The sequence below is a fragment of the Rhizobium sp. P1_B8 genome (genome assembly GCF_056406515.1).
In genome coordinates this window covers 1-57,671 of the sequence record NZ_JBFTZZ010000031.1, presented here as the reverse complement: position 1 = coordinate 57,671, position 57,671 = coordinate 1, and the positions used below count along the sequence as shown (strand labels likewise).

Sequence of the window (57,671 nt, the reverse complement as noted above, 5' to 3'; positions counted from 1 at the left end):
CCATACCCAAACATCCAACGGTGGGATATTTCGACATCAACCAGTTCCCACAGTGGCACCCGACCCGTCAAAGTCGCGTCCTTACCGAGCGCCTCAAGGGCCGGAACCAGGAATTCGTGAAGCGAAATCAGAATGCCAAGAGACAGTTGAACGAAAAACAGAACGATGACGACGCGGCCAATGCTACTGCTTCTTTGCAGGAGGGAATAAAAGCCGATCAGGCAATACGCCACCGACGTTGCAATGGTCGCAGTCATCGATCCGGAGCTTACAAGGCAGATCACACCCGCGGCCAACAAGATGAACGCGGTTCGCCGCAGGCCGAGCGTCCCGTCGATCAGCACGGCCGTTGCCACCAAGATCATCAGAGACGCGTACCAGCCCAGGACGTTCTTGTGGATGAAGATGCCCCGCATAGTACCATCCGGCATGGTGGCGAGACTTGGTGACACCACGGAGATAACCACACTGAGGACGATACAGGCTCCAAGGGTCACAAATATCAGGAACAGCAACTGCCTTGGTGTGAAACGTATCGCCAGGACATAGGAAAGAAGCAGGCAAAACAAAAGGCCGATTGCGCGCCTCAAGGTCGTTGGAGGATCTATTGACCATAGGGTGGATAAAAATGGCAGGACAAGGATCGCGGGAACAATGAGATTTCGCCTGAGCGCGGTTAGAAATTGCGGAAAATTGCGTAACAGGATCACGATTGTAAATACATACACAGGAAAGCAAGGAAGACGCAGTATAGATCTGGCAGAATCGCTGAGCGTTCCGTCCGCATCTGCCAGGATAAGCGGCAGCAACGCGCCCGCCTGAAAGAAAAGGGATATGCCGGCGCCCCAGCATTCTACGCTCCGCCAACTAATGGTTGGTCCGCTGGCAGTTCCGAGGCTATCTACTCTCATTATTCGTCCCGACTGACTTGAAAGACAAGCGACTGTTGATCGCGGCAGTCAAAAAACAGGTGTCGGCCTTCGTGCTGCACTGCTCCCAAGCAACCATTCAGCCACATCCGCAGTCAACCTGTCCTAGTGAAGGGCGGGCTACGCCTAATGCACCTTCGCTCCACCTAAAGACTATGGTGTGCGTAAGACTTCAGCCGGTGTTTAGCCAAAAGACGGGTCTTCATGTCACCGGATTGCCCTTAAGAGCAGATGTTGCGCATGTCGGTTCACCGGTACCGTGGCAGCGATCGTCTTGTGAAGCGTGGTGGGTAAGCCGCGTTTCCGCTGGCGTGAGGCAACAATTCTGACAGAGGCTCTCTCTGCAGTCGAAGCCTGGAAGGTTTAGGATTTCTATGTTTCTGCGTCATGATCCTAGTTCTCTATGCAACACGACGGGCGCCCTACTCGGCGTGGCAATCTCATCGGCTCTGCGCGAGATGCTGTCCGGCCGACAAGGGACTTTGGATATCACCATCCCTGAGGCTCCAAACCTCGATGGCCGCGCCAAGCACGACGTCTTAAGCAACTTTGCGCTGCTGTACAGCGGTGCAACGCCGCAATCCGCCTGAGAACGCGTCATGGAGCAGCCAGCCCTCAGTGTCCTCATCAATAATTACAACTACGCTCGCTTCGTCGGGCGGGCGATAGACAGCGTGTTGAACCAGGACGCGCACAACGTCGAGATAATCGTCGTCGATGACGGCTCTAGCGACCAGTCGCGGTCTGTTCTGGAAGCGTATGACAGCCAAGTGAAGGTGATCTTTCAAGAGAACGCAGGACAGGCCGCTGCGATCAATACCGCTGTGGGATCAAGCAGGGGCGAGATCCTCTGTTTTCTGGATGCCGACGACTGGTGGGCGCCGAGCAAGCTGTCGGCAACGGCTGCAGCGTTCCGCGCAAACCCTCAAGCATCGCTCGTCTATCACCGACTGCAGCCAACCCTTGTCGATGGCACGCCGACTTCCAAACCGATCCCTCGAAGCCTGTGTTCGGGCGCTTTGTCGCCGCTGCTCACGAGATCGGCTGGTTGGTGGCCTTTTCCGATGACGTCAGCCATCGCGGTACGACGTAGCGCATGGAATGCAGCAGGCAGCATTCCCGAACAATTCCGCATATCAGCCGATGCCTGGCTCGTGGGGATCTATCCGTTTCTGGGGGACGTCATTGCCATGTCGGATCCGCTTGGGTTCTACCGCATCCACAATAACAACTGGTATCGCTCGATCGAGGATGCGACCACACTAAGGAAGCGGATGACGCACTGGCAGCAAACCGTTGAAGCAACGAACCTGTTTCTCTCAGCCCATAAGCTGCCGGCAAGACTACAACTGACGGATCACTATCCCTATCGCGTCGCGTCGGCAAAGCTGCAGGGAGCCGATGCACGCACCCGGTTCAAGCTTGCGGTCGAAGGCCTCTTCTTTGCCGGCGAACCGAACCTGCTCAGGCGGACACGCGATAGTTTGCGCTCGGCACACGGCCTGTCACGGCTCGGTCTGGACGCCGGCTTGTCGGAGGCAGCGGAATGAAGGCGCTGCTATTGGTTTCCGAACTGGAAGATTATACCATCGCGTTTGCCAGCGGCGTTGCCCAACACCTAGACGTTGTGCTTGCCGTGCCGCGGCGGCGTTACGCACATCTCGCCTCTTCCATCGATCCAGCAGTCGATCTGCACCTTCTGGACTGGCCGAGACACCGTTCTGTCTCCAATCCCTGGTTTCTGTACCAGCTTACGCATCTGATCCGGCGGGAGCGGCCGAACCTCATCCATCTCCTGAGCAATTCGACACTTTGGCTGAACCTCGCCGCGCCGTTCTGGCGCCCAATCCCGCTGGTGACGACCGTTCATGACGTGGAAATCCATCCCGGCGACTCCGATACGCGTACGCTGCCCGGCTGGGCCCCCGAATTGATGGTGAAGCAATCCGGACATCTTGTTGTCCACGGTGAGGGACTGAAGCGGCTGGCCGTCGATCGATATTCAAAATCGCCGGACTGTGTCCATGTTCTGTCGCATCCCTCGATCCATCGCTATGCAGAGCTCGCCCGGCGACAGAAGATGGCGCCGCGCGAAGCGGATGGAACGATACGCGTCCTGCTCTTCGGACGGATTTTTGCCTACAAAGGCCTGGAACATCTGGTCCGGGCCGAGGCGATACTCAAGGACGTACTTCCCAACCTGCGCATCACGGTCGCAGGACGTGGCGACAATCCGCTTATCTTCCAGCCGCTCATGGGGGATGCCGGCCGCTACGACATTCGCAATCGTTTCATCGAGGATGCAGAGGTCGCCCAGCTTTTCCTGGACACCGACATCGTCGTGCTTCCCTATACGGAAGCATCCCAAAGCGGTGTGCTCAACCTTGCGGCCGCATTTGGCAAACCGGTCATCGTTACGGATGTCGGCGAGTTGCGAGGCACCGTTCAGCCCAACGGGCTGGGAATGGTGGTCTCTCCCGGAGATGCCAAAGAGCTCGCGGCAGCAATCAGGACATTGGCAGACAACGGCGAGCTTAGAAACAATTTCGGTGCCAATGCGCTCGAATGGGCACAAGGACCGAATTCGCCTGAACGGGTCGGCGCCCAAGCCGCGGCCGTTTATCGGGAGGTGGTCGGGTCATGCTGATGGAGGCCCTCACGGACAGAAGTCGAATGGCAGCACGGAACGCGGCTAGCGTCCGCCACTATGTTCCGGGCGGCTGCGAGAACGGCGGCGGAATTGGGAGGCTGATCGGCTATATAACAGAGACCGCGAAAGAGACCGGAACGCAACATTTAGTCACCGATACCAGAGGGGCTCGATGGTCCAAGGTGGCATCACCCGCACGCCTGCTCGCCGCCATCCTGACGATGGCAAAGGACCGGATTGTTGCTCCCGCTCGCATTCACCATATCCATATCGCCGGCCGCGGCAGTACCTCCCGAAAACTGATCCTGACCGAGGCTGCCCGTTTGTTCGGGTGTTGCCACATATTGCACCTGCACGATTACGACTATGCCGGCGACTTTGCGCAACGCTCGCCGCGCCAACAACGGCTCATACGTCGGATGTTTCAAAATGCCGATTGCGTTGTGGCGCTCGGCCAGCGCGATCGCATGACGCTGACGACACTGTTGGGCGTTGACGAGCGCCGCACGGTCGTTGCCCATAATTGCGTCCCCGACCCTGGGTCGCACGATATTCGCGTCGGTCAGATACCGTTGATCGTATTCCTTGGCCGGTTGAGTGAACGCAAGGGGGTCAGAGAGCTTCTGTTGGCGCTGAGCCACCCGGTCATGAAAGAACTCCAGTGGCGGGCTGTACTTGCAGGCGACGGACCTGTTGAGGATTATCGCCGTCAGGCTGACGCCATGGCGCTTGCAAATCTGGTAGAAATGCCCGGCTGGCTTGACGCCGGTGAGGCGCGAGCCCTGTGTGCGCGTGCAGATATACTGGTCCTGCCTTCGCACGCCGAAGGTCTGGCAATGGCCGTGCTCGAAGGGCTGTCCCACGGTCTCGCCGTCGTCACCACGCGTGTCGGGGCGCATGACGAAGTCATTACCGACGGCGAAACCGGCATCTTCGTCCCGGTCGGAGACCAGGATGCCCTGGCTGCGGCCCTGGCGAAGCTGGTGTCCGATCCAGAAATCTGCATCCGCCTCTCGGTCCAGGGGCGCACACATTATCTCAACCATTTCAGCATGAGGGCCTATATGCGGTCGCTCGAGAAACTTTACGAAACCGTTTCCGCGAAACCTCAAGCAATGGTTGGCGCAAGATGACGATTTCCACTGTTCCGCCGGACCGCAACCTTCCGATCTCGCCGATGCGTTACGATCCTCGCTTTCAGGTGGAGACCAAGGCGGACAACTTGGATCTGGGATCCGTCTTCCGTCTCGTACGGCGAAGAATGATCATGATCATCGCGATAACCGTTCTGTTCATGGCGCCCGCGGCGATTATGATCTTTGGGTTGGAGCCCACCTACCAGGGTTGGGCCCGGTTAATTGTCCACCAGCCCCTTGCAACATCACTTGATGCTGAAGATGCCAGCCACAGTGATCTGCTTGACGCGAAATCGGAGACTGAACGGCTTCTATCCAGAAGCATCGCAGAGCGAGTTGTCCGCGAACTGCATCTTGAAGTGCGGGAGGAATTCAATCCAGCGCTGCGGGAGATCTCGTTCATTGAAAGGGTCCGGGCCACGTTGCGCGGCCTGTTCGACACAAAAAAAACTACCCCGCCTGATCGGAACAACATCAACGCCATCATCCCGGAATATTTTAGGGCGCTCGGCGTGTGGCATGAAGATAAGAGTGACGTTGTCCAGATCAGCTTCAATTCGACTGATCCTCTACTGGCAGCCGCGGTTCCGAACCGGATCATCAGCATTTACCTCGATGAACGGAAGGGCAGTGTCGATGCCCGCCTGGAGGCAGCGGGAGAATGGATCCGACAGCGCATTACCGAACAGCAGGCTCGCGCGGACATTTCTCGCGACGCTGCCCGCAACTACCAAGAATCGATGGACGTCGTCTCGCAAGAGGACGCTCAGGAGGAACGGATCAAGTCATTTCTAGAGCTCACTGGCCGGGAAGGGAAAATCGAAGAAAGCCGCGTTGAGGTAGAGGGGGTGATATCGGCGCTGGAAGCAGCGGATAAAGCTTCGGTCGTCGCACAGAATATCGTCGTCCCCGATAGCATTGCCATAAAGCAACGCGATCTTCGCGGACAGGAGCAGGATCTCGCCCGTCTTCTTGAGACATATGACGGCAATGCCGAGGCCGTGGTGGATTTACGTGGCGAGATCGAAAAATCCCGTGCCGATCTCGACCTTGCGACCAAGCAATATCTCCAGACAATGCGCGCGAAGCTCACCGCACTTGATCATGAAGCTGAAGGAGTACAATCCCGGTTGGTTGTTGCTCAAGAAAAACGCATACGCGATGCGCTGGTGCAGACGGAGTTGTTGCGACTGCAGAAAATCGCCGAAAAGGAACAAACGGCACTCGACAAGCTTGAGAACCAGCGCCGTGACCTCGCCGCGAAGGCCATGCTGCCGGGGGCAGAATTGGAAGTTTTATCACCGGCTACAGTGCCGCTCGCACCACAGGGACGTGGACGGCTTTTCTATCTGGTAGGCGCCCTCCTGGCTGCAATCTCGGGTGCCGTAACGGCTGCTTTCGTGATCGAGATGTCGGACCGGACGGTCCGGAGTTTCGACCAAATAACTGCAATGGCGCGCACGATACCGGCTGGACTTATCCCGCGTCTGGCGCGGTGGGAAAATTCGAAAACGATGTTCGAACATATGCCGGTCCCGATGTTTGACGAAGCAATCCGTACCGTGGTGCTTTCACTCAAGCAGTCCAATGGCGGCAAGTCGCCGAGCAGTATCGTCGTTACCTCGGCCCACAGCGGGGAAGGCAAGTCGCTGGTCGCGAGATCGCTGGCTATCGAACTTGCTGCCGCCGCAATTCCGGTGCTGCTGGTCGATGGCGACCTTCGGCGGGGAAGACTCGATTCGTTTTTCAGGTCGGGATTAAAGTACGGACTGAACGAATTCCTGAATGGTCAGGCCGATCTCCGCGACATCATCTACCGCCATCCATGCGGTATCGACTTCATTCCATCTGGAAGATTTAGTCTCCAGCGGCGCATCCGTTCGAACGGCCTGGCGGAAATCATCGAGATGGCGGGCGCGGCTGGCCAGATTGTCATCTTCGACAGCGCGCCGGTGCTCGCCTCGGCAGATACCGTGCATTTGACTGCCCTGGCGGAAAGAACACTGGCGGTCGTTAGATGGGGAAAGACGAGCCGCCGCGCGGTCGAGTTCAGCCTGCAGCAAATGAAAATCTCGAGAAATTCTGAAATCGTTGTCGCGATCAACAATGTAAATCCCGCAAGGCACGCGCTGTATAATTTCAGTGATTCGGAACTGTTTTCGAAATCACTGATGAAATACTACAGCTTAAGGGGAGCGAATACTTAAAATATAAAGAGCTAAACTCTCATTGGTGTGATATTTTACGAAATATACAGCATCATCCGCTTCTGCATTGGTATTCGAGTTGGAGGGCAATCATGGATACGGGAATGACAAAGAACCGAAAAGTCGCGCTGATTACGGGTATAACAGGTCAGGACGGTGCGTATTTGGCCGAATTACTCCTGGAGAAGGGCTATATTGTTCACGGCCTCAAGCGACGCTCATCATCCTTCAACACCAGTCGCATCGAGCATCTATACGAGGATCCCCATGTCGAGAATCCTCGCTTTATTTTGCATTTCGGGGACATGACTGATTCGACGAATCTCATCCGTGTTGTTCAGGAAACGCAGCCGGACGAGGTCTATAATCTCGCCGCACAGAGCCACGTTCAAGTCTCTTTCGAGACGCCGGAATATACTGCCAACGCAGATGGAACCGGCACCCTTCGGCTACTTGAAGCAATTCGCCTCCTAGGGCTGACCAGGAAGACCCGCTTCTATCAAGCGTCCACCTCAGAGCTCTACGGCAAGGTCCAGGAAGTCCCGCAGAGCGAAACGACGCCGTTCTACCCTCGATCACCCTACGCAGTGGCCAAGCTCTATGCCTATTGGATAGTGGTCAATTATCGCGAGGCATATGGCATGCACGCCTCGAACGGCATTTTGTTCAATCATGAAAGCCCGATCCGCGGCGAAACCTTCGTGACGCGTAAAATCACCCGGGCGGCGGCTGCGATCCATCTTGGGCTGCAGGAAAGGCTCTATCTCGGCAATTTGGATGCCAAGCGCGACTGGGGACATGCACGAGAATATGTCCGTGGCATGTGGCTGATGCTGCAACAGGACGAACCGGAGGACTATGTCCTTGCGACCGGCGAAACACACTCGGTTCGTTCCTTTGTTGACAAGGCCTTTGCCAAGGTGGGCATGCCGATTGAGTGGCGTGGGAACGGTGTTGAGGAAAAGGGATACGATAAGACATCCGGTCAGTGTGTTGTGGAGATCGATCCAGCTTACTTCCGTCCGACCGAAGTTGATCTTCTGATTGGCGATCCGACGAAGGCGCACACGAAGCTTGGCTGGAAACATGAGACCAGTCTTGATCAGCTGGTTACGGAGATGGTTCGCGAGGATCTGAAGGTCATGGCACGAAACGTGCCGTCGGTAGGCGTAACCAAAGGTTTTGCCTATGCCTGAAGTGATCTATAGCCTTGCCGGAAAAAGGGTCTATGTCGCGGGCCACCGCGGCATGGTAGGCTCAGCGATCGTGCGGCGTCTCGCTTCCGAGGGCTGCGAGATTTTGACGGCCACCCGCGCCGAGGTCGATCTCAGACGGCAGGACCAGGTGGAGGCCTGGATGAACAAGAACCGTCCCGACGCTGTCTTCCTGGCTGCTGCGAGGGTCGGCGGTATTCTGGCGAACGCTACTTATCCGGCCGACTTCCTTTACGACAACTTGATTCTCCAAGCGAACGTCATCCACGCAGCCCATAGAGCTCACGTCGAAAAACTGATGTTTCTGGGCTCGTCCTGCATCTATCCGAAATTCGCCGATCAGCCGATCGTTGAGGACTCACTTCTGACTGGATCGCTTGAGCCCACGAATGAATGGTATGCGATCGCTAAAATTGCCGGATTGAAGCTCTGCGAAGCTTATCGCAAACAGCACGGTAGAGATTTCATCTCGGCCATGCCTACCAATCTTTATGGTCCAGGGGATAATTTTGACCTCGGGTCAAGCCATGTCATGCCGGCGCTCATACGCAAGGCGCATGAGGCCAAGATCAACCAGCAGCAAGAGATATGCATCTGGGGGACTGGCACGCCGCGGCGCGAATTCCTGCATGTTGACGATTGCGCCGACGCCTGCCTCCATCTCATGAAGACCTATTCCGCCGAAAGTCATGTGAACGTAGGTTCGGGCGAAGACATTACCATCCTGGATTTGGGATATCTCGTCTCCAAGGTCGTTGGTTTCGAAGGCAAGATCACACGCGACCTGACCAAGCCAGATGGCACGCCACGTAAACTCTTGAGCGTCGACAAGCTTCGCACGCTCGGCTGGTCTCCTAAGATCGGTCTGAAGGAGGGTATCGCGGACGCTTACCGCTCCTTCCTGGATGGGCATTATCTCGAACGCAGCAACAGGCTATGTCCGGCGACTTGATCGGTCAAAGCGGCATCAGGTTTGAGAGAGCCAAAAATTCGACGCTGCACGCGCCCACTCTCTCTACAGTCGCACATCATCCCTCGCGCACAGCGAATTTGCGCGAGGAATAATAAGGTATTGTCTCGGGGGGGACGCACATGCTGGGGGAAGCAAATAATGCAACCAGTAGAAATTAGGATTGCAGCGTTAATTTTCCTAATAACCGTGTGGGCGATGATTATCAGAGCGGCAATGGATTTTTTCGCGGTCGAGATGCCGATATCCCTTATCGCGCTTTTACACGGATAGTCCACGTCGGATGGGCTCCGCGAGATTACCTTCGGCTGGACTGTCGAACGACAATCGCTGCAGTAAAGTCGGCAGGCTTGGCCGCACCGCGTTCGAAACGCGTGGCCACTCTTTCCTGAAGCAGGGCGTTCAGTTCTTCCTCGCCGATCTTTGGCGCCGGTGGGTTTTCGACGAGGCGGTGAAACTCTCGATCGCTGAGCGATCTTGAAGGACAATATCGGAGGCTGAAAAAAGTATTACTTTTTGACCCCGTGACTTGGTTTTGCGGCGCTCTGAGACTATCTACATCCAGCCATCATCGTTGAAAGGTCCGCAAGCGATCTTTTAACGCGGACCTGAAGTGGTCCAGAATAGGTTTTCGAAAGGATGTATCATGAAAGTCTCCGGCGATCTTCTCATCGGCGGCGCGGTTCTGCGGGGCGGCGCAGCCAGCTTTTCCGCCACCAATCCCGCCAGCGGCTCGCCTCTGGAGCCGAGCTTTGCGGGAGCGACGAAAGATCAGGTGGAGCAAGCCACGGCTGTTGCCTGGGATGCTTTTCCCATTTATCGGGAGACACCGCTGGAGAAGCGCGCGCTTTTCCTGGAGGCGATTGCAGAGAACATTCTCGAACTCGGTGACGATCTGATCCTGAGGGCAATGGACGAAACCGGCCTGCCGCGCGGGCGTCTCGAAGGCGAACGAACGAGAACCGTCGGCCAGCTGCGCCTGTTTGCGAAAGAGGTACGCGAAGGTGCATTCCAAGAACTCCGGTTCGATCCGGCCGATCCCGACCGGAAGCCTGCACCCAAGCCTGATCTTCGTCTTCGCAACGTGGCTCTCGGTCCTGTGGCGGTGTTCGGCGCTTCGAATTTCCCTCTTGCTTTCTCAGTCGCAGGAGGCGATACGGCCTCCGCCCTTGCCGCCGGCTGTCCCGTTGTCGTGAAGGCTCATTCCGCTCATCCAGGAACGTCGGCGCTTGTCGGCAGCGCCGTCCAGCAGGCGGTCGCAGCAAGCGGCCTGCCGGCAGGAACTTTCGCCTTACTGTTCGACGCTGGTTTTGAGGTTGGACAGATGCTGGTCGCCGATCATCGGATACGTGCAGTGGGCTTTACGGGCTCCCGGCGCGGCGGAACCGCACTGATGAAGATTGCGTCGGAGCGGAAGCAGCCAATTCCGGTCTACGCCGAAATGAGCAGCATCAATCCCGTCATCCTTTTCCCGAACGCCCTGCAGAACAACGCGGAAGCGATCGGGAAATCGTTCGCGTCCTCCTTGACCTTGGGAGCCGGTCAGTTCTGCACCAATCCAGGCCTCATCATCGCAATCGATGGCCCCGGCCTCGACGCGTTCATAAACGCTGCCTCCGCAGCTCTTCAGGAATCGCCGGCTCAAACGATGCTGACCGGGGGGATATGCGAGGCCTATCGGAAGGGTGTCGCCAGACTGTCGGCGTCGTCTTCCGTATCGCAGTTGGCGACGGGAAAGCAGGGAACGCCGCAACAGGCAGTGGCAGCCCTCTTTGAAACGACCTCGGCCTCCTTCCTGTCAGAGCCCGAGCTTCAGGAGGAGATATTCGGCGCAGCAGGATTGATCGTGCGTTGCCGGGATGAAGCAGATCTGCGCCAGGTCGTGAACGCTTTGGAAGGTCAATTGACGATTGCCCTGCACGTCCACCAAGACGACCTGTCGAATGCTGCGGAAATGCTTCCCCAGTTGGAGCTCCTGGCCGGTCGTCTCCTCGTGAACGGGTTCGGCACCGGCGTCGAGGTTTCTCCGGCGATGGTGCACGGCGGGCCGTACCCGGCAACGTCCGACGGTCGGTCGACTTCAGTCGGCACGCTGGCAATCTATCGGTTTTTGCGACCGGTTTCCTACCAGGCCTTTCCACCTGAGTTGCTTCCGGCGCCACTTCAGAGCAGGTAGCTCCCAGCATCCGCGTTCTTACCAGCAACCTATCTCGTGAGGGAAACGAGGGGGCGACCTTTCGAGGAGCACCTCCCACCCCGCGCGCGACCAACGCTACGGACATGGGCGGTTGGCCGAAGATGCCCGTCCGGACCTCACCGCGAGTGGAACTGGTCGCCGGTTTGGACGGGGCCGACTTGCGCCAAAAGATCCTACTCCTCCGGCCGAGCCAGCACGAAATCGTGCTCTACCTGCCAGAACTCACCCAGGAAACCGAGCTCGTTGGCGCGTACCGGATCCTCAACCTGCTGGAACTTGGCAAGCAAGCTCTCCTTCACACCGAAGACGGCGTCAGAATGGATATACGGGTCGTCCGGATCAAAGATGTGTGTCGTGAGCGTCTCGAAGCCGTGGGCCTTGATGATGTAGTGCAGGTGAGCAGGCCTGTAGGGGTGGCGACCGAGCGCACCGAGCAGCTTGCCAACCGGTCCATCGTCCGGGATCGGGTAATACTTAGGCTTGACCGCGCGAAACCAGTAACGGCCGTCCGCGCCGGTGCGAAAGACGCCGCGGAGGTTGAAGTCTGGTTGGATCCCCTTCTGCTGCACGTCGTAGAAGCCTTCGTCGTTGGCCTGCCAGACGTCGATCACAGCGTTGGCAATCGGCCTGCCATCAGTGCCGAGGATGTGGCCGCCGATGACCATGTCCTCGCCCTTCTGATCGAGGCAGATGTTGGCGCCCATCGGCAGTTCCGGCGCGTCGGCAACGTGAAACGGGCCAAGAACAGTGCTTTCGGAAGCCCCTGAGGGCTTGCGGTTATTGATGGCGTCGACCAGCATCGACACGCCGAGCACGTCCGACAGCAGGATAAATTCCTGTCGCCATTCGTTGCATGTGTGCCCTGTGCGGGTGAGAAAAAGGATTGCCTCCATCCATTCCTCCTGCGTCGGCTCAAGCTCCTTTACCGCCTCGTGCAGCTTACGTGTTACGACATCCATCACACGCTTCAGGCGCTGGTCTGTGGCGGTGGCGTTCCGGCTCGTCACCACCTCAACTGAGTTCTCCTCTGTGAAGAAACCCTTTTCATGTGCGTCAATCATGGCCTCATTTCCCTAAAACGGTGGTCAGCACGCGCCGCAGTTCGGCTGACGGATCGTCGACGATCGCCTCGCTTCGCCAGGCGATATGATGGTCGGGACGCACGAGCAGGACGCCGCTGTCGCGGATTTCGCGCATATTCGCCCAGTCGCCGGTAAAGTCCTGCCAGGGCTGACGCGGACCGATCAGGTGTGCGGCTATATCGATGCCCCGTTCCTTCCCCAGGGTTCGGGCGGCCTCGATCCAGCCCTGCCCGCCGATGCCGGTGAGCACCGTGAACTTGCCGTGTCCGGCAAGGTCGAGCGTCGACAGCTTTTCACCTGTCGCGGAATAAACCCAGGCATGTGGAAGCCTTGCACCCGGCCAACTCGTCTGCTGGCAGTGCAGCTCCGGGTCTCTGGCGAACGCCGGCTCCGCCTGCCCATCCGTTACGATCGCCCGGGATCGATAGCGCTGGTTCATCTCGACGCCGTGGCAATCGAACTCATAGACTTTGTCGGCGATCGCCTTGCGGATGGCGGCGCGCTGTTCTTCAGCAGCAACCGTGTTGTTGCAGCGAGCATCCATGTTCTGCTGCATCTTAACCGGATCGATCGAATCAAGCAGGCCGAGCGCCTTGAAGATCGGCCCGAATTCTTCGATCGACTTGTTGGCGCGGGTGACGATCTGCTTGGCGACAGGCGCTCGCTCGTCCTGATAGCTATCGAGAAGTTTCTGGTCAGCGGCGCCCTTGAGGACGAAAGCCAGCTTCCATGCCAGGTTGAATGCATCCTGGATCGAGGTGTTCGAGCCGAGCCCGTTTGACGGCGGATGGCGATGGGTGGCGTCGCCCATGCAGAAGACGCGGCCGTTCGACATTGACGTCGCGTACATGTTGTTGACGGTCCAGGTCGAGACCGACTTGATCGTCATCTCGAGATCGGGATCGCCGACCAGGTCGCGCACGACCTTCTTCGCATGCGCTTCATCCACCGAAGGGGCCGGCTGATTGATGTCGTAACCCCAGACGATCAGCCACTCGTTCCACGGCCTGACCATGCGCACCAGACCCATGCCGATGCCGCCGACATCGGCGCCCGGCTGCAGCACCCAGTAAAGCACCGAGGGTCGATGGGCGACCAGTCGCGACAGATCGGCCTCAAACAGAATGTTCATCGAACCGGCAACGCCCATCTTGCCTTCGAATGTCAGGCCCGCATGTTCCGCAACCCTGGAATTGCCGCCATCGGCGCCAACCAGATATTTCGAGCGGACGGTGAACTCCTTGCCGGTCAGCCGGTCGAGACAGGTCGTCGTAACCCCGTCTTCATCCTGTACATGGCTTAGATATTCCGTCGACATGCGCGATTGGCTGCCGCGCGAACAGGCCGTCTTGTAGAGGAGCGGCTCCATGAAGGTCTGCGGCAGGTCATTCATAAGGGTCGGCGAGGACAGCTGGTGCTCGGCGCGCGACAGCGGATGTTTGCCCCAGCTTTTCATCCGGCCGATCTCCTCGCCGGTGAGCGAGGTGCAGAAGACGTTCTCACCCATCAGGTCCTGCTCGGCCGCGAACATATAGGCCTCATCCTCCACGTCGCGGCCGAGATCGCGCAGCACCTCCATGGTGCGCTGGTTGGTGATGTGGGCGCGCGGTGTGCTGGCGAGCCAGCGGTAGCGGTTGATCACCAGGTTCTCGACCCCGTAGGACGAGAGCAGGGCAGCGCTGGCGGAGCCTGCTGGGCCGGTGCCGATGATGAGTACGTCGGTGGTAATGTCAGCCATGAGGCCCTCCCCTATGCGTGAGATTGAGCGGCCCGCCCTTCAGGACGCGGCGAACCGGGAAAAGCTGGATGCCGGTGCGTTCTGAGAACAGTCCCCAAAGGCCGCGCGGCGCAAACAGCATGATGGCGATGCCGAGAAGACCCAGCATCAGCAGGTACCAGGAGCCGTAATCGGCCAGGAGGTTCTGCAGCAGAAAAAAGATCATGACGCCGAGGATCGGTCCCTCGATCGTGCCGATGCCGCCGATCACGACGATGAAGATGACATAGGCGGTCCAGTCGGTGACCGAGAAGGCCGCATCCGGCGAAATCCGCGCCTTCTGCACATAGATCAGCGCCCCGGCAATGCCTGTCATGAAGGCGGTGGCGAGATAGACCAGCGTCTTCATCCGCCGCGCATCGACGCCGACGGCGCGGGCCGCCTGCTCGTTGTCGCGCACGGCGGCGAGACCAAGGCCCTGCTTGCTGCGCAGCAGCCCATAGATGAAGCCGATGGTCGCGACGACGAGGATCAGCGCCAGCCAGTAGGTCAGTGCATCGCCTGCCTGCGAGGCCTTCATGCCGAAGACATCGCGCATTACGCCGACACCCATCATGTCGCGGGCCGCATCCCGCGGCAACGAGGTGCCCGTGCCGCCGCCGAGCGCTTTCCACTGGGCCAGCAGCAACCGCACGACCTCTGCCACCACCCAGGTGCCTATGGCGAAATAGGGGCCGTAAAGCCGAAAGGTGAAGAAGGCTGTGGGAATGGCAAGGGCGACCGAGAACAGCCCGGCAATCAGGATTGCAACGACCGGATCGATGCCGAACAGGATGACGCAGCCGAACATCGAATAGGCGCCGAAGCCGACGAAGACCTGCTGGCCGACCGAGATCAGCCCGGCATAACCGGCAAGCAGGTTCCAGTTCTGCGCCAAGACCAGCATGGTGAGGATGAAGAACAAGTCCTGGATGACGCCGCGCGAGACGATGAAGGGTGCGGCGAAGGCAAGCAGCAAAAGGGCAATGATCGCCGCGGCGGACAATGTCGATGCCCTGGTGCGCGTCTCGACGGTGAAGGAGGGAATGGCCATGGTCATCGATGCACCTCAATCCACCGCGCGCGGGAAAAGGCCGCGCGGCTTGAACAGGAGAACGGCGAGGAATGCCAGATGGCCGGCAAGGATCTGCCATTCCGGATTGATAGCAGCGCCCAGCGTCTGGGCAACGCCGAGAATGATGCCGCCGGCGAGCGTGCCCCAGAGCGAGCCAAGCCCACCGATGATCACCGCCTCGAAGGCATAGATCAGCCGCGCCGGTCCTGATGTCGGATCGAAATTTGCTCGCGTCCCGAGGTAGAGAGCCGCGATCGTCACCACGACCATGGCAAGTCCCGTCGCCATGGCGAAGATACGTTGCGGCCGGATGCCCATCAGCCCTGCTGTCACCGGATCGTCCGAGGTTGCCCGGAAGGCGCGGCCGACGGACGTGCGATAGATCAGCTGGTTGAGACAGACGATGACGGCGACCGCCGAAAAGAATGTCATCAGCGGCATGATGCCGGCGGTGACGGGCCCCAAATTCACGGAGGCGCTTTCGAGGCTGCCGGCAAAGACGCGGCGGCTATCGGCGGAAAAACCTTCGAGCAAGCCGTTCTGGATGACGATCGACAGGCCGAAGGTGACGAGCAGCGGCGGCAGGATATCCTTGCCGAGCGTGCGGTTGAGCAGGAAATATTGCAGGCCCCAACCGATGGCGAACATCAGCGGCATCGCTATCAGGGCGGCAACAAACGGGTCGAGCCCGAGTGTCGTCACCAGCACCAGGATCAGGAAGGCGGCAAGCACGATCAGGTCGCCATGGGCGAGGTTGACCAGCCGCATAATGCCGAAGACGAGACTGAGCCCTGCTGCAAACAGCGCATAGAGCCCGCCGAGCAGCACGCCCTGGAGAATGGTATCAAGCCAGTTCATGGTGATCCGTCCCGAAATAGGCCTTGTGGATGTCGTTGCGGCTAAGATCGGCGGCGCGGCCGAAGAGCGTCACCCGCCCTTCCATCATGCAGTAGACGCGGTCGGCCACCTTCAGCGCCTGGGCGATGTCCTGCTCGACGATGACGATCGAAGCGCCGGTCTCGCGGATTCGTGGAAAGGCGGCGTAGATATCGCGGACCACGACAGGCGCCAGACCGAGGCTGATCTCGTCGCAGAGCAGCACCGCCGGATTGGACATCAGCCCGCGGCCGATCGCCACCATCTGCTGCTGCCCGCCGGAAAGTGCTGTGGCCGGATTGCCGCGCCGCTCCTTGAGGACCGGGAACAGCGAAAAGACGCTTTCGAGCGTCCACGGCCCATCGACCTTGCGGCCATAATTGCCGATCAGCAGGTTCTCCTCGACACTCAGCGATGGAAAGAGCTTTCGCCCTTCCGGCACCATGGCAATGCCGCGCGCCAGAATGTCAGGCGCCGGCAGCGCGCCAATCGGCTCGTCGCGGTAAAGGATCGACGAAGCCGCATTGGCGAGCACGCCCGAGATCGAGCGCATCAGCGTCGTCTTGCCGGCGCCGTTGGCGCCGATGATGGCGATGGTTTCGCCGGCGCCGACCGTAATATCGACACCGAACAGCGCCTGGAAATCACCGTAGGAGGCAGTCAAGCCTCTGGTTTCGAGCAGCGCCATCAGATCTCGATCCCCAGATAGATTTCGCGCACATCGCGCGAGGCCATGATGTCCTGCGGCTTGCCGATGCCGATGACCCTGCCGAAGTGCAGCACCAGCAGCCGCTCGACGACGGAATTCAGCGCGTGCAGCACATGCTCGATCCAGATGACCGCAACGCCGCGCGCATGAATGGCGCGGATCGTGGCAACCAACGACCGGCATTCGCCCTCGGTCAGTCCGCCGGCGATCTCATCGAGCAGCAGCAGCTTCGGTTCCGTCGCCAGCGCGCGCGCCAGTTCCAGCCGCTTGCGCTGTAGCAGCGACAGGCCTCCGGCCAGCACATTCGCCTTGTCGATCAGCCCTGTATCCACCAGGATTTCGGCGCAGCGGTCCGACACCTCGGCCTCGCGCCGCCGCGAGCCGAAAGCGCCGGCGACCAGGAGGTTTTCAAAGACCGTCAGCTTCTCGAACGGCTGCGGGATCTGGAAGGTGCGGCCCATTCCCGACAGGCAGCGCGCCATCGGCGGCGTGCGCGTCACATCGCTGCCGAGAAAGCGGATGCTGCCGCTATCGGCGGCGATATTGCCGGTGATCAGATTGAAGAGCGTCGACTTGCCGGCGCCGTTCGGCCCGATAATCCCCAGCGCCTCGCCTTCGCCGACGGCAAAGGAAATCTGCTCGGCCACGGTCAACGCTCCGAATTTCTTTGAGACACCATCGAGTTCGAGAATTGCCAAACCCATTCCTCCCAGAACAGGCGGGGCCTCTAGCAGGCCCCGCGCCCAAAATCAGGCGATAGCTTCCATCTTTCCGTCGACCGGAATGTTCGGCGCCGTCTTATTGTCGGTGATGACGAGATCGTAGCCGCCGCCGTCTTTGAGCCGCCACTGGCCGCCGACGAGCGGCGTCTTGGCAATGTTCTTGGCGGCAAACGGCGGCAGGCCCTTGCCGTCCCAGGCGATCGGCCCGACCAGCGTATCGAGCTTGGTCGCCGCAATCGCCTGCGCGACGGCATCCCCATCCTTGGGGTCTCCGGCCCGCTTCATCGCATCCACCGCCAGCTCGAACAGCGCATGGGCAAAACCGATCGGCTGTGTCCAGGGCCTGTTAGTCGCCTTGGTGAAGGCGGCTGCCACCTGTGCCGCACTTTCCCCCGTCAAGGACGACTTGAACGGATGGCTCGGCGTCCACCAGACTTCCGACGAGAGATTATGCCCGGCATTGCCAAGCGCCTCCACGGTCTGCGGGAAGAGTAGCGCCTTGCCGATCGAGGCGATTTTCGGGGCGAAACCCTGCTGCTTGGCCTGGTTCCAGAAGGTGGTGAAGTCAGGCGGGATCACCACGCCGGTGATGATCTCGCACTTGCCCGATTTGAAGGCGTTGATCTGCGCCGAAAAATCGTCGGTCATATTCTGGTAGCGGCCGGGGTCGATCAGGCCATAGCCCATCTTCTCCAGCACCGGCGGGAAGCCGACGACCTTATCGCCCCAGGCATTGCCATCGCCATCATTGGGGAACAAGCCGCCGACCTTCTTATTGGTCTCGATCTGCGCCCACATATTGGTGAAGACGGAGATGACGTCCTCGAGACCCCAGAAGAAGTGATAGGCATAGTTGAATGGTTTCCACGAGGTGGGGTCGCCGGGATTGCCCTGCTGGCCGATGAACCAGGGTTGCCAGGGCGCCACCGTCGAAATACAGGGCATTTCCTCGGCCTCGCAGGTGGTCGCCACCGGATTGGTGGTCTCCGGCGTCGAGGCGACGAGGATCAGATTCACCTCATCGGTGACGATCAGTTCCTTGGCGACCTCCGCCGCCCGGTTCGGATTGGACTGGCTGTCCTTGACGACGACCTCATAGTTGAGACCCATCGACTTGGTGGTCGTCAGAAAGCTGTCGATGACGAATTTGTCGGCCTCGCCGAAGGCGGCAAGCGGCCCCGTCTGCGGGCTGACATAACCGAGCTTGATCGCAGCATCCTGTGCGATTGCGGGGGCGGCAAGCCCGGATGTCGCCACCAGTGCCCCGGTGGCGGCCGTCGTCTTCAGAAAATCGCGTCTCGTAAACATGTTTCCTCCTCCCATTTTTCTCTCCTCCCAGAGAGCGTGATGTCTGTCGTCAACTCATGCCGGTCGTTTGCCCTGCCAGGCATCCTGTAGCAGGGCACGAATGGATTGCCGGTCGATCGGCCTCGGATTCCAGTAGGGATTTTCGGTGGCGATCTCGGCTGCGCGATCGAGATCGGTTTCGCTGAGGCCAAGATCCTTCAGCGCCTGCGGTGAACCGATCTGACTGGCGAAATCCCAAAGCCCGCCGCCGACCGAACCGCCAAAGATATCGGCGACAGGCGCCAGAAGTTCCGGCACGGCAGCGGCATTGTAGGCGGCGGTGTGGGGCAGCATGATCGCATGCGTGTCGGCGTGCGGCGTATCGAAAGTGCCGCCCAGCGTGTGGCAGATCTTGTGGTGCAGGGCCATACCGACCGTACCGAGCACGGTGCCGCAGAGCCAGGCGCCGTAGAGCGCATCGGCGCGGACATCGGCATCCCGCGGCACAGCGACGATGTCGGGCAGACTGGTCTTGAAGGCCCGCAGCCCCTCCGCCGCCATCAGTGTCGATATCGGGTTGCGATCCTGCGCGTAGAGCGCCTCGACCGCATGGGCCATGGCATTCAGGCCCGAGGTGACGCTCATGCCAACCGGCAGGCCGAGCGTCAGGGTGGGGTCGTAGATCACCACCTCAGGCAGGATGCTCGCATGGCGCACGGTGGTCTTGCGCCCGCCCTCCGTCTGGCCGAGGATGGGCGTGACTTCCGATCCGGCATAGGTCGTCGGAATGACGATCTGATGCAGATCCGTGCGATAGGCGATTGCCTTGCCAAGCCCGGTGGTCGATCCGCCGCCGAGCGAAACGACGCAATCGGCCCGCGTTCGGAGAACCACCTCCATCGCCTCTTCGGTGACATCGACTGGCGTGTGCATGACGGCGCCGGCAAAGACGCCGACGGCGAGAGAGCCCAGCCGCGCGGCCAGCGCTTCGGCGTCGGCCTTCTGTTGCGGCGTCGAGAGGACGAACGCCTTGGCGCATCCGAGCTTTTCCACCCACTCGCCGGCGGCAGCGCTCTTGCCTTCGCCGAAGACGATATGGGCGGGGCTGCCACTATAGATGAAAGTGCGGCTCATGTGTCGCCTCTCTGCCTGGCGCGGACCATGATGAAAATCAGTTTCAACAACCATTCCTCGCCCTGCTGCTCGAAGGTTCGCACCAGCTCCGGCTTGACGGCGAAGATCGCGTCTTCGGCCAGATGCGGATCGCTGCCGTCATAGATATGCGTGGTGATCGTCTCGAAGCCCGGCGCCTTGATGATGAAATGAAGATGCGCCGGGCGGCGCAGCGGATAGCCCGCCTCCCGCAGAAGCTTTCCCACCGGACCATCGTCGGGCACGCCATAGCCACACGGCTTTATGGTCCGATAGTGGAAACGTCCGTCCGCATCCGTGCGGAAGCTGCCGCGCAGATTGAATTCCGGTTGCAGGTCCGGCTGCTGGTTTTCGTAGAGCCCTTGAGCATTGGCCTGCCAGGTGATGATTTCGGTATTCGCGATAGGATCGCCATCGAGATCCTGCACGCGGCCGGAAACCTCCAGTGTCTCGCCGATTCCATCGAGCGAAATATTGCCGCCGAGCGGCAGTTGCGGAACGTCGGCGCGGAAGAAAGGTCCGCGCACGGTGTTGGGGGTGGCCGTCTTCGGACGGCGCGAGTTGATCTCCTCGACCAGTGCCGAAGCGCCGAGCAGATCCGACAGCAGCACCCACTCCTGGCGCCGCTCGTCGCTGGCGTGGCCGACATCGGTCAAGAATTCGATGACCTGGCGCCATTCCGCCTGGGTGGGTCGCACTTCGCGGATCAAGGTATGAAGATGCGTCACCGCCGTCGCGAGAACCTGCGGCAGGCTGTGCTCCTTTGATGGCGGAAGTCGTTGCGCGAACATGTCATGCGAGTTGGCCTCGCTGAAATTCAGCGCCATCGGACCCGGCGTCATGCGTCTCCTCCAAGGCAATGGCTGGTGGAGATCAATTTAGTGCAAACGCGCCGAACCGATAATGATTTTATTCACGATTAATATATCATATCGTTATGAAGATAGACGAACGCCACCTTGTCCAGCTTGCCGCAGTCGTTAAAACCGGCGGGGTCACCGAGGGAGCAGCCCTGCTCGGCCTATCGCAGCCGGCCGTCTCGCGCACGCTCTCGATGCTCGAAGCCCGCATCGGCGAACCGCTGTTCGTCAAGGGGCGACGGCCGCTGCAGCCAACCCCATTGGGACGAGCGCTGGCCGATCACGGTCAGACCATGTTGTCGGCATCACGCAAGGCCTCCGATGTCGTCGAAAGCTTTCGGGTCGGCAGGAGCGGCGTGGTGCGTGTCGGCGGCACGCCTTTTTTCATGGACGCATTGATCGCCGGGATGGTCGCCGAGTTCCAGAACCTGCATCCAGACGTGCGCATCGACCAGACCTATGGTTATTTCCCAGACCTCCGGGCCGCGCTCAATGCCGACCAGATCGACCTTGCCATCTGTCCAATCGATATTCTCGATGAGGGCTCCGGCCTTGAATTCCAGCAAATCCTGCCCGGCCGCAACGTCATCGCCTGCCGGGTCACCCATCCATTGCTGTTGAAGCGGCGGCCTCAACCGGCACACCTGCTCGATTTTCCCTGGGTGGCACCACCGCCAGGCAGCCCGCTGCTGACCGATCTGCGCAGCATGCTCCTGTCTTTCGGCGCAACCGAAGTCAAGATTCGCTATTCGGGCGGCTCCCTCATGAGCGTCGTCCACTACATGAAGGCGGCTGATGCACTGACCATCATGCCGCACAGCGTCGTCTTCGCATTGCGTAACGAAAAATCCATCACAGCCCTGCCCGTCCCCATCCCCCATCCGGAACGCGCGCTCGGTCTGTTGAAGCGCTCGGACGCACCTCGCACGCCCGCCGTAGATCACTTCGCCCGCCACATCCGCACGGGCTTCGATAACCTCAAGCACCTGATCAAGCGGCATGAGCAGTCAGTGGTCTGGGGCTCATAAACACGATGCAAGAATTTGGTGTAGGTTGGCGCCACTACACATTCGACTTGACATCGACGACCCAGATACAGCCGGGTTGTCCTTCCTCATGGCCATATTCCTCGTCAAGGAAACCGTCATCGGTAAAGACGGCAGCCACCCGCTGTTTTAGCAACGCCTCGAAGCTCCGATCGGCGCTCGAAATCGGGCCAGCAACAGGCGCGGTTCTTTTTGCTCGCTACTGCGGCAGAACAAAAAAGCGAATCCCGAAGAAGCGCACGCGGGAGCACGTATACTCTAGGAAAAATGTAGACATACTTTATTTTAGCGTCGTCTATTCCGGAGGGTATGATGAAGATCACAAGACGCGCTTTCACTGCGGTGGTGGCAGGTGCCATCGCGACACCTTTGATGCAGGTTCGACTGGCTGGTGCGGCTGACAAGGTCGTGCGCATCGGTTACCAGAAATATGGAACTCTGGTGCTTCTCAAGGGCAAAGGGTTGCTGGAGAAGAAACTCAAATCCATCGACTACACCGTTGAATGGACTGAATTTCCGGGCGGCCCCCAGCTCCTCGAAGCCCTGAACGCTGGTGCTGTCGATTTCGGATCGACCGGGGAAACGCCGCCGATCTTCGCCCAGGCGGCGAACGCTCCGCTTGTCTATATCGCACACGAGCCGCCCGCCCCGCGCGGTGAAGCCATACTTGTCCCGAAGGATAGCCCCATCAAGTCCGTTGCCGACCTGAAGGGCAAGAAGGTCGCCTTTAACAAAGGCTCTAACGTGCACTACCTGCTCGTTAAGGCGCTCGAAGAAGCCGGTTTGACCTACGAGGACGTGGAGCCATCCTTTCTCGCCCCAGCCGATGGCCGCGCAGCTTTCGAAAAGGGCGCGGTGGATGCATGGGTCATCTGGGATCCCTTCCAGGCAGCTGCGGAAGTGGCGATCGAAGCGCGAGAGCTCAGAAACGGCGAGGGCATCGTTCCCAATCACCAGTTCTATCTCGGCACGACTTCGCTGGTTGACGGCCATGCCCAGGCGATCGATGTCTTGATCGACGCCATTTCCGAGATCGACGAATGGACCAAGTCCGACACCGCGGCTGCGGCTGCGGAGCTATCACCGTCGGTCGGCATCCCCGAACCTGTCCTCGTCAAGGTGCTCGAACGTCAGTCCTACGGGATCAAGAGTCTGGATGACACCGTCGTCGCGCAGCAGCAGAGCATCGCCGACACCTTTTTCAAACTGAAGCTCATTCCCAAAGAGGTGACGATTGCGGACGTCGTCCGCAAGGGCAAGGCGTGATGCCCATCTTCAGGATCTGAGCACTGGCTCGAGCGAGAAGGTTTGGCCGCCTTCTCGCATGACATTCAGCCGCCGGGACTCCGGGCTCCGTGTGAAGCTGAGACGCAGTGCATTGGGAGGGGCCGCAAATCAGAACGCAACCCTCTCAGTCGTGAGTTTTGGCGCCGGCGATCCGGCGCGGTTCGATCGTCCGGTTTGCGTGGAAAACCTAATTGGCGGCAGGCGTCTTCACGATCAAATCTCTCAGAAAGTCATTGCACCAGCGAGAGACGTCGTGTTCGAGCAGATGATCCATCATTCCCCGCCAGCGTTCGCGGCGTTCCTCGATTGACATCGTGAGTGCCTTGGCAAGGGCATTGGCGGTGCCTTCGACATCATAGGGATTAACCAGCAGCGCACCTTTCAACTCGCGGGCTGCGCCGGCAAAGCGGGAAAGAACGAGGACGCCCGGGCGATCGGGGTCTTGCGCCGCGACATATTCCTTCGCGACCAGGTTCATCCCATCGCGCAACGGCGTTACGAATCCGATTGTCGCAAGACGGTAGAGGCCAGCGAGCACATTTCTGCTGCTGGACCGATTAATGTAGCGGATCGGCACCCAATCCACGGTTCCTATCGCGCCATTTACCCGGCCCGCCTGTTCAGCCACCATTCGCTGCATCTGTTCATATTCAGGCACTTCGGATCGCGATTTGGGCGTGATCTGCAAGTATGTCACCTTGTTTTGATAGGCTGGATTGCTGGTGATGAAACGTTCGAAAGCGTCCAGACGCTGGGTAATGCCCTTCGAATAGTCGAGCCTGTCGACGCCGATGATCAAGTCGCGTCCCTCGACGCTCTGCCGGGCCTTGCGGACCATGATATTTGCCGAAGCTTTGCCTGCGAGTTCAGCGAAAGCCGCGGTCTCGATCCCAATTGGGTAGGCAGCTGCCTTGAACGTCCGTCCGTGTGAATCAAATAAGCCGTCGCCGAGGTCGTTACCGATGCCCTCTCGCGTGAGATAACCGGCGAAATTCTGAAGATCATGGTCGGTCTGGAAGCCGAGAAGGTCGTAGTGCGATAATCCACGCATGATTTCCTCATGCACCGGCATCGTGACGAGCACGTCGGCTGATGGCCAGGGGATGTGCAGGAAGAAACCGATTCGGTTTTTCAGCCCTATCCGGCGCAGTTCCGCCGCCAGCGGAATGAGATGATAATCATGCACCCAGATGACGTCGTCCGGCTCGATCAGCGGCGCCAGCCTCTGTGCGAAGAAGCGGTTGACGCGGAAATAGCCGGCCATTTCCTTGCGGCCATACTCTGCAAGATCGAGCCGATAGTGGCAAACCGGCCAGAGAACTCGGTTGGCAAAGCCGTGATAATATTCCTCGACGTCGGTATCGGTCAGGTCGGTCACGGCATAGGTGATGTTACCCTGCTGCCGCCGCGAGAGCCTCTCCGGTTCTCGGCTCCCGCTCGACTTGCCCGACCACCCCATCCAGATACCCCCTCGTTCCTGGAGAGCGGCCTGCAAGGCGACGGCAAGACCGCCTGCCGGTGCCACGCCGTCTTTATCGGGAATCGGCACTCGATTGGAAACGACAACAAGCCGTGCCATTGCAAAGTCCTTTCATGGAGTGTTCTAGCCGCGAATGGCCAATGATCCGATCAGTCCGCGAAGCTGCCGACATGGCAGGAGACCGAGACGCGCAGACGCGAGTCGACGACTTGCTAGACTTACCTCTTTTGACTTCGCCAACCAATACTTGGTCGGTAACATCGTCGGTGATGACCAGTCCAGACGCCTTCTGCCACATGACGATCAGGCTAGCGGCATTCCATCGCTTTGGGTCATCAATGTTCGGTGACGTTTTCGGGTTTGGCTTTTCAGTTTCGCGATCTTGGCCCAACTCGGACCTGACATTCTGTCACGGCTGGCGCCTCACCAGCCCCGCGGCACCGTAAGAAGACTTAGGCCGGCTGCTGCTGAAATTTTCGACCAACTGGTCGAATGACGCGACGACTCGGTCAGACGCGCCAACCGGTGGATATGGTTCAACCCGGCTGAACGGACGCGTCCGGCCGGGTTGAGTCTGGAGCTTTACTTACCCATCATCTGCTTCGCGTTTTCGGGCGTAATGGCGGTGGTATCGACCGTTACTGTCGCCGGCACCGACGATGCGCAGTCCAGCAATATCGACTTAGCCATGTCGACCGCCTCTTTGCCTCCTGTCGGATAAGTGAAGGTCGCTGACCAGTCGCCCTTTGCGACTGCCTCGATCCCGCCTGCTGGACCCGGCAAGCCGTCGGTGCCGATGATCTTCACGCTCTTACCGGCACCTTTCGCAGCAAGTAGCGCACCCGCCGCCATCATGTCGTTGCTGGCATAGACCATCTTGATATCGGGATGAGCCTGCAGCATTGCCGCGAAGGCGGTCTGCGCTTTATCCGGCAACCAGTCAGCCGCTTGTTCCGCCACGATCTGGATCTTGGGGTTTGCCTTCACGCCATCTTTGAAGCCGTTGAGCCGTTCGACGGCTGGTGTCGAGCTCGGCAGCCCCTGCAGCACGGCCGCCTCGCCGCCATCCGGCAGAAGCGTCTTGCTCGTATATTCGCCGGCGGCCAACGCGATTTTGTAGTTATCTCCTCCGATGAAAGCTGTGTAGTCCTTGCCAGCCTCACCGTTTGTCTTGCGGTCAAGTTCGATGACCGGGATACCCGCGTCCATTGCCCGCTTGACGGCGGGCGTAAGCGGAGCCGCCTCGAAAGGCGAGATCAACAGAAGGTCAACCTTTTGGGTGATGAAATTGTCGACCTGCGATGTCTGGGTGTTGACGTTGCCCGCGCCGTCAGCGATCTGCAGCGTGAACTGCGGGACTGCCTTGGCGGCTGCCTCTAGTTCATCGTTGACGTGCTGGCGATAGGGCTCCGCATTGTTGGCCTGCGAGAAGCCGATGACGAACTCGCCATCCTTGGCACAAGCCTTCACCAGCGGATCGGCAGCGTGAGCCACGCCGGCAATAGCAAGGCATGACCCGGCCAGGAGCGCCATGCGTCCGGCATGCGACAGTCGAAGTGCATTCTGTGTCATTACTTTCTCCTCCACATTGATCCCGGATCCACCCTCCGGGTGATGCCGCCACACTACCTGCCCAATCCTTCGCGGCGACGAACGAGGGATTGAAGGACTGCCGCCAGAACGATAATTGCCGCTGTGGCAAGCAACTGCATCGCTGGCGTGATGTTGTTCAGCTGCAATATATTGGCCAAAGCGCCGAGCATGATCGTACCGGCGATTGTTCCGACCATTGAACCTGACCCGCCAAACAGGCTGGTTCCTCCGATGACGACAGCCGCGATGGCCGTCAATTCATATCCGGTCCCATCATTGGCACTCCCAAAATTGAATTGCCCGGCATGGACGATGCCAGCAAGCGCGGATGCAAAGCCGGTAATGGCGTAAACGGCGATCTTGATTGCTGAGACCGGAACACCTGAGATGCGGGCGGCGCGCTCATTTCCGCCGACGGCATAGACGTAACGGCCGAATCTGGTCGTGTTCAGCACCAGCGTGGCGATGCAGGCAAAGATCAAGAAGACGATCGTAGCCACGGGAACGACGTTGCCGAATAGCCGACCGCCCAGAATGGCAAAGATGGGCGGAGCGAGCCCAGGACCATCACCATAAGAGATATTGATGTATTGATTGTCCGACACAACGAGTGCAAGCCCGCGGGCTGCCTGTAGACCGGCGAGAGTCACGATAAACGCTTCAAGTCGAAACTTGCTTGAGATCGCTCCCTGGACCAACCCGAAGCAAATGCCCATCAGCAGCACTGCCAGCACCGTCRTGATCAGCCCAAAACCGCCTGAGACCATCAATGTTGCTGTTACCACGCTCGCAAGACCAAGTGTCGCCCCAACCGAGAGATCAATTCCGGCCGTGATGATCACGAACGTCATTCCGATTGCGATGATGCCAGTCTCAGACACCGCACGGACGATGTTGGCGATGTTGTCGGGTTGAATGAACAGGATGACACCGTGCCGACGCGGTGAGAAAATGATGCCCCCGGCGAAAACGAGTATAAGGCCGATCAAGCTTTGGAAGCGGACCAACACCGCAAGCGGATCCATCCGCTTGGCGGGCTGAATGGCTGGATTGGATGTAATTTGCTGTTCGGACATCAGGCCTCCCTCCCGTTGGCGGCCGCCAGGACTTCGTGTTCGTCGACGCCGCCAGAAAACTCAGCAACGCTGCTGCCGTTGCGCAAAACCACTATTCGATCGCACAGGCCGATCAGCTCGGGCATCTCGCTCGAAGCGACAAGAATGCCCAATCCCTCTGAAGCAAGTTTGCGCAGGCGGGCGTAAATTTCCCCCTTTGCGCCGACGTCGACGCCACGCGTCGGCTCGTCGAGAAGCAACAAGCGCGGCTTTCCCAGCACTTCCTTTGCGAGGACGACCTTCTGTTGATTCCCCCCCGAAAGTGCCCCGACCGCGATCCCGGGATTCTTGGGACGGATGTCGAATTGGCCGAAAGAACTTTTGATCGCGTCCTCTTGGCGTCGCGCAGACATAAAGCCTCTTGGTGATATCCAGCGGATGATCGACATCACCAGATTGAGACCTACAGACATACGCAACATGAGACCGGCTCCACGCCGGTCATCGGTTACGAATGCCAGTCCTGCCCTGCGAGCAGCCGCGATCGATTTAAGCCTGGTCGGTCTGCCACCAATCGTAATGTCCCCATGCCATTGGCCCGGCACGCCTGTTCCGTAGAGTGCGCTCAAGAGCTCGGTTCGACCCGCCCCCATAACGCCCGCGAGCCCGACGATTTCGCCGCTACGAACATCGAGATCGACTTTGATTGGCGCTTGCCACCCGGGAGACGCGCGATGTGGGCGGAAGGAAGCCTGCCGCATCCGCAGGAGCACGTCACCAACACTATGGGCGCGGCGCGGATAAAGCTCGTTCAAAGGACGTCCGACGAGAAGCTGCACCAGTTCGGCCTGCGGAGCATCTGGTTTGGTGACGCCAGCCACCTTGCCGTCGCGCATGACCGTTACGCGGTGAGCGATCTGCGGCACTTCCTCAAGACGATGCGAGATATAGACGATGCCAACGCCCGAGGACGCCAGGCCACGCATGATGTCGAACAATCGATCTACTTCGCCAACGGTCAAGGCAGCCGTCGGCTCATCCATGATGAGGGCTCTCGATGCGTAGGAAAGCGCCTTGACGATGGCGACGACCTGGCGCTGGCCGATCGAAAGCTCACTGACGAACTGGGTGGGATCGATCGATCGGTCGATCGCTTCCAGTCTTTTGCGCGCCTCTTGCAGCATCGCCTTGCCATCGAGCATACCATGCCGATGGACAAGCTCGCGCCCAAGAAAGAGATTGGCGGCCACGGTCAGGCTCGGAACGAGGTCCAGCTCCTGGAAGATCGTTGCGATCCCCGCTGCTTGTGCATCGCGCGGGCTATGAAATCGCGCGGGTTTGCCGTCGATGAAGATCTCTCCCTCGTCCGGGGTATTCACACCGGACAACAAGTTCATCAACGTCGACTTTCCGGCACCATTTTCACCAAGCAGCGCATGGATTTCGCCAACCTTTAGTTCGAAATCCACGCCGCGAAGCGCTTGAACGCCGCCGAAGCGCTTGACCACACCTTTCGCTGAAAGAACAACGTGGCTCATGCTGCCTCTCCACACGATTCACGCACCCGCAAAACTGGCGACAGTCGAATGGTCTCGCGGGGGCGGAGCTTGTTGCCAATCCGCTCGATCAGCAAGTCCGCCGCCTTCCTGCCAATCTCATCGCAAGGCTGGGCCATCAGCGTCAGGCGCGGTTCGAAATAATCTGCCCATTCAAAATCATCGATTCCAAGCACAGAAATGTCCGCGGGAACACGCAGCTTCCGCTCCCGGATAGCCCTCATAGCCCCGATCATCGCCAGATTGTTCGAAGCAAGAATCGCTGTCGGCGGCTCCTTCAGCTCCAGCAAACGGTGCGTCGAAGCAGTGGCGTCGGCGGTGCTGCGATTGCCGTCGCTGATTAAATTGTCCTCTACCTCTATTCCCTTCTCGATCATCGCTGCGCGGAAGGCCTTTGCGCGCTCCACGGTCGTCGCAAAGCCGGGTTGACCGAGAATGATCCCAACCCGTCGATGATGCAGCGTCACGAGATGATCGACGAGCGTTTGTATTGCGGCGACGTTATCCGTCCCGACCTGGTCGAAACGGTTGTCCGACAGCCTGTCAACAAGCACACAGGGAAGGTCGGACCGGATGAGATAGTCCAGCGCTTTTTTAGGATCGCCCGAAGGCGCAAGTATAATCCCGTCGACTCGGCGTTGATGCAGATGCTGGACCAGTTCCAGCTCCCGGACCGGGTCATCTTGCGTGTCACAGAGGAACACGATCAAGCCCCGTTTGGAACACTCGGTTTCAATCGCACAGATGATGTCACTGAAATAAGGGTTCGAAATTGCGGAAATCGCGAGGCCGACGGTACCTGTCGATGACAATTTGAGCGAGCGAGCGACTGTATTGGGGATATATCCGATCGCCTCCACGGACTCGAGGACGAGCTTGACCTTCTCGGGCGAGACGTAGCGCGTCTTATTGAGAACGTGCGAAACCGTGGAGACTGAGACCCCGGCCGCCTTTGCCACCTCGGAAATAGTCGTCATGAGCGCACTCCAGCTCTCGCCAGCAGCGCAACAAACAGGTTTTTCAAACTATCCTCCCAAGCGGAATTCCAACCTCCAGAGGCTCTCCCAGGATCCGCTATGTAATAACGCTAGCGCCATCGAAACGTTTGCGCAATCGTTTTTTTCTGCTAATCGTTCACCGTTCTTGTCGCTGCTAATCTCTTGGGAGGGAGACGCCATGCTGAAGGGTGTGCCGCCGTTCATTACGGCCGACCTGTTGTGGGTCATGGCCTCCATGGGTCACGGCGACGAACTGGCAATCGTGGATCGAAACTTCGCCGGTTTTCGTGTAGCGACCCAAACCACGAGCGGAAAGCTTCTCATCTTGGAGGGTGTCGATGCACCGACTGCAATCCGCGGGATCCTTCAGATGATGCCCTTGGACACGTTTAGTGAGACGCCTCTGATGCACATGGAGGCCGTCGACGCGCCAGGCGAGTTGCTGGAAGTACACAAAGACGTCCTCGCCGTTTGCAGTGAAGCAGAGGGCCGTTCCATAGCGAGCCAACCGGTCGAGAGGTTTGCGTACTATCCCATCGCGATGCGATCGTTTGCAGTCATCCAGACGGCGGAATCGCGCGCCTATGGGAACTTCATCCTTAAGAAGGGCGTGGTCTGAGGGTTCTCTTCGACTAACAAATCTGCGACTTGCCACCCTTGCTGCTTTGCGGCCTCTTCAGGTGCCGTCCGACCGTCACCGATCCTTGCGACAGCCATCGAGGCCGTGAAGGGCGCTTCAGCGAGAGCGACCGCGACTATCTCTCGGTCAAGCTGGACGATCCAAGCTTCCCAGCTCCGATCTAGGCAACGCTCTCCGAGTTGAGGCGAGGATGGCTACAGCTGATCTGGTCCTGCCCCAACCGCGACTGAGAGCCCGCCACGGCCCCGCCGCCCAGGCGGGGCCGAACTGCTGACACAGACATCCATTCGGGGAGGCTTCGGGGCACCCTCGCTTCGGCTGTGAAGGAAAGAAGAAGAACGAGGTCAGCCCCGCAAATACCGGATAGTTGTTTTCGGTCGGTAGCCGCGAGCACGTTTTTGTTTCGCCAGGTCGAGGAACAGTCGAACTGCTTCCTCCTCCCGTTCGAAGACATGGTGCTTTTCCTGCCCACGCCTGCCGATCCGTCCCCATCGCCGCGTCAGGCAGGGCTCTCCAAACAGCGTCTGCCCAATCTCTATGGCGTAGTAGCGCGCCATGTTCTTCGCCGGATCCGCTCGTTCGATATAGAGGTGGTAGGGCTGCACAGTCATGTTGGCATCATCGTCAAACGGGACGGCGACGTCCAACGACACATTTGAATCAATCACATGCGACTGATTCATTTCCGTGAAGGATGGTTACTTGGGCGAGTGGCCGTAGGATACCTGCAAACATATCGAACGTGACGTGGCGCAAGGCCCCCCTCCCCGGCTTCACGAGGACACGCAGTATCGACGTAGAAGCGCGAGCTTTCGATCATGACGGATGTGCGTCGAGCCGCCCTGGCGAAAGGAGCTGCGGGAAGACGTGTTCCAGCATGGTAGGGCCAATGGCGGGCAGCAGCCGTGCGCAACCGATCACCACGTCAATATCCCCTATCCGCTAAGGCAAGAATATAGGTCGGTTCGATTTCGTCGAATTGATCGCGCTCCCGACCATTGGATCTGGAGACGTTCCAGGCGAGCCGGTCCGCGACGACGCGCGCCCGGAGGTGGTAGATTTGACCGAGAAGCGCTGCGTCCTTGCTCGACGTCGGCGCCTGGATTGCTATCAGCTTCATGATCCCGCTCCGCAATTGTGCTGGTGCGCGGATCGTGATTTGCGCAAAGAAGCGGTTTGATTCCAGTCACAAATCTGCGAGTCGCTCGTCGCTGCCGCGGGAGGTGTGCCTTGTCCATACCAGGGCGGCCCGTGCAAATAGTACCGCCACCCGCAAAAGTGCGGGTATGAAAACAACCGCTCAGCGACGCTCCACGCCTTCAAGTCGTTGAAAAATATGGTGGAGCGCCGGATGACAGTGTTGGCAGCAAGTTGTTTATTAAATTTTCGTTAACCAAAGAAGGTTTGACGACTCACGCGATACCTGCAACCTTTGCGACGGAAAATGCGCGATCATCGGTGAAAAACCGTCGCGAGGTGAAAATGGATCAGATGACGACACGCAAGCAAACGAGCGAATCCTCCGCTGCGAAGATTACACGCCAAGCGCAGATGTTGTCAGCGCAGTTGCAGTCGCTTCGGACACATATGTATCCGCCTGAAGCGATGAAATCGTTGCGCACGTTCACATCACGCGACGTTGCCAGCATGCTCGGGATCGCAGAATCGACACTCCGCCAAATGTCGTTGGACGGCGAAGGCGCAATGCCGGAGCGGCTGGAGAATGGCCGCAGGAGCTACACGCTCGCCCAGGTCAATGAACTCCGACGATACCTGGCAACCAAACGTCCTGTGGAAGCGTTGGATTTCTTGCCGCGCCGGCGCCCCGGCGAGAAGCTGCAGGTCATCGCGGTTGCAAACTTCAAGGGCGGATCCGCCAAAACGACGACGACCGTCCATCTTACCCATTATCTCGCGCTGGCCGGTTTGCGAGTGCTGGCAATCGATCTCGACCCGCAGGCATCCTTGTCGGCCATGTTCGGCTATCAGCCCGAGTTCGATGTCAGCGAGAACGAGACCATTTATGCGGCCATTCGCTATGACGAAGACAACCGACGGCCGATGCGCGACATCATCCGCAATACCTATTTTGACGGCATCGATCTGATACCGGGCAACCTGGAACTCATGGAATACGAGCATGAGACGCCCCAGGCGATTGCAAGCGGCGGCGGCCGCGGCGACGGGATCTTTTTCCGGCGGCTCGGCGCCGTCATAAACAGCGTCGCGGACGACTATGATGTCGTCGTGATCGATGCGCCGCCGCAGCTGGGTTATCTTACGCTGGGCGCGCTCTGTGCCGCCACCTCGCTGCTGATCACCGTTCATCCGGCGATGATCGACGTCGCCAGCATGAACCAGTTCCTGGCAATGTTGAGCGATGTCATGCACGTGATCGAGGAACGTGGCGGTATTCTTGAACACGATTTCATTCGATATGTCATCACTAGGCATAATCCGAACGATGTTCCTCAGGTGAATGTCGTCGCACTCCTGCGCTCACTGTTTGGCGAGGACGTGCTGGCGCCAGCCGTGGTGGACACGACGGCAATCGCCAGCGCCGGCTTGGAGAAGAAGAGCCTTTACGAAATGGCACGCGGTTCTGTCGGTCGTGACACCCTCACACGCGCCTTGGACTCCGTCGATGCTGTCAATCTCGAGATCTTCAACCACATCCAATCGGTATGGGGACGGTCATGACCAATGCCAAAGAACGCTCCAATCGGATGAAAACCCTTTTTGGGAATGTCGATTCCGCTGAGCTTGCGAAACAGATCTCGGCAGGTCCCGCGGTCAAAGTTGGATCTGGGGCCGTCAAGTCGATGGACCGGGCCTTTGTCGCCGTGGAAGAGGAGAACGACCGCCTTCGTGAACAACTGAGCGGTTCGGAAGCAATTGTCGAAATTGACTCCGCCCATGTCGTTCCCTCCTTTGTCAGGGATCGCCTCGACATCGAGGGAGATCCGTTATTTCAGGGTTTCGTTGAGGGCATCCGCGAAAGCGGCCAGAGACTTCCCATCCTCGTTCGCCCCTCCCCTGACAAGCAAGGCTACTTTCAGGTCGCTTATGGCCATAGGCGTTTGCGGGCCTGTCAGATTCTTGAACGGCCGGTAAAAGCGATCATCCGTGAGCTCACCGACGACGAGTTGGTGGTCGCTCAAGGGATCGAGAATACCGAACGCGCCAATCTCTCGTTCATCGAGCAGGCGCTGTTTGCTGCAACCCTCAAGTCGCGCGGCTTCCGCCGGGAGACGATTGCTGCCGCCCTCGGCAGGGCAGATGGCAAGCTGACCTATATTTCGATGCTGATTGGGATTGCAGAACAGTTCCCGGCCGAACTGATCGCCAGGATCGGTGCGGCGCCTTCAATTGGCCGGCCGAAGTGGGAAAAGCTCGCCGCCCATTTCAAGGACGGTAGGGCTCCGGCCGCAGCCCAGCTTATCATTGACCAGGTGACGTCGACGAGGACATGGGTTGCGTCCCCAAGCGATCAGCGCTTCGCCGCGATCATGAACGCCCTGGAACACAAGGCAGCCAGCGGAGATCGCGGCGAAGAGATCGAGATCGGTGGCGGCGCGGTGATTACCGCGAAATCCTCGCGTTCCTCAACGCTCATTACAATTCCGGAAAGCAAGATGCCAGGCCTGTCGGCCTGGCTCATCGAAAAGCTTCCGGCACTGGTGGACGAGTACCGGCAACAAAACGGGGAGACGCCGATGCGGTAGGCTGGTTCAGAAATAGGAAAGGGCTCACCGACGGCAATCGGCGAACCCTTAAAATCCTAGCCGACAGTACGAAAACGTCCCGTCGACATCAGCTCTAACAAACTGATTCTATGACGGACCGCTGGCACAATCAACCCCTGCGTAACAGCTGGGAACGAAAAACTGTGCCCGTCTGCTGGCTTTCATCAACAAGAATCTCGATGGAGCCGCACGCTAAGGCGCTGCGGGCAGGCTAGCTAATGACAGAAGCAACGGCAATCGCATCGTTCAGACGCGTCAGTCCGGCCATTCTCGCAAGCGCGCGAATGGCGATGGCCAACGACATCCCGGACACCTCGAAATCGGAGATCTCCCTCCTGTTGAAGAAAGCAGCGCCGATCCTTGGGATCGACGGCACGACCTATCATGTCCTGGACATTCTCCTTGGCCTCTCGCGCGGCGATGACTGGAAAGGGGCCGGCAGGCCGATCGTTGCAATTTCGAACGCCAAGCTCGCAGAATACACGCTGCGCTCCGAGCGCACGGTTACGCGGTGCCTGCGCAGGATCGTTGAAGCTGGGATCGCTGCCTACCGAGACAGCCCAACGGGCCGGCGCTTCGTGTACCGCGACAATGACGGGATGGTTGCCAGCGGCTTCGGGCTCGATTTTACGCCGGCGCGCGTGCGGCTTGCGGAGATCAAGGAGAGCGTTGACAACTATCAAAGGGAACTGAAGGCTACCCAGGATGCGCGGCGAGCGGTTACGCGGTTTTCCAGGGCAATCATCGATGCCTGCGAAGCATTCCCGGAGAAGGCGGATAGCTGGAGGTGCGCTGCACAGGCGATCATGGAGACGATGGTGAGCCGCGCTGAGCAAGCAAGCAAGCTCGAATCACTGCATTCCGAGGTTCTTGAACATGCCGAAGCTCGTTTCGGTGAGCATAATATGTCATGCGCGGGTGACATAGGCGTCACCTCTATTATTAATACAACCCCTAAAAACCTTTCTGAAAGTAATGAACGGACTCGCTCTTACGAGCGAGACATCAAACAAACTGACGACGGCTTCGCCGTCGAAATGGCTTATGAAAATAAGCCTGAAGCGGCGGTTGGTGACACGCAATCCCGATTGCGGCAGGCGGAGAAGGCGGTTGGTGATATCCAGGGTGCTGTTTTAGCTGCGGTGCCGGTTGGCTTGCTGCAGGTTGGGTGCCGCGCGGCGCAGGAATGTGTCAGTGTGGAGTTTGACGGCTGGTCCGATGTTGTCGGCGCGGCCGAAATGATGCGGCGCATGATCGGCCTTTCGGAGGCTGCATGGGTAGACGGTGTAGGGAGGGTCGGCCGTTATGCTGCGTCCGCCATCTTGGCGACTGTGCTCGAAAAATCCTTGCGTGACCCGGAGCTGATTGCAAAGCCGGGGGGCTATTTCCGTGCAATGGTCGACCGGGCGGTCGATGGGAGTCTTCACCTTTCAAAAAGCCTTTACGGTCTTGCCGAAAGCGGGATGAATACACGGGATAGATAGGCGAAAGGTAGCAGCTGTTATTCCGCGCTTGGGCATGCGGAACCGGCGACGAGGTTTACCTTGACGCCGCTACAGGAATAGTTCGATTTCTGGGCGTGGCTTCGCCCTCTGGGTCGCATGAGCGGCAATGGGGCGGGTGTATCCAGAAAGAGCGGTCGTTTCGCCAGGTATCGGTTTGCGCCCGCCGTGGTGCAGCCATAGTCCATCTGGCTTCCGCAAGACGGCGAGGGCGGTACAACTGCCCTGAAGGACAGGCGAGATAGCTGTGGCTGGGGAGTCCCGTTCCTCCTGTTCATTGAGAACTAACCTGCCTATCCGGGGCACCCTCCGTTCTGAATGTGTTGCCGATCGGAGGCGAAATCTTTGCGCGTCCTTGGAGCCACTCGGCTCGAAGAAGAACATGGGTGTTGGAGGGCGTAAACGAATTCGAAGGAGCGGGGTGGCGTGTATCGAGGGCATTGGGCGAGGCCGAGCGCACAGCATCCATGATCCTGGGCGGTTCCTCTGTTCGGGCATTTTGGCCACCCAACCGAGTCGCTTCACGCGGGGTTCGTCCAACTTTGCCGGCAGCTGAGCTTGCGCGAGCAATGGACGTTGATCAGGGAGAGAATGAGTGCGAGCCGTGACGAAGGTGGTCTCCGAATGTTCATTCAAGAAGCCATGCCACCCGTTCGGCCAGCTTGTGACTCGTCCGGAATCATTGTGCATTGCTGCCTAAAGGACGGAGAGGCAGTCGGCATCTGCGGCACCCGCCGGGCAGAAGAGGTTCCAGGAAGGCCGGCAATGGCGTTTGCGCGGGCCGGGTGCTGCAGGCTGTCTCGCTGCGGGGAGCGATGGACGTGGTGGGGGGTTATCTATCGCCACCTCGTTCTTCCTCCCTGTCGAACGTAATCTGCCTATCCACCTACGGAGAGGGCCGGGGCAGGATCCGGTCGACAACGAGCCAGGCGACCTTGGTCCGATGGGCTCGAAAGGTAACAGCTGTTACCTTTTGGGTGGGGCGGCCGACAAGGATGACCCTTCTCCTCCTTGAAAAGGCTCAATCACCAAAAGCGAGATAACTTCGGGGACGTCGGCCGTTACGAGTAAGTGCCGAGCGGTTGCAAAAGGGACGTGGAAGGGTCCAGTCGCAGACGGGCAGAAACCGGCGTCAACTGGTGACGTCGCCGCTGCGGCGTCCTGCGCAGTGAGTGCCTGCAGCAATGGCAGCGACAATGACTTGGAGACAGAGAGGGACAGGGCAGGGTCGGATCGATACGCCATTTTTGGGCGGCATCGACGTTAATGTTATTATCGCCTGGGTTTGACGAACCAGGCAGCCCTACTGGGACCCAAAGGTAACAGCTGTTACCTTTGGAGTGGAGCGTGCCGACAGGATGGACCCCTCTCCTCCTTCAAGAAAGCTCAATTACCAAAGGCGACACAGCTTCCGGGAACTTCGGACGTTGCGGATAAATGCCGAGCTGTCTGACGTTTTAAACATGGGGGCCGTGGAAGGATCCGACGCGGGCGGTCAAACGATGTCACCAATGGCGCGTGGCGTGCTGTGCACTTAATGCACGGAGCGATGGCAGCGACCATAACTTTGGGACAGAAAGGGATGGGGCAGGGCCGCTCGACAAGCGAGTTTGCGGTGGCATCAATGGTCTGCCGCTCGTGTTTGACGATCGAGGCGATTATGATAGCCGGGGTCCAAAAGGTAACAGCTGTTACCTTTTGCGTGACAGCTTCCGGGGCTTCGACGTTAAGGGTGGGTGCCGAGCGGTCCGACGTTCAAGGCAAAGGGGACATGGAACCATCCGACGCAGGCGGCAAAACCGGCGTCAATGGTGACCTCGACGCCATGGCGCGTGCACCCGATGCCAGGAGCGGTGGCTGACAGACTGACTTATGGCGTCTTTTTCGTTATCTAGGTGTTGTCAGCCCGAGCGACAGAGGGGTAGGACTGTCCGATCGAGGGGGAGGCGAGGATGGGATGGGCACGGGAAGTGGTTGCACCGAGAGAAGGCGCATCGTGCTTTGAAATCTCCCGGCGCAGATGAGCCGCCGTCCGGCCGGCCCTAGGCCACGTGTTAAGCGAAGATGACTGGGAGCAGTCCATGTGCAGAAATATAAAACCACTTTTCAATTTCGATCCGCCGGCGACCGATCAGGAAATACGTGATGCGGCATTACAGTTCGTACGAAAGCTGAGTGGAACGACCAAGCCGTCGAGACGCAATGAGGCAGCATTTGAACACGCAATCGTTTCAATCGCCGCATGCGCGCGCGAATTGCTCGATTCGCTCGAGACCTCACATCCGCCGCACAATCGCGAGGAAGTTGCCGCAAAAGCGCGGTCGAGAAACCTGACCCGGTTTGCATGATTTTGAAGCCCGCGTGTCGGGCAGCTGGTTCAGCCTCTTCGGTCCTTTGTCCAAAAGGGACGCGGCGGTTGAGTTCTGTCTCTTATTCGTAATCAGGGCAGATTTAGTGCGTAGCGTGCGTGCCGGCGTTCGCCGGTGCGCGTGAGAGCATCTCTCTCCAACAAGTCATGAAGATCGCGTGTCGCTGTCGCGAGGTCCGCCTGATCGAAATGTAATTCTCAGCGCTTAGTCCACCTTTAAACCCCCCAGGGCCTTTCCGGAACATCCGAGTGATGGCCTTCTCCTGGCGGTCGTTGAATTGCCCGCGGAACCGGTGATTGAATTTCGCCTTGCGGATATAGAAGGCCACCCGAGTCAAGGTGGTCTGTTGCGCATCAAGGATGGTTCCCGCCAAATACACAGTCATTCGGTGATCTCGAGCATGCGCTGATGCCGTTCGAGCTGATCGTAATAGGCTTTCCGGCCATCCTCGATCGTGTGGACAAACGCAATCAAAGCTCGGTTTGCCCGATGTTTTGGGCAAGCGATTTTTCAGCGAGCGCTCGGCAAAGCCTTCCATTTCCATCTTCAAACGGACGGATGCTTTCGCAATACAAATGGCCTACGCCGGCACGGGTAAGATCGGGCAAGGGGAGTTAACCGGGTGGCGCCGTTTTGTTGAACTACTTGGTGTAGGCCGCCATTTCCGCGGGGACCCGCCTTGATGGTGGGGCTTCATAGTGGACGGTCGGATTGTCCTGACGGCCGGGCACAATCTGCATGGCATCTTCATGCGTTCGATATGCGCCGATCGCTCCAAGATGGCGATTGCCTGTCATCATCATGCCGTGCCAGCGAAACAGGTTTCGTCGTTGAGCGGGGCGGACCAAGTGTCGTACACATCGAGCATCATTTCCGCGATGCCGCGCTCTTGCGGCGTTGATGGCCGATTGTCGGCATCGAGGCCAAATTGGCGGTTATAGGCACCCTTTCTATAACTCACCATAATCCCTTGCGATGAGTGATAGAAATGAATCCTCTCGCTCATGTGATGCTCGAAGGCTGTCGCGGAGACCCAGAGAGCACCTTGAAAGGTTAGAATCGACTATATCCAAAAGGGCGGCAAACCATATGTCGCCAATCAAGCGCGCCTCGTTCAGCCGCGTCACGACCAGCACTCATAAGCGTATGAGTCCGAAGCGGCGCGCTTCGTCCAACAGCGCCCTCACTGAAGACGGCTGCCATTTCCGGCCACCACGCGGCGGTCGCTCATGCATCTGGTCCAACTGCGCAGCAATCTCTCGAAGCGATAGGTCGGGATCGGCGATCGCGATCGCGGCGACCAACTTCATCAGATTGTCCTCGGGCGGCCGCCGAGGAGAGCGGGCGAGCAGTTCTGGCTCCGCAAGCTTTTCGCGTACCATCCGGTGAACTGCCCGGCGCAAGCGTTCGACCGTCCAGCTGTGGCCCATGCGATTAAGGATCAGCACCACATTGTCCCAACTATGTTGCGGCCGCAGCTTGCGAACAGTCGGCAACCATGTCTGCGCCGATGAGATCAGTTCGTCCAGATAAGCCCGATTGCGGGCGGCAGAGACAGCACGGATAGCTTCCGGTCGGCGCTCGCGAAGTCCTGGATTGCCGGCGAGCCGCCCCCGCGCTTTAGCCGCCTTCATGCCGGCTTTGGTTCGCTCTGCGATGAGCGCACGCTCGAGCTGGGCTACGGCACCCAATACCTGCAGAGAAAACATGCCTTGCGGCGTCGAGGTGTCAATTGGATCACGGAGGGACCGGAAGTGAACGCCCCTTTTCTCTAGGTCTTCGATGACAGCAAGCAAATGGCTAACGGAGCGCGCCAGCCGATCCAACCGGACGACAACGAGCACGTCGCCCGTGACAAGTTCGCGGAGAAGCTTCCTCAGGATGGGCCTCACCCTTGATGCCCCGGATCCGTGCTCCTGATGGATGCGATAGCAACCAGCCGCTCGCAACTCGTCCACCTGGGCGTCGTTGATCTGGTCTTCTGTCGATACACGCGCGTATCCAATCAGCCTCTGGGGAGCAGGATGGGGATTGGGGATTGCGGGTCTCGCCATGGAACTCCGATGTCGTCTATAGCAGCGGTTTGTACAGATAATGCATGCGTCAGTAAACGTTCCTTTGCAAGTGTGTTTTATGATCAGAATAGGAAGCCGTCGGGCGCGGAAACGAGGTCGAGATGGAGGACGGCTCATCGGAGGCCGAGAACACGCGCTGGGGGCTTGCCATGGGCAAAGAGCCCGAAATCCGAGGATCTGGAGGAGGTTAGGCACAGCCTCTTGCTCGATTGCAGGCTTTGACGCTGAAAAGCCGCCGCCAAATCTTCGAGCCAAGAGCAGCCGAAGGGAATTGCGCGACTTTGATTGCGTCACCATCGACAATTGGTAGTTATCGGAAGTGAAACGCTGCCGTCGCGATCGTCATCGATCGCGGAAGTAATACCGGAGATCACTTCCAATTAAGGACGCGTTTACCATGATGTCAATGTGTTACGTTTCTACGAAAATCACCTGACCAGCCTCCTGTGGCCGATTGCGGACGCCGGGATCGCGCTGGTGCGTCTCGACGGGCGCATCGCCCGTTCGCCGGTCGGCGTGGGCTGGATCGAACGATCCCACTTCATTGACGCCTGCACCTGGTTGTGGCTCGGCGGCGAACTCGTCCACCTCGAGGACCTTGTCTTCCACGACGCCCGCGATATGGCCGTCAATCTCAAAACCATTCCCGTCGATCAGCGCGGGCATCGCGATCGCGAAACCCGGCTGCTGGCCATTGCCCAGGGGCTGAATGCGGCTGCCGAAATCGGACTGAAGGAGCATGACCGGCTGGCGCCGACGCGACTAATGATTGAACGGAAGCTGGATGGGAGGCCGACGTCGTCAAAGCTGCCGGAGCGGGTCATGGCAAAACCGCTTGTCTCGGCAGGCATGGTCGAAAAAGCGCTCGGGGTGACGCCGCCAGGCGGCGCGGCGGATTGTGGGGAAGCTCGGCTTGCGGGAGATGACGGGGAGGGGGAGATTTCCGGCTCAGTTGAGAAACGGCCCTTAGCAAGCGGCATGCCGGATCAACCCGTCAGGGCCAGCCAATCCCCGATCGTTTTTCCGTAGCGCCGCGTGGAGCCGATGGCCGGAGCTGGTCGCTGTTGGGTTGCCACTGTCCTTCGGATTTCACGCGGGCTCAGCCCGAATTCGTGGATGAAGGCGCGCGTAAAATTGGCGGCGACCTCGAAACCGGCGGCTTCTGCGATTTCTGAAATCGGCCTGTGGTCGGCCGAATTGCTGAGATCCGCATAGGCCTGCAGCAATCGCCGCTTGCGAATATAATTGAGCACGCCTCCGCTCGCCTCAAACAGCTGGTAAAGCCGCGTACGCGAAATCCCCAATGCGCGGCACATCATGTCCGGTGTCAAGTTTTCCGAATGGAGATTGACGTGAATGTAGCGGTGCGCCCGCTCCATCAGTCCCATGTTGGTCTGGTTTTGACCGGTATCAGTCCTTGCGGACGATGCGGCGGCCGCAACGACCATATCGCCGATGGTTTGGATGATCCGGGGCACTTCCTCTATCGTCAGATTGCCGAGGTTCGTTTCGAGGCCCGTGAGATAGCCCGTGAGCAACTCGGCGTGGCTGCCCGAAAGAACCGTGTTGCCGGCGCTCTGGAGAAGGCTCGCATCGCGCGCCAGCAGCTCATACGGCAGGAACACGAGCAAAGCTTCGGTATCTGTCATCCGTCCGCGATAGGGGCTGCCGAGAGACATGAACAATATCTCGCCGGCACCGGTCTCGGTGACACGACGGTTGACCTCGGTCCAGGCCTGGCCGCTGCGCATTAGGCCGACGTTCCAATGGTCGATGGGGCTGGATCGAAGCATGGCCTGATCGCGGATATATCTGTGGGCCTGCGCGCGCTGCTGGACGATGAGGATATTGCCGAGATGCCAGCCGATCTGCTCCGCGAGGAACCCGTCTTCCGGTGATTTTCCCTCCGGCAAATGAACATCCGCGAGCGGCGCCATATGTGCCCGCCAGGCCTGGAATTGTTCTGCCGGTGGCAGGTCCCGCGTCGAGAATCGCAGTGGCACGAGTGCAGGGGAGGCATGGGGTGGTCGTTCCTTGCGCATGGCCGGTTCACGTGCCCAACGCCGCCGCTCCATCTGCGCCGGCCGCAGTTCCGCGGCAGGATCATCGTCGGATTCAGACCCTGTAGCCATTAATTCCTCCAGCGCATAACCCGACCCAAGCCATGGAAATTCAGAAAAGCAATTGTTTTTGCGGCTGAAATCCCCGGAGAACTCTGTCTGAAAAAGCGGAAGTGCCCGACGAGCCACCTCCATAAGTTGCTTATCATATTCCTTTCCGCTCAGAAATGTACGGAGCGATAATTTTCAGGATGTGGGGATAACGACAATTGCCTCCCTTGGCTGTATCTAAATAAACATCGGTTTTTTCCATAAGAAAAAACGGAATAATAAAGCATTCGCCTGATCGAACGACTTAGTATCGCGCAATGTCGAAGTAAATATAGAAAATTTCACAGCAAAATCTAAAAAAACACGGGGGATAGTCATGAACTACCTTGGTAAGATTCGTGCGCGCTCTGCGCAAGCTTCGTCTCATGACGCAAGTTATTCATCCGGAAAATCTCGTGCGCCCAAGAGAGTTCTTGTCACCGGCGGCGCAGGTTTCCTAGGATCCCATCTGTGCGAGACGCTTTTGGCCGCCGGACACCAGGTGATCTGCCTCGACAACTTTTCCACCGGCATGCGGCGCAATATCGCCCATCTGAAGGGCGTCGATCGCTTCAATGCCGTCGCCCACGATATCGTCCAGCCACTCGATCTGGAAGTCGACGAGATCTATAACCTCGCCTGCCCGGCATCGCCCCCGCATTATCAGGCCGATCCGGTCCATACGACGAAGACCTGCGTGCTGGGCTCCCTCAACCTTCTGGAGCTGGCCGCGCGCACCGGCGCACGCATCCTCCAGGCATCCACCTCCGAAGTCTACGGCGACCCGAACGTCCATCCGCAAGTCGAAAGCTACTGGGGCAACGTCAATTCGTTCGGGCCGCGCTCCTGCTATGACGAGGGCAAGCGGTGCGCCGAGACGCTGTTCTTCGACTTCCACAACACGCACGGCGTCGAGATCAAGATCATCCGCATCTTCAACACCTACGGCCCGCGGATGCGTCCGGACGACGGCCGCGTCGTCTCGAATTTCATCGTTCAGGCCCTGACGGGGCAAGACATCACGATATATGGCGACGGTTCGCAGACCCGCTCGTTCTGTTTCGTCGATGATCTCATCGGCGGCATGGTCCGCATGATGGCCTCGCCGTCGTCGCTGACGGGGCCCGTCAATCTCGGCAATCCGGGCGAATTCACGATCCGGGAGCTGGCCGAGCAGGTGATCGGATTGACCGGCTCCCGGTCGCAAATCATCCATCGCCCTCTGCCGGTTGACGACCCTCGTCAGCGTCGCCCGGATATTTCGCTTGCCATGCAGGAACTCGACTGGCGGCCGAAGATCGACTTGTCGAGCGGCCTGCGTCAGACGATCGACTATTTCGATGGCCTTCTCACCCGTCCAGCACGCGAGCTGGAGGCCGTCTGATGGATGCGCCCCGGGTCCTTGTCACGGGCGGTGCCGGCTATATCGGCAGCCACACCGCCAAGCTCCTCCGCTCGGAGGGGATTGAGCCTGTCGTCTACGACAATCTTACGACCGGAAACCGGTCGTCCGTGCGCTGGGGCCCTTTCGTCGAAGGTGACGTCCTCGACTCGCCATGCCTGATCGAGGCCATCGAGAAATATGCGCCCGATGCCGTCATCCACTTTGCCGCCTCGGCCTACGTGGGCGAGTCCGTGCAGAACCCGGCGAAATATTACAACAACAATGTCTGCGGTGCATTGTCGCTTATCGATGCCTGCCGGCAGACGGGGCTTCAGAACGTCATCTTCTCATCGAGTTGTGCCGTCTACGGCGTTTCCTCCGTGCTGCCGATCGATGAGACGTTGCCGAAGGCTCCGATCAATCCCTACGGCAGGACCAAGCTGATGGGCGAGAATATGCTCGCCGACTATTCGGCGGCCTTCGGCCTGCGTTATGTTGCCCTGCGTTACTTCAATGCCTGTGGAGCCGATCCGGACGGCGAGCTTGGCGAATGGCACGTTCCGGAAACCCATCTCATTCCGCGGGCGCTGCTGGCCGCGGCCGGCCGGATTCCGCACCTGGAGATATTCGGCGATGACTACGACACCCCTGACGGGACCTGCATAAGGGACTATATTCACGTCGCAGATCTCGCGCGCGCCCATGTTCAGGCTTTTACCCATCTCGCCAAAGGCGGAGCAAACCTCGCTGTCAACCTCGGCACCGGGCGGGGTTTTTCCATCAGGGAAGTGCTGCGCGTAATCGAGGAAACGACCGGCTGCGAAGTCCCGGTCGTCATCCATCCGCGCCGGCCGGGCGATCCGCCCAGCCTCTATGCCGACGCCAGCCTGGCCCGCGAGACACTCTGCTTCCAGCCTCGATATTCCGACCTCGAAACCATCGTGCGGACGGCGGCTCCGTTCTTCGGACTGGAGGTGCGCGCGTGACCGAACTTGCGATCAACCAAGCGACGCATGCTCCGGAACCCTCCCAGGAGCCGTTTCTTGTCCCGGTTCTGACCGGATATCGGCGGGCCGAATATTTGTTCTTGGCCGCCGTATGGGCCTGCGCCTTCGCCTATTTCTGGATTTGGTGGCTGGAGCCGCACCATCACGTCGATGCTTTCGGCACAATTACGGTGAGCCTCGTTCTTGCCTGGGTTACCGCTCTGCCGGCCTATTTCATCGTCGTCTTCTATCGGGCGGCAAGACCGAACGGTCCCTTGCGCCTGCCGGCGGGCAGCCGAGTGGCCATGGTCGTGACCAAGGCGCCGGCGGAACCCTTCTCGGTCGTCAGTGAAACCCTGCTGGCAATGCTTGCCCAGGAGGTGGAACACGACACCTGGCTTGCCGACGAAGACCCTTCCCCCGAGACTCTCGACTGGTGCTCCGGGCACGGGGTCTTCGTCTCGACCCGCAAGGGGCGATCCGATTACCATCGGACGTCGTGGCCCCGACGCACGCGGTGCAAGGAAGGCAACCTCGCCTTCTTTTACGACCACTACGGCTACAGCCGCTACGATTTCGTGGCGCAACTCGATGCGGATCATGTTCCCGCGCCCGACTATCTCTTCCACATGCTGCGTCCGTTCGCCGATCCAAACGTCGGCTATGTCTCGGCCCCCAGCATTTGCGACAAGAACGCTTCCGAAAGCTGGTCGGCACGTGGAAGGCTCTATGCCGAGGCCAGCATGCATGGCTCGCTCCAAGCCGGTTACAATGGCGGCCTGGCGCCGCTGTGCATAGGGTCGCATTACGCGGTACGTACCGTCGCCCTGAAACAGATCGGCGGCCTCGGTCCGGAGTTGGCTGAAGACCACTCGACGACAATGATGATGAATGCCGGCGGCTGGCGGGGTGTGCATGCGCTGGATGCCATCGCCCATGGTGACGGCCCCAGAACCTTCAGCGATCTCGTGACGCAGGAATTCCAGTGGTCGCGCAGCCTGGTCATGGTGCTGTTGCGGTACTCGCCGAGCCTCGTCGGCCGGCTGCCGCCCCGGCTCAAGTTCCAGTTCCTCTTTTCGCAACTCTGGTATCCGCTTTTTGCGTTCTTCATGTTGCTCATGTTTGCGATGCCGATCATCGCGCTTGTGCGCGGCCAGAACTTCGTGACGGTGACCTATCTCGATTTCCTCACGCATTTCGCGCCGCTTTCTATCGCTCTCGTGGTGATGGCTTATCGCTGGCGCGCCAGCAGTTCGTTCCGCCCCTACGACGCCAAGATCCTAAGCTGGGAATGCATGCTCTTTCTCTTCGCGCGCTGGCCCTGGGCGCTCGCCGGTACGCTGGCTGCGGTGCACGATTTTCTCACGGGCTCCTTCGTCGATTTCCGCGTCACGCCGAAAGGGCGGTCCGAAGTCGATCTGCTGCCGGCGCGTGTCCTGGCGCCCTACGCTGTGCTGGCGCTGATGGCGGTATTGCCCGCCCTGGCGATCGGCCATGCCGGCGCCTCCAAGGGGAGCTACTTCTTTACCGTCCTGAACGCGACAATCTACTGCGTGCTGCTTCTGGTCATCGTTGGGCGCCATTCGAAGGAAAATACGATTGCGGCGGCCCCGCGTTTCTACCGTCCGGCGATGGCGACCGTGCTTCTTGCGCTCGTCGCGCTGCCGGGGGTTGCAACGATGATGCGCGGAAAGGATGCGGCCGAGGCACTCGCCTGGGGCAGTGGCCGCCTTCAGCTGTTCGAAGAGCGCTACGCCGCCTCCGGTGCAGGCCGGGGCGGGACCGCCCTGCGCACGATCTTCTTCAAACCACGATGGATTTCCGATCCGGAAGAGATCCAACTGAGAACGGATGCCGCTCACCCGGATTTGCGGCCGAGCCTGGAGGAAGTACACAATGTCTAGCCCATCCAAAATAGCCCTGTTGTCGTTAACCGGCCTGTTGCTGTCGGGAGTCGCGGTCCTGCCGACCGCTCTGGGCAGCTTTGCCGAAGGGCAGCCGCTTGCGATGACGACATCGTCCATCGCGCCGCCGACCAAAATGCCGGTCGTCACGAAGGAGTCGCTCACGTTCGGCGCCTATGATCCGCACGGAGATTTAGCCGCGTCGCCCGATTCGAAGATCGAACACCTCTTCCTGCCCTGGGAAGACGTCGATCTGCGCACGCTCGCCCTGGCCGACGATTATGCGCAAGCGCGTGGCCGCACCTTGCTGATCTCGGTCGAGCCCTGGACCTGGTCATCCGATTGGCGCCAAACCTCGCAGGAACTGCTGCACAGCATCCTGGACGGTTCGCGCGATGCGAACATGGCCGCCGTCTGCTCGACTGCCGCCAAGCTGAAAAGTCCGGTCATCATTCGCTGGGGACAGGAAATGGACGAAACCGACAGCCAGTTCTCCTGGTCGCATTGGCAGGGCGCCGATTATGCCAAGGCCTATCGGCGGATGGTGGAGGTCTGCAAGGTCCACCTGAAGACGGCCAAATACATGTGGTCACCGAAGGGTAATGAGGGGCTTCAAGCCTTTTATCCCGGCAACGATGTCGTCGATCTCATCGGGCTCTCGGTCTTTGGCCTGCAGCAATACGACAGGGACAAGACTGGCAAGGACCAGACGTTTGCCGCGCACCTTGCGCCCGGATACGCCCGTGTCGCTGGTTACGGCAAGCCCATCATGGTTGCCGAACTCGGCTACGAAGGCGACGATTCATACGTGCGAAACTGGGCTGAGAGCATAACGAAACGCTATCCCCAGTTCCCGGCCCTGAGCGCCGTTATCTACTTCAACGACCGTGAAGTCTATCCGTGGCCGGACGGCTATGGCCGCCCCGACTGGCGGGTCGTCCGCGAAAGCATCAATTGAACAAGAGGGAAGCTGAACATGTCCATGCTTCAAAAAATGCTCCTGGCCGTGGCCCTCAGCGGTATCGCCACGGCCGCGTCCGCTGCCGGAACCAATGAGCCTGCGGGGATCGAGACCGCAAAGCCGATGAGCAGTGCGGAAATCTATCAGCTCTACAACCAGAATTCCTGGATGTGGAAAGCCGGTGCGGGCTACTTCTCCACAAAGGCGCGCCGCTTTACCGCCTGGTCGCGGGAAAACGGCTCGCCGTCTTTCGGCATGGGCCGCTGGTTCATCACGGAGTCGGGTAAACTCTGCTTCAACGCCGACTGGCACGCCAAAACCGGAACGGCGACGGCAATCACCTGCTTCAGCCACCGCAAGAAGGGCGGCCTGATCTATCAGAAACGCGAACCGGACGGTCAATGGTACGTTTTCAAGAGCAGACGGGCACAAGCCACCGACGAATTCGCAAAGCTTCGCCACGGCGACTACGTGAGCTCTCAATTGGGGAGGATTGAGGCTAGCGTCAGTAAGGCCAAGTAAAGGCGAAGCAGGGGGGTTGCGCGCGGCCGAGGCGCCATCTGTGTCCTTGTAGGAGCCGATGCCTGCGCGCAACCCTTTTCATAAAAGATCGCTTCAAAGACATACAGGCAGTCCGGGCAGCGATCGTCTCATCGTGGTCCAACGGACAAACTGAGGGGCAAATCACCAAGCTCAAGCTGGTAAAGCGCCAGATGTACGGGCGCGGAAAACTTGATCTTCTTCAAGCCCGCCTGATCGGCTCAATTGCACCAAATCTGCGTCAGAGCCAAGATTGCACGCCGGTAAGGGGTCAGTTTTGTGCGCCGATTGACAGATAGGTGTTCGGAACACCGAGCAGTGCACGTAAAAGCCGCTTGACAAAACGCGTCCGCTGCCACTATTGGGTAATCGATCACCCAAGGAGGATGGTGAAGATCGTGGCAGTATCGCTTTCTGACATCGCGGAACGTGCGGGCGTCTCGGTAAAGACGGTTTCCGGCGCATTGCACGGCGGCTCCGCCCGCATGTCCGACGATACGCGCCAGAAGATCAAGGCCATTGCGGAAGAACTCGGCTATGTGACCAACCTTGCGGCGCGTGGCGTGCGTCAGGGCTGGCTGCCGCTGGTCGGCGTCGTCTCCGACGGCCTCATCACTTCGCCCTTCGCCACCGAGATCGTACGTGGCCTCGATGGGGCGGCCCGTAGCGCCGGCATGGCGGTCTTTGCGGTCAACCACAGAAGCGGCCAGTCTATCGGCTCGGTGCTGGACGAGGTGCAGCAGTTCCGGCCGCGCGCCGTTGCTTATGCCGCAATGTACCACAAGCATGTCGCCCTGCCGGACAGGTTGGCGGGCGCCGTCGGCGTCATGATCAACTGCCGCGAGGCTGCCGGCCGCGTTACCGCGCTGGTGCCGGACGAAGAGGGCGGCGCACGGGAGATCGTGCGTTATCTCCTCGTCGCCGGCCGCCGGCGCATCGCCTTCATCAACCTGCCGGGCATTCTCGCCGGCACGCTACGCGAGATGGGGTTTCGTGCGGCGCTTGAGGAGGGGGGCATCGACCCCGCCGGCGTGTTGCCGGCGGTGCGCCGCAGCGTCTACAGTGACCGCGCGCCAAGCCTTGTTGCCTCTCATGTGGAGGCGCTTCTGAAATCCGGTCAACGGCCGGACGCCATCCTGTGCGGCAATGACCGCGTGGCGATGGAAGTCTATGCGGCGCTTGCCCGCGCCGGCCTTCGCATTCCGGATGATATCGCGGTGGCAAGCTTCGACAACCAGGTCGAGCTTGCCTCGCGGCTGGACCCGCCGTTGACGACGATGGCCCTGCCGCACCGCGCCATGGGCCGCCTTGCCATGGAGATCCTCCTGGCCGAGCAGCCCGAACCGCCGCATCTGCGGAAACTGCCGTTCCATCTGGTCGAACGGGCATCCGTCTGAACATCGAATAGTGTCTAACAGGAGGAGAATATCAATGAGAATGGGTAATCGTTTACTTTGCGGTCTCTTCGCGTCCGCCGCGCTGGTTGCAACCGCGAGTCTTGCCGAGGCGAAGACCGTCATCCACGTTATGCACCAGGGCGATCCCGGCTGGGTGAAGGCCTATGGCGACGTTGCCACCCGCTTCGAGGCCGCCAATCCCGATGTCGATATCGAGATGATCTACGCGCCGCACGATGCCTATAACGAAAAGTTCAGCGCCGCCGTCATGGCCAAGCAGCTGCCCGATATCATGGAACTCGATGCTCCGTTCCTCGCCAATTACGTCTGGTCCGGCTATCTGCAGCCGGTCAAGCCGCTCATTGACAAGGACCTGCTCGATGACATGACGGATTCGAATATCGCCCAGGGCACCTATCCGATCGATAAGGACCTCTATGCGATCGGCCTCACCGACTCCTCGGTCGTGCTCTACGGCAACAAGAAATATCTTGAAGCCATTGGCGCCCGCATTCCGAAATCGGTCGACGATGCCTGGACCCGCGAGGAATTCGAAGGCTATCTTGAAAAGCTTTCCAAGCTCGAAGGCGTGAAGTGGCCGATCGACACCTTCCGAGGTTACGGCATCAAGACCGAGTGGATCACCTATGCCTACGGCCCCCTGCTCGAAAGCGCCGGCTGCGACCTGATCGACCGCAAGACTTGGAAGGCCAGCGGCACGCTCGATGGCGAGGCCTGCGTCAAGGCGCTGACGATGATGCAGGACTGGGTGAAGAAGGGCTGGGTCGTACCGACTTCGTCAGGCACCAACCAGTTCTACGCCGAGGGACAGCCGGCCGCGCTCGCCATGGGCGGCCACTGGTTCTACGCGGAGGCATCGGCAGCGATGAAGGACAATATCGTCGTCATGCCGCTGCCGAAGATCGGCGACAAGGGCGTGAGCCCGAACGGAACCTGGATCTGGGGCATTTCCGCGACCTCGGAAAACCCTGAGATCGCCGGCAAGTTCCTGAGCTTCCTGCTGAAGGACAAGGCGTACCGGGAATACGCCAAGACCCAGTCCGCCTATCCGGGCCTGAAGAGCTTCGCCGCCGAATCTCCGCTCTATGCTGAAGGCGGTCCGCTCGCCATCGCCTTTGAGCAGGCTTCCAAGACCGCGATCGCCCGTCCGCCGCACCCGGCCTATCCGACGATCACCTCGGCCTTCATGCAAGCCGTCGACAAGATCTTCAACGGTGGTGACGCGCAGGAAGCGCTGACGGCCGCTGCCAAGAAGATCGACGAGGATATCGAGGACAACGCCGGCTACCCGCCCTTCGACGAGCAGCAGTAAGGGGTTTTGACGGGGCCGGTTCTCCGGCCGGCCCTGGACTATCTCGGGAGGATGATCGATGAGGAGGAAACAATGACTTTGCAACAGATCTCCACGCCCGCTTTGCGGCGTCCGGCGAAACGCCGCGACAAGCAGCGGCTCTGGCAGGAAATGGCGATGATCGCGCCTGCCTTTCTGCTTCTGGCGATATTCCTGATCACGCCGTTCCTCTTGTCCTTCTGGACGGCGATGACCAACCAGCCGCTCGTGCCGCGCCCGACGCCGGTGCGCTTTGTCGGCCTCCTGAATTTCGAGCGCGTCTTCACCGATCCGCTGTTCTGGACCTCGCTGTGGAACGTTACGCGTTTCACCTTCTGGGTGCTGCCAGTGCAGTGCGGCCTCGCCTTCCTGACCGCGCTGCTCTTGCACCAGAAGCTGCCGATGCAAAACCTGCTGCGCGGCCTGTTCTTCCTGCCGGCGATCACCTCCATGGTGGTGGTCTGCGTCATCTGGGGCACGCTGTTCCAGTATCCGAGCGGCCCGCTCAACCAGATCGTCGGTTTCCTTTCCGGCGGCACGATCCAGCCGATCGACTGGCTCGGCGACCCCAACTGGGCGATGTTCTCCATCGTGTTGCTTTCAGCCTGGCAGGCCTATGGCTTTCAGATGATCATCTATCTCGCCGGCCTGCAGGGCATTCCCGAAGAACTATACGATGCCGCCCGCATCGACGGGGCAAGCGCGCTGCGCCGCTTCTGGCACGTCACCATGCCCGGCCTTCGCCCGACGCATGTCTTCGTGCTGGTCATCACTACCATCCAGGCCTTCAAGCTCTATACGCAGGTGGCGATCCTCACCCAGGGCGGCCCGAAGGAAAGCACCGAAACCGTTGTCCACTACATGGTGCGCGCCGGCTTCGAGGAGCAGAAACTCGGCTACGCATCGGCCGTTTCCGTCATCCTCTTCGTCATCGTTCTTCTGATCGCGCTCCTGCAACGCAAACTCCTGAGGCGCTTCGATGTCTGATATCGCTTTGAGCCAGCCCGCCCCGCTGGCAATCGCAAGGGGCAACGGCAAGAGAAGCCTGCGCGTCGTGCAGAGCCTCTGCATCCTGGTCATCGCGCTGGTGATGATCTCGCCGCTGTTCATGCTGCTGATCGCCAGCCTGAAGGACGACCGTTTCCGCATCCTCGCCGACATGGGCAGCTTCCGCGCCTTCTGGGTCAGCGACCCGACGCTGTCGAACTACAAGGAGATCGCCCATTTCTCCGGCGAGCTGGCCTATGGCCGATATCTCTTCAATTCGCTGGTGATCCTCGTCGCCACAGTCGTCTCGGGTCTGGTCATCAACTCCATGGCGGGCTTCGTTCTGGCCTGGGGCTCGCTGCGCGGCAAGGCGGCGCTCTTGGCGCTGGTCGTCGCCCTCTATGTCATCCCGCAAGAAAGCATCATCATGCCGCTCGTCGTCATGATGTCGCGGGCGGGGCTGACGGATACCTTCGCGGTGCAGATCCTGCCCTGGGTGGCAAGCCCGCTCTATGTCTTCCTCTTCTACCAGTTCTTCGCGCAGCTGCCGAAGGAACTCTATGAAGCGGCGGAAATGGATGGTGCATCGGTCTTCCGCATCTACCGGTCAATCTACATGCCGCTCAGCCTGCCGGCGCTCGCCACGGTCTCGATCCTCATGGGCATCGAAAGCTGGAACCAGTATCTCTGGCCGACGCTGGTCACCCAGACCGACTATGCTCGGCCGATTGCCGTGGCCATCGCCACTTTCTTCGGACAGGACAGCATCTATTGGGACCGCGCCATGGCCGCCTCGGTGCTGATGATGATCCCCGTCCTCATTCTCTATCTGGCTTTCCAGCGCTGGTTCGTCAGTTCATTTGTCGGCTCCGCCGTGAAAGGTTGATCATGTCTCTGCAGGCAAAATCCGAAACGTCAGCACCTGAAACCATCGAAGCGGAGCTGCCCGAAGGCACGGTGCTGCATCTCTGGCTGAAGGCGCGCCATGCCGGCGGCGAGGCGAAGCTCTTCGTCGCTGTTGATGGCAACGACATCGGCGAGCCCTCGACCCGCCGCACGGGGGAATTTGAGTTCTTCGCTGTGACGCTCGCGAAGGGCGGTCATGCCACGCTGTCCTATGATGCGACAACCACAGCGCTCTCCGTCGCTTATGCCTTCCGGCCGGAAACAGTGATGAAGGAGGGCATCCGCGTCCTGCACAGCGATGCCCGCACCGCCGCCCCCAACGTGCCCGACAGCTACCACTTCCGCCCGCCCTTCGGTTGGATGAACGATCCGAACGGTTTTGGACGGTTCGGCGGAAACGCCCACCTCTTCTACCAGCATTATCCTCATGAGCCGCGCTGGAACACTATGCACTGGGGCCATGCCGTCTCGAAGGATTTTGTCCGCTGGACGCATCTGCCCATGTTCCTCTTCCCGGCGGCGCATCTATCGGAAAAGGACGATGGCCGCGGCGGCGCCTTCTCCGGCTCGGCGATCCCCGGCGCCGGCCCAGAAGGCGAGGAAATCCGCGTCTTCTACACCGAGCATGTGCGTGATCGGCAACCGGAAGAGCAAATCCAGCTTTCCGCCGTCAGCCGCGACGGCATCGTCGCCGGCCCGTCGAAAACCGTGATGCCGCTGCGCCCGGAAGGCTTGAACCTCACCACCGATTTCCGCGACCCCTATGTCTTCAAAGGCCCGGACGGCCGCTGGAAGATGCTGCTCGGCAGCCGCGACAGGCAGGGCGGCGTCGTACTGCTCTATGAAACCGCAGACGCGCAAGGCGCCGATGGCTGGACCTTCCTCGGCATCATCCATCGCGAGGACGGTTTCGGCATGACAGCGGCGGAATGCCCCTGCATGGTGCCGCTTTGCGGCAAAAACGCAGAAACCCGCTGGGCGCTGATCTTCGGTCTGCTCACCAGCCGCGACCCGGCCACCGGCCGCCGCAACCTCACCTCCGTCACCGTCGGCAGTTTCGATGGCCGCACCTTCACGGCGGAATTCGAGCAGGAGTTGGATTTCGGTTCGGATGCCTATGCCTTCCAGGCCTTCGTTGATGGCGACGAGCCGGTCGGCATCGCCTGGCTCGCCAACTGGTCGGATTTTTCCAAGAAGGACGATTTCCCGACGACTATGACCCTGCCGCGCAGCGTGCTTCTCGACGGTGACACCGTGCTGACCCCGCCGGTCGCAGCCGTCGAAAGCCTGCGCCATCAGTTGCTGGACGACACCGCGCTTGCCGCCGGCAAGACCGTGCCGCTCGGCACCGGCGCCGTCGAGATCGTACTTGATCTCACCGAGCCGGGCGCCGCCTTCGATCTCAACTTCGATCATCCGGATGTCGATCTAGGCGTGAAACTCGATGCCGATGGTCTGGCGATTGTCTTCGACGCCCGCACCGGTAAGACGCCGCCACGCTACGTCGCCACCGGCGCGAAACCGTCGAGCCTGCGCATCTTCCTCGATGCCGGCTCCATCGAAGTCTTCGCTGACAACGGCCGCTGGACGGGGTCCAAACGCATTCCGGGCTTTGCCGCCGCACGTTCGGCAACGCTCACCGGCGCCGTCGCCGAGGCCGGCGTCTGGCAATTGAAACTGTGAGGGAGGACAGACAATGGCATCGGTAGCAATCGACCGGGTTCTGAAGCAATACGGCGCGGCCTCCATTATCCACGGGGTTTCCGCGGATATCGAGGACGGTGAGTTCGTCACGCTCGTCGGGCCGTCCGGCTGCGGCAAGTCCACGCTTCTGCGCATGCTGGCGGGGCTGGAGGATATCAGCGGCGGTGAAATCCGCATCGACGGCCGCGTCGTCAACGACGTCGCGCCGAAGGAGCGCGATATCGCCATGGTGTTCCAGTCCTACGCGCTCTATCCGCACATGACGGTGCGCGAAAATATGGGCTTTGCCTTGAAGCTGCAGGGGCGCGATAAGGCGACAATCGATAAGCTGGTGAGCGAAGCCGCCGGCATTCTCGCACTTGAACCCCTGCTGGAGCGCCTGCCGAAACAGCTTTCCGGCGGCCAGCGCCAGCGCGTCGCCATGGGCCGCGCCATCGTACGCCATCCGAAAGTGTTCCTCTTTGACGAGCCGCTGTCCAACCTCGACGCCAAGCTGCGGGTGACCATGCGCAGCGAGATCAAGGAGCTGCATCAGCGCCTTGGCACGACCATCGTTTACGTCACCCATGACCAGATCGAGGCGATGACCATGGCAGACAAGATCGTCGTCATGCGCGCTGGCCGCATCGAGCAGATCGGCAAGCCGCTTGATCTCTACGACCGCCCAGATAACACCTTCGTCGCCGCCTTCATCGGCTCGCCGTCGATGAACCTCTTCGAAGGTGGCGTCAGCGACGGCGGCTTCCGTATCGAAGGCGGTGTTTCCCTGCCGCTTCCGCCGCAATTGAGCCAAAGCGCGGCGCGCATCTACGGCATCCGCCCGGAAGATCTCGACATTGCGGAGACGGGCATTCCGGCCACCGTGCTGACTGTCGAGCCGACCGGTGCGGAGACCCATCTTTCGGTGCGTATCGGCACGCAGACGGCAACGATCGTACTTCACCGGCGGCTGGATTTAAAACCCGACCAGCAAATCCACCTCGCGCCCAAATCCGAGAAAATCCACCTCTTCTCCGCCGAAGGCAATCGGATAGACTGATCCCCGGCGCCTCCCGCCGAGCCGCGTCCGTCATTTGACGGGCGTGGTTCGGTTCCGGTGCCATCCAGCCTTGCGACGTCTTGGTTTTGGGTGTTCGGCCCTTCAGCTGATCGAATTGGCCAATTGCGCGGCGATCTGTTGCCACGGCAAGGCCAGTCGCGAGCTCGAGGCATACTGCTTTCGCCTCCGCCTTCATTGACTGCCCCTCATTCGTCACCCCAAGGATCACCTGGCGCTCATCTTCCGGATCACGCTTGCGCACGACGCGACCCGCAGAGTCAAGACGGATAGCTGCGAGAATTCGTCGTGTTGGGGGCCTTCCCCTTCGTCCTTTGACGCTCTCGAGGGAGAGGAATGATTTCGCGGAGGAATATCTTCACGCCAGCGGAATTCAAGCATACCGAAATGGAAGATCCGGCGGCCTGTCGCTTCGCATAGGTTCTGGGCTTCGAGTCCGGAAACCGATAGGGTCCAATGATCAGGACGGACGCTTCAAGCTCGTTTGGAAAAGCAAAATGGTTCGACCGGTCCGTGCGATCGTCATTGCAGTGCTCGTGTTGCTTGTCGCCTTTGCATCGGCCTGGACGTCGCTCGCGCTTTGGTACCGCTTGCCGGTGCCCGAGGTCGGCAGGCTAGCCAGCGCCATCTTGTTCGGGCTTTTTGGCGCCTCCGTCGTCGTGGCGCTCTTTGGCAGGAGACGCCTTCGTGCGGTCCTCGCGTTTGCGGCCGCGTTCGTCCTGGTTCTCGTCTGGTGGAGCACGATCGAACCGCAGGCAAATGGCGTGTGGGCTCCGGACGTCGCACGTCAGGTCACCGGCGAATTCGACGGTGATCTGTTGACGCTGACCAATGTCCGCGATTTCGAGTGGCGCAGCACCACCGACTTCACGGAACGATGGACGACGCGCAGTTACGACCTGAACAAGCTGAAGAGCGTCGACATGTTCATGTCGTACTGGTCAGGTCCGGCCATCGCGCATGTCATCATGAGCTTCGGCTTCGACGACGGCCGCTATCTGGCGTGGTCTATCGAAGTGCGTCGCCTTTCAGGAGGTTCGTTCTCACCGCTGGCAGACCTCTTCAAAAACAGTCCTCTGGTCATCCTCGCCGCAGACGAAAGGGATGTGATCGGCCTCCGCTCCAATTTTCGCGGTGAGGACGTCCAGATCTACCGCCTAAGGGCGTCGCCGGCGGCTGCGAGGCTTCTTCTGCGCGAGTACGTCTCCGACGCAAACGCGCTTGCGGCCACGCCCGCCTTCTACAATTCGCTGACGACCAACTGCACGACGACCATCATCAAGATGATGCGTGTCGCAGGCGACGCCGTGCCGACGGACTGGCGCCTCATCGTCAACGGATATCTGCCGGAATACGCCTATGACCGTGGCGCGCTGGACACCTCGGTTTCCTTGTCGCAACTTCGGTCGGCCGCACACATCGCTGCAAGGGCGCACAAGGACGGTCTTTCGCCGATTTTTTCACAGGCGATTCGCGTCGGTGTCCCGTCGCCCCAGGGCGCGTTGTGACCTTGGCCGAAGCGTTGAAGCAAGCAAAACCGCCAGGCAGCAACACAATGCCTCGAGAGATTTTGACTACGATGGGCCCCGCTCTTTGAGGCTCTCTTGTTCGGCTCAGCACCAAGGGCGATCTTTTCGCACGACATAGACACCCCGGTGGCAGTTTGTCTTACGTGGAAGTCCAGGTCGCATATAAACCCTGGCAATCTAACGCAAACATCGCGGAATGGCTGTGATCGGCGGTTCGAATCGCCTCAAGACCTCGGGTCGACGAATCTTACAAGAGGGCACGTCTGGATCAGGCGTTACGCCGCCAATTGCCAGGCGTGGTGCCGACTATACCTGCAAAGACGCGCGTGAAATGGCTTTGGTCGGCGAAGCCGCAGGCGATGGCCACTTCGGCGAGCGGAGTATCTGAGTTCCGCAGGAGGTTGCGGGCGCGGTCTATTCGCTCACGAAGAACCCATTGATAGGGCGTCATACCGGTCGTCTCACGAAAAGCGCGAATGAAATAGCCGCGCGACAGATTGCACATCTGCGCGACTTCGGAAATCGACACGTTGCCGTCGAGGTTCTCAAGAAGCAGACTTTTCGCCAGATCCTCATGCGTCCGCGAGAGGCTGCCCGACCTATCGGAGGCTACCGTTGGCCGGCCGCCGTAACGCTGGACCAGGTA

At 59.7% G+C, this 57,671-nt stretch carries 46 protein-coding genes and 4 pseudogenes (1 of these 50 running past the window's edge); 28 read left to right on the top strand and 22 right to left on the bottom strand.

Annotation, left to right across the window (positions count from 1 at the left end):
- Nucleotides 1-911, bottom strand: the 5' portion of a protein-coding gene (locus AC1D2N_RS28945) for an O-antigen ligase family protein (protein WP_047622228.1). The gene continues 409 nt to the left of window position 1, outside the view; the window shows 911 of its 1,320 coding nt (coding positions 1-911); its start codon is at nucleotides 909-911; its stop codon lies off the left edge, out of view.
- A 617-nt stretch (nucleotides 912-1,528) separates the two neighbouring features.
- Between AC1D2N_RS28945 and AC1D2N_RS28940 the strand changes: the two genes are divergently transcribed.
- From AC1D2N_RS28940 to AC1D2N_RS28910, 7 genes and pseudogenes are all read left to right on the top strand, one after another.
- The gene (locus tag AC1D2N_RS28940) at nucleotides 1,529-2,479 is read left to right on the top strand and encodes a glycosyltransferase family 2 protein (protein ID WP_130654098.1); all 951 of its coding nucleotides are present in this window, start codon (nucleotides 1,529-1,531) and stop codon (nucleotides 2,477-2,479) included.
- Entirely contained in the window at nucleotides 2,476-3,576 is a 1,101-nt protein-coding gene (locus AC1D2N_RS28935; protein WP_047622225.1) for a glycosyltransferase family 4 protein, read from the top strand. The genes AC1D2N_RS28940 and AC1D2N_RS28935 overlap by 4 nt, the downstream gene beginning before the upstream one ends.
- Nucleotides 3,570-4,712, top strand: a complete 1,143-nt coding sequence (locus AC1D2N_RS28930; protein WP_130654099.1) for a glycosyltransferase — start codon at nucleotides 3,570-3,572, stop codon at nucleotides 4,710-4,712. The genes AC1D2N_RS28935 and AC1D2N_RS28930 overlap by 7 nt, the downstream gene beginning before the upstream one ends.
- Nucleotides 4,709-6,922, top strand: coding sequence for a GumC family protein (locus AC1D2N_RS28925; RefSeq protein ID WP_130654100.1), 2,214 nt, complete (start codon nucleotides 4,709-4,711; stop codon nucleotides 6,920-6,922). The genes AC1D2N_RS28930 and AC1D2N_RS28925 overlap by 4 nt, the downstream gene beginning before the upstream one ends.
- Nucleotides 6,923-7,014: 92 nt before the next feature.
- A complete protein-coding gene (gmd, locus tag AC1D2N_RS28920) occupies nucleotides 7,015-8,118 on the top strand; it encodes a GDP-mannose 4,6-dehydratase (protein ID WP_112907995.1) in 1,104 nt (367 codons plus the stop codon).
- A pseudogene (fcl, locus tag AC1D2N_RS28915) lies at nucleotides 8,111-9,201 on the top strand (GDP-L-fucose synthase). The gene gmd and the pseudogene fcl overlap by 8 nt, the downstream one beginning before the upstream one ends.
- Before the next feature lie 551 nt (nucleotides 9,202-9,752).
- Nucleotides 9,753-11,282, top strand: coding sequence for an aldehyde dehydrogenase (NADP(+)) (locus tag AC1D2N_RS28910; RefSeq protein WP_130654102.1), 1,530 nt, complete (start codon nucleotides 9,753-9,755; stop codon nucleotides 11,280-11,282).
- 194 nt (nucleotides 11,283-11,476) lie between these two features.
- On the opposite strand, the gene AC1D2N_RS28905 is transcribed toward AC1D2N_RS28910, so the two are convergent.
- The 9 genes from AC1D2N_RS28905 to AC1D2N_RS28865 are packed head-to-tail and all read right to left on the bottom strand — an operon-like array spanning nucleotide 11,477 to nucleotide 20,804.
- The gene (locus AC1D2N_RS28905; RefSeq protein ID WP_047622221.1) at nucleotides 11,477-12,364 is read right to left on the bottom strand and encodes an intradiol ring-cleavage dioxygenase; all 888 of its coding nucleotides are present in this window, start codon (nucleotides 12,362-12,364) and stop codon (nucleotides 11,477-11,479) included.
- A 4-nt stretch (nucleotides 12,365-12,368) separates the two neighbouring features.
- Entirely contained in the window at nucleotides 12,369-14,123 is a 1,755-nt protein-coding gene (locus AC1D2N_RS28900; RefSeq protein WP_130654103.1) for an FAD-dependent oxidoreductase, read from the bottom strand.
- Entirely contained in the window at nucleotides 14,116-15,201 is a 1,086-nt protein-coding gene (locus AC1D2N_RS28895) for a branched-chain amino acid ABC transporter permease (protein WP_130654104.1), read from the bottom strand. Before AC1D2N_RS28895 ends, AC1D2N_RS28900 begins: the two co-directional genes overlap by 8 nt.
- A 9-nt stretch (nucleotides 15,202-15,210) precedes the next feature.
- Nucleotides 15,211-16,074 (bottom strand): branched-chain amino acid ABC transporter permease, encoded by an 864-nt coding sequence (locus AC1D2N_RS28890; protein ID WP_047622218.1) that lies wholly within the window; start codon nucleotides 16,072-16,074, stop codon nucleotides 15,211-15,213.
- Nucleotides 16,061-16,780: an ABC transporter ATP-binding protein gene (locus AC1D2N_RS28885; RefSeq protein WP_130654105.1), complete on the bottom strand. Its 720-nt coding sequence runs from the start codon at nucleotides 16,778-16,780 to the stop codon at nucleotides 16,061-16,063. The genes AC1D2N_RS28890 and AC1D2N_RS28885 overlap by 14 nt, the downstream gene beginning before the upstream one ends.
- The gene (locus tag AC1D2N_RS28880; RefSeq protein ID WP_018247089.1) at nucleotides 16,780-17,499 is read right to left on the bottom strand and encodes an ABC transporter ATP-binding protein; all 720 of its coding nucleotides are present in this window, start codon (nucleotides 17,497-17,499) and stop codon (nucleotides 16,780-16,782) included. The genes AC1D2N_RS28885 and AC1D2N_RS28880 overlap by 1 nt, the downstream gene beginning before the upstream one ends.
- Before the next feature lie 51 nt (nucleotides 17,500-17,550).
- Nucleotides 17,551-18,831, bottom strand: a complete 1,281-nt coding sequence (locus tag AC1D2N_RS28875; protein WP_130654106.1) for an ABC transporter substrate-binding protein — start codon at nucleotides 18,829-18,831, stop codon at nucleotides 17,551-17,553.
- Between the two features lie 54 nt (nucleotides 18,832-18,885).
- Complete coding sequence (locus AC1D2N_RS28870) at nucleotides 18,886-19,944, bottom strand: maleylacetate reductase (protein WP_130654107.1); 1,059 nt, start codon at nucleotides 19,942-19,944, stop codon at nucleotides 18,886-18,888.
- A complete protein-coding gene (locus AC1D2N_RS28865) occupies nucleotides 19,941-20,804 on the bottom strand; it encodes a dioxygenase family protein (RefSeq protein WP_130654108.1) in 864 nt (287 codons plus the stop codon). Before AC1D2N_RS28865 ends, AC1D2N_RS28870 begins: the two co-directional genes overlap by 4 nt.
- A 95-nt stretch (nucleotides 20,805-20,899) precedes the next feature.
- On the opposite strand from AC1D2N_RS28865, the gene AC1D2N_RS28860 reads away from it, so the two are divergent.
- Together AC1D2N_RS28860 and AC1D2N_RS28855 are read left to right on the top strand one after the other, a co-directional pair.
- Entirely contained in the window at nucleotides 20,900-21,850 is a 951-nt protein-coding gene (locus AC1D2N_RS28860) for a LysR family transcriptional regulator (protein ID WP_018247085.1), read from the top strand.
- 330 nt (nucleotides 21,851-22,180) lie between these two features.
- Nucleotides 22,181-23,134 carry a sulfonate ABC transporter substrate-binding protein gene (locus AC1D2N_RS28855; RefSeq protein ID WP_477982467.1) on the top strand — a complete coding sequence of 318 codons (954 nt, stop codon included), beginning with the start codon at nucleotides 22,181-22,183 and terminating at the stop codon, nucleotides 23,132-23,134.
- A 208-nt stretch (nucleotides 23,135-23,342) separates the two neighbouring features.
- Here AC1D2N_RS28855 and otsA read toward each other — a convergent pair whose 3' ends face one another.
- The 5 genes from otsA to AC1D2N_RS28830 all read right to left on the bottom strand — a co-directional run bounded on the left by otsA (nucleotide 23,343) and on the right by AC1D2N_RS28830 (nucleotide 29,816).
- Nucleotides 23,343-24,734 carry an alpha,alpha-trehalose-phosphate synthase (UDP-forming) gene (gene otsA / locus AC1D2N_RS28850; RefSeq protein WP_130654109.1) on the bottom strand — a complete coding sequence of 464 codons (1,392 nt, stop codon included), beginning with the start codon at nucleotides 24,732-24,734 and terminating at the stop codon, nucleotides 23,343-23,345.
- A gap of 483 nt (nucleotides 24,735-25,217) precedes the next feature.
- Entirely contained in the window at nucleotides 25,218-26,207 is a 990-nt protein-coding gene (locus AC1D2N_RS28845; protein WP_018247081.1) for a substrate-binding domain-containing protein, read from the bottom strand.
- A gap of 53 nt (nucleotides 26,208-26,260) precedes the next feature.
- On the bottom strand, nucleotides 26,261-27,304 hold the full coding sequence (locus tag AC1D2N_RS28840; protein WP_477982465.1) for an ABC transporter permease: 1,044 nt from the start codon (nucleotides 27,302-27,304) through the stop codon (nucleotides 26,261-26,263).
- Nucleotides 27,304-28,821, bottom strand: a complete 1,518-nt coding sequence (locus tag AC1D2N_RS28835; RefSeq protein WP_028732504.1) for a sugar ABC transporter ATP-binding protein — start codon at nucleotides 28,819-28,821, stop codon at nucleotides 27,304-27,306. Before AC1D2N_RS28835 ends, AC1D2N_RS28840 begins: the two co-directional genes overlap by 1 nt.
- Nucleotides 28,818-29,816 (bottom strand): LacI family DNA-binding transcriptional regulator, encoded by a 999-nt coding sequence (locus AC1D2N_RS28830; RefSeq protein ID WP_018247078.1) that lies wholly within the window; start codon nucleotides 29,814-29,816, stop codon nucleotides 28,818-28,820. Before AC1D2N_RS28830 ends, AC1D2N_RS28835 begins: the two co-directional genes overlap by 4 nt.
- A 199-nt stretch (nucleotides 29,817-30,015) precedes the next feature.
- On the opposite strand from AC1D2N_RS28830, the gene AC1D2N_RS28825 reads away from it, so the two are divergent.
- The gene (locus tag AC1D2N_RS28825) at nucleotides 30,016-30,456 is read left to right on the top strand and encodes an RbsD/FucU family protein (RefSeq protein WP_026231062.1); all 441 of its coding nucleotides are present in this window, start codon (nucleotides 30,016-30,018) and stop codon (nucleotides 30,454-30,456) included.
- A gap of 113 nt (nucleotides 30,457-30,569) precedes the next feature.
- Nucleotides 30,570-30,707 (top strand): annotated as a pseudogene (locus AC1D2N_RS28820) (DUF736 family protein); the annotation flags it as partial.
- Nucleotides 30,708-30,821: 114 nt separating this feature from the next.
- Here the strand turns inward: AC1D2N_RS28820 and AC1D2N_RS28815 are convergent.
- The 3 genes from AC1D2N_RS28815 to AC1D2N_RS28805 all read right to left on the bottom strand — a co-directional run bounded on the left by AC1D2N_RS28815 (nucleotide 30,822) and on the right by AC1D2N_RS28805 (nucleotide 31,597).
- Nucleotides 30,822-31,088: a WGR domain-containing protein gene (locus tag AC1D2N_RS28815; protein WP_028732502.1), complete on the bottom strand. Its 267-nt coding sequence runs from the start codon at nucleotides 31,086-31,088 to the stop codon at nucleotides 30,822-30,824.
- 205 nt (nucleotides 31,089-31,293) lie between these two features.
- Nucleotides 31,294-31,398 (bottom strand): acyl-homoserine-lactone synthase, encoded by a 105-nt coding sequence (locus AC1D2N_RS28810; RefSeq protein WP_245484598.1) that lies wholly within the window; start codon nucleotides 31,396-31,398, stop codon nucleotides 31,294-31,296.
- Between the two features lie 4 nt (nucleotides 31,399-31,402).
- Entirely contained in the window at nucleotides 31,403-31,597 is a 195-nt protein-coding gene (locus tag AC1D2N_RS28805) for an acyl-homoserine-lactone synthase (protein WP_018448899.1), read from the bottom strand.
- A gap of 362 nt (nucleotides 31,598-31,959) precedes the next feature.
- Between AC1D2N_RS28805 and repA the strand changes: the two genes are divergently transcribed.
- The 4 genes from repA (at nucleotide 31,960) to AC1D2N_RS28785 (ending at nucleotide 38,073) form a co-directional block, all read left to right on the top strand.
- A complete protein-coding gene (gene repA, locus AC1D2N_RS28800; protein WP_018448900.1) occupies nucleotides 31,960-33,177 on the top strand; it encodes a plasmid partitioning protein RepA in 1,218 nt (405 codons plus the stop codon).
- Nucleotides 33,162-34,202 carry a plasmid partitioning protein RepB gene (gene repB, locus AC1D2N_RS28795; RefSeq protein WP_130654110.1) on the top strand — a complete coding sequence of 347 codons (1,041 nt, stop codon included), beginning with the start codon at nucleotides 33,162-33,164 and terminating at the stop codon, nucleotides 34,200-34,202. Before repA ends, repB begins: the two co-directional genes overlap by 16 nt.
- Nucleotides 34,203-34,441: 239 nt before the next feature.
- Complete coding sequence (repC, locus tag AC1D2N_RS28790) at nucleotides 34,442-35,707, top strand: plasmid replication protein RepC (protein WP_130729853.1); 1,266 nt, start codon at nucleotides 34,442-34,444, stop codon at nucleotides 35,705-35,707.
- A 2,099-nt stretch (nucleotides 35,708-37,806) separates the two neighbouring features.
- A complete protein-coding gene (locus tag AC1D2N_RS28785; protein WP_018448904.1) occupies nucleotides 37,807-38,073 on the top strand; it encodes a DUF2277 domain-containing protein in 267 nt (88 codons plus the stop codon).
- A gap of 92 nt (nucleotides 38,074-38,165) precedes the next feature.
- On the opposite strand, the pseudogene AC1D2N_RS28780 reads toward AC1D2N_RS28785, so the two are convergent.
- Together AC1D2N_RS28780 and AC1D2N_RS28775 are read right to left on the bottom strand one after the other, a co-directional pair.
- Nucleotides 38,166-39,031 (bottom strand): annotated as a pseudogene (locus tag AC1D2N_RS28780) (Fic family protein); the annotation flags it as partial.
- A 199-nt stretch (nucleotides 39,032-39,230) separates the two neighbouring features.
- Entirely contained in the window at nucleotides 39,231-40,148 is a 918-nt protein-coding gene (locus AC1D2N_RS28775; RefSeq protein WP_130654112.1) for a recombinase family protein, read from the bottom strand.
- Nucleotides 40,149-40,796: 648 nt separating this feature from the next.
- Here AC1D2N_RS28775 and AC1D2N_RS28770 point away from each other — a divergent pair.
- Nucleotides 40,797-41,139: pseudogene (locus AC1D2N_RS28770) on the top strand (helix-turn-helix domain-containing protein); the annotation flags it as partial.
- A 16-nt stretch (nucleotides 41,140-41,155) separates the two neighbouring features.
- Here the strand turns inward: AC1D2N_RS28770 and AC1D2N_RS28765 are convergent.
- On the bottom strand, nucleotides 41,156-42,301 hold the full coding sequence (locus tag AC1D2N_RS28765) for a helix-turn-helix domain-containing protein (protein ID WP_020572886.1): 1,146 nt from the start codon (nucleotides 42,299-42,301) through the stop codon (nucleotides 41,156-41,158).
- Between the two features lie 355 nt (nucleotides 42,302-42,656).
- Here AC1D2N_RS28765 and AC1D2N_RS28760 point away from each other — a divergent pair, with 355 nt between their 5' ends.
- From AC1D2N_RS28760 to AC1D2N_RS28705, 12 genes are all read left to right on the top strand, one after another.
- Nucleotides 42,657-43,703, top strand: coding sequence for a UDP-glucuronic acid decarboxylase family protein (locus tag AC1D2N_RS28760; RefSeq protein ID WP_026231066.1), 1,047 nt, complete (start codon nucleotides 42,657-42,659; stop codon nucleotides 43,701-43,703).
- On the top strand, nucleotides 43,703-44,689 hold the full coding sequence (gene galE, locus AC1D2N_RS28755) for a UDP-glucose 4-epimerase GalE (RefSeq protein WP_130654113.1): 987 nt from the start codon (nucleotides 43,703-43,705) through the stop codon (nucleotides 44,687-44,689). Before AC1D2N_RS28760 ends, galE begins: the two co-directional genes overlap by 1 nt.
- The gene (locus tag AC1D2N_RS28750; protein WP_130654114.1) at nucleotides 44,686-46,593 is read left to right on the top strand and encodes a glycosyltransferase family 2 protein; all 1,908 of its coding nucleotides are present in this window, start codon (nucleotides 44,686-44,688) and stop codon (nucleotides 46,591-46,593) included. The genes galE and AC1D2N_RS28750 overlap by 4 nt, the downstream gene beginning before the upstream one ends.
- Before the next feature lie 19 nt (nucleotides 46,594-46,612).
- Nucleotides 46,613-47,551, top strand: a complete 939-nt coding sequence (locus AC1D2N_RS28745; RefSeq protein WP_115157764.1) for a glycoside hydrolase family 26 protein — start codon at nucleotides 46,613-46,615, stop codon at nucleotides 47,549-47,551.
- An 18-nt stretch (nucleotides 47,552-47,569) separates the two neighbouring features.
- A complete protein-coding gene (locus AC1D2N_RS28740; protein ID WP_018247062.1) occupies nucleotides 47,570-48,076 on the top strand; it encodes a DUF995 domain-containing protein in 507 nt (168 codons plus the stop codon).
- 404 nt (nucleotides 48,077-48,480) lie between these two features.
- The gene (locus AC1D2N_RS28735; RefSeq protein ID WP_018448913.1) at nucleotides 48,481-49,491 is read left to right on the top strand and encodes a LacI family DNA-binding transcriptional regulator; all 1,011 of its coding nucleotides are present in this window, start codon (nucleotides 48,481-48,483) and stop codon (nucleotides 49,489-49,491) included.
- Between the two features lie 40 nt (nucleotides 49,492-49,531).
- On the top strand, nucleotides 49,532-50,824 hold the full coding sequence (locus tag AC1D2N_RS28730; RefSeq protein ID WP_018448914.1) for an ABC transporter substrate-binding protein: 1,293 nt from the start codon (nucleotides 49,532-49,534) through the stop codon (nucleotides 50,822-50,824).
- A 72-nt stretch (nucleotides 50,825-50,896) separates the two neighbouring features.
- On the top strand, nucleotides 50,897-51,829 hold the full coding sequence (locus tag AC1D2N_RS28725; RefSeq protein ID WP_130654115.1) for a carbohydrate ABC transporter permease: 933 nt from the start codon (nucleotides 50,897-50,899) through the stop codon (nucleotides 51,827-51,829).
- On the top strand, nucleotides 51,822-52,715 hold the full coding sequence (locus tag AC1D2N_RS28720; RefSeq protein WP_047622204.1) for a carbohydrate ABC transporter permease: 894 nt from the start codon (nucleotides 51,822-51,824) through the stop codon (nucleotides 52,713-52,715). Before AC1D2N_RS28725 ends, AC1D2N_RS28720 begins: the two co-directional genes overlap by 8 nt.
- Before the next feature lie 2 nt (nucleotides 52,716-52,717).
- Nucleotides 52,718-54,418 carry a glycoside hydrolase family 32 protein gene (locus AC1D2N_RS28715; protein ID WP_130654116.1) on the top strand — a complete coding sequence of 567 codons (1,701 nt, stop codon included), beginning with the start codon at nucleotides 52,718-52,720 and terminating at the stop codon, nucleotides 54,416-54,418.
- A gap of 13 nt (nucleotides 54,419-54,431) precedes the next feature.
- Nucleotides 54,432-55,478 carry an ABC transporter ATP-binding protein gene (locus tag AC1D2N_RS28710; RefSeq protein WP_130654117.1) on the top strand — a complete coding sequence of 349 codons (1,047 nt, stop codon included), beginning with the start codon at nucleotides 54,432-54,434 and terminating at the stop codon, nucleotides 55,476-55,478.
- 515 nt (nucleotides 55,479-55,993) lie between these two features.
- Entirely contained in the window at nucleotides 55,994-57,004 is a 1,011-nt protein-coding gene (locus tag AC1D2N_RS28705; RefSeq protein WP_130654118.1) for an Lnb N-terminal periplasmic domain-containing protein, read from the top strand.
- A 289-nt stretch (nucleotides 57,005-57,293) separates the two neighbouring features.
- Here AC1D2N_RS28705 and AC1D2N_RS28700 read toward each other — a convergent pair.
- A partial coding sequence (locus tag AC1D2N_RS28700; RefSeq protein ID WP_477982457.1) for a helix-turn-helix domain-containing protein occupies nucleotides 57,294-57,671 on the bottom strand: 378 nt, incomplete at its 5' end.

What these genes read in the sequence shown, in the direction of transcription:
- AC1D2N_RS28940 (WP_130654098.1), top strand. Translation starts at nt 1,529, where the DNA reads ATGGAGCAGCCAGCCCTCAGTGTCCTCATCAATAATTACAACTACGCT.
- AC1D2N_RS28935 (WP_047622225.1), top strand. Translation starts at nt 2,476, where the DNA reads ATGAAGGCGCTGCTATTGGTTTCCGAACTGGAAGATTATACCATCGCG.
- AC1D2N_RS28930 (WP_130654099.1), top strand. Translation starts at nt 3,570, where the DNA reads ATGCTGATGGAGGCCCTCACGGACAGAAGTCGAATGGCAGCACGGAAC.
- AC1D2N_RS28925 (WP_130654100.1), top strand. Translation starts at nt 4,709, where the DNA reads ATGACGATTTCCACTGTTCCGCCGGACCGCAACCTTCCGATCTCGCCG.
- gmd (WP_112907995.1), top strand. Translation starts at nt 7,015, where the DNA reads ATGGATACGGGAATGACAAAGAACCGAAAAGTCGCGCTGATTACGGGT.
- AC1D2N_RS28910 (WP_130654102.1), top strand. Translation starts at nt 9,753, where the DNA reads ATGAAAGTCTCCGGCGATCTTCTCATCGGCGGCGCGGTTCTGCGGGGC.
- AC1D2N_RS28905 (WP_047622221.1), bottom strand. Translation starts at nt 12,364, where the DNA reads ATGATTGACGCACATGAAAAGGGTTTCTTCACAGAGGAGAACTCAGTT.
- AC1D2N_RS28900 (WP_130654103.1), bottom strand. Translation starts at nt 14,123, where the DNA reads ATGGCTGACATTACCACCGACGTACTCATCATCGGCACCGGCCCAGCA.
- AC1D2N_RS28895 (WP_130654104.1), bottom strand. Translation starts at nt 15,201, where the DNA reads ATGACCATGGCCATTCCCTCCTTCACCGTCGAGACGCGCACCAGGGCA.
- AC1D2N_RS28890 (WP_047622218.1), bottom strand. Translation starts at nt 16,074, where the DNA reads ATGAACTGGCTTGATACCATTCTCCAGGGCGTGCTGCTCGGCGGGCTC.
- AC1D2N_RS28885 (WP_130654105.1), bottom strand. Translation starts at nt 16,780, where the DNA reads ATGGCGCTGCTCGAAACCAGAGGCTTGACTGCCTCCTACGGTGATTTC.
- AC1D2N_RS28875 (WP_130654106.1), bottom strand. Translation starts at nt 18,831, where the DNA reads ATGTTTACGAGACGCGATTTTCTGAAGACGACGGCCGCCACCGGGGCA.
- AC1D2N_RS28870 (WP_130654107.1), bottom strand. Translation starts at nt 19,944, where the DNA reads ATGAGCCGCACTTTCATCTATAGTGGCAGCCCCGCCCATATCGTCTTC.
- AC1D2N_RS28865 (WP_130654108.1), bottom strand. Translation starts at nt 20,804, where the DNA reads ATGACGCCGGGTCCGATGGCGCTGAATTTCAGCGAGGCCAACTCGCAT.
- AC1D2N_RS28860 (WP_018247085.1), top strand. Translation starts at nt 20,900, where the DNA reads ATGAAGATAGACGAACGCCACCTTGTCCAGCTTGCCGCAGTCGTTAAA.
- AC1D2N_RS28855 (WP_477982467.1), top strand. Translation starts at nt 22,181, where the DNA reads ATGAAGATCACAAGACGCGCTTTCACTGCGGTGGTGGCAGGTGCCATC.
- otsA (WP_130654109.1), bottom strand. Translation starts at nt 24,734, where the DNA reads ATGGCACGGCTTGTTGTCGTTTCCAATCGAGTGCCGATTCCCGATAAA.
- AC1D2N_RS28845 (WP_018247081.1), bottom strand. Translation starts at nt 26,207, where the DNA reads ATGACACAGAATGCACTTCGACTGTCGCATGCCGGACGCATGGCGCTC.
- AC1D2N_RS28835 (WP_028732504.1), bottom strand. Translation starts at nt 28,821, where the DNA reads ATGAGCCACGTTGTTCTTTCAGCGAAAGGTGTGGTCAAGCGCTTCGGC.
- AC1D2N_RS28830 (WP_018247078.1), bottom strand. Translation starts at nt 29,816, where the DNA reads ATGACGACTATTTCCGAGGTGGCAAAGGCGGCCGGGGTCTCAGTCTCC.
- AC1D2N_RS28825 (WP_026231062.1), top strand. Translation starts at nt 30,016, where the DNA reads ATGCTGAAGGGTGTGCCGCCGTTCATTACGGCCGACCTGTTGTGGGTC.
- AC1D2N_RS28815 (WP_028732502.1), bottom strand. Translation starts at nt 31,088, where the DNA reads ATGACTGTGCAGCCCTACCACCTCTATATCGAACGAGCGGATCCGGCG.
- AC1D2N_RS28805 (WP_018448899.1), bottom strand. Translation starts at nt 31,597, where the DNA reads ATGAAGCTGATAGCAATCCAGGCGCCGACGTCGAGCAAGGACGCAGCG.
- repA (WP_018448900.1), top strand. Translation starts at nt 31,960, where the DNA reads ATGGATCAGATGACGACACGCAAGCAAACGAGCGAATCCTCCGCTGCG.
- repB (WP_130654110.1), top strand. Translation starts at nt 33,162, where the DNA reads ATGGGGACGGTCATGACCAATGCCAAAGAACGCTCCAATCGGATGAAA.
- repC (WP_130729853.1), top strand. Translation starts at nt 34,442, where the DNA reads ATGACAGAAGCAACGGCAATCGCATCGTTCAGACGCGTCAGTCCGGCC.
- AC1D2N_RS28785 (WP_018448904.1), top strand. Translation starts at nt 37,807, where the DNA reads ATGTGCAGAAATATAAAACCACTTTTCAATTTCGATCCGCCGGCGACC.
- AC1D2N_RS28775 (WP_130654112.1), bottom strand. Translation starts at nt 40,148, where the DNA reads ATGGCGAGACCCGCAATCCCCAATCCCCATCCTGCTCCCCAGAGGCTG.
- AC1D2N_RS28765 (WP_020572886.1), bottom strand. Translation starts at nt 42,301, where the DNA reads ATGGCTACAGGGTCTGAATCCGACGATGATCCTGCCGCGGAACTGCGG.
- AC1D2N_RS28760 (WP_026231066.1), top strand. Translation starts at nt 42,657, where the DNA reads ATGAACTACCTTGGTAAGATTCGTGCGCGCTCTGCGCAAGCTTCGTCT.
- galE (WP_130654113.1), top strand. Translation starts at nt 43,703, where the DNA reads ATGGATGCGCCCCGGGTCCTTGTCACGGGCGGTGCCGGCTATATCGGC.
- AC1D2N_RS28740 (WP_018247062.1), top strand. Translation starts at nt 47,570, where the DNA reads ATGTCCATGCTTCAAAAAATGCTCCTGGCCGTGGCCCTCAGCGGTATC.
- AC1D2N_RS28735 (WP_018448913.1), top strand. Translation starts at nt 48,481, where the DNA reads ATGGTGAAGATCGTGGCAGTATCGCTTTCTGACATCGCGGAACGTGCG.
- AC1D2N_RS28730 (WP_018448914.1), top strand. Translation starts at nt 49,532, where the DNA reads ATGGGTAATCGTTTACTTTGCGGTCTCTTCGCGTCCGCCGCGCTGGTT.
- AC1D2N_RS28725 (WP_130654115.1), top strand. Translation starts at nt 50,897, where the DNA reads ATGACTTTGCAACAGATCTCCACGCCCGCTTTGCGGCGTCCGGCGAAA.
- AC1D2N_RS28720 (WP_047622204.1), top strand. Translation starts at nt 51,822, where the DNA reads ATGTCTGATATCGCTTTGAGCCAGCCCGCCCCGCTGGCAATCGCAAGG.
- AC1D2N_RS28715 (WP_130654116.1), top strand. Translation starts at nt 52,718, where the DNA reads ATGTCTCTGCAGGCAAAATCCGAAACGTCAGCACCTGAAACCATCGAA.
- AC1D2N_RS28710 (WP_130654117.1), top strand. Translation starts at nt 54,432, where the DNA reads ATGGCATCGGTAGCAATCGACCGGGTTCTGAAGCAATACGGCGCGGCC.
- AC1D2N_RS28705 (WP_130654118.1), top strand. Translation starts at nt 55,994, where the DNA reads ATGGTTCGACCGGTCCGTGCGATCGTCATTGCAGTGCTCGTGTTGCTT.